This is a genomic window from Flavobacterium sp. (genome assembly GCF_041392085.1).
In the GTDB taxonomy this organism is placed as follows: Bacteria; Bacteroidota; Bacteroidia; order Flavobacteriales; family Flavobacteriaceae; genus Flavobacterium.
Genome location: NZ_JAWKMW010000007.1, coordinates 173,014 through 230,684 on the forward strand (window position 1 = coordinate 173,014; position 57,671 = coordinate 230,684).

Genomic DNA, 57,671 nt, shown 5'->3' on the forward strand with positions numbered 1-57,671 from the left:
TTTTGGTTTTGGATTACGCACATTGTCATCCATATCGCCTCCTTCACCGGTCTCGTTATCAAATTCTTCACCGAAATAATGGAGAAGAAATTTTCTTCTGGACATCGAAGTTTCGGCATAAGCAACCACTTCTTGAAGCAAAGCAAATCCGATTTCTTGTTCTGCAACGGGTTTGCCTGACATGAATTTTTCAAGTTTTTCTACATCTTTATAAGAATAATAGGCTAAACAATGACCTTCGCCACCATCTCGACCGGCACGCCCGGTTTCTTGGTAATAACTTTCAAGCGATTTAGGAATGTCATGATGTATAACAAAACGAACATCCGGTTTGTCTATACCCATTCCAAAGGCAATCGTAGCTACTACTACTTCAACATCTTCCATCAAAAACATGTCTTGATGTTTAGCACGTGTTTTGGCATCTAATCCGGCATGGTAAGGAACAGCACTTATGCCGTTAACTTGTAATACCTGAGCAATTTCCTCTACCTTTTTACGGCTCAAACAATAAATAATTCCTGACTTACCTTTGTTTTGTTTGATGAATTTTATAATGTCTGATTCTACATTTTTGGTTTTTGGACGAACTTCATAAAATAAATTAGGGCGGTTGAAAGATGCTTTAAATGTTTTTGCATCAGACATGTCTAAATTCTTAAGTATATCCTCTTGTACTTTTGGTGTAGCCGTTGCGGTAAGTCCTATAACGGGAACATTCCCTAAATGTTTGATAATATTCTTAAGATTACGGTATTCGGGGCGAAAATCATGTCCCCATTCTGAGATACAGTGTGCTTCATCAATGGCAATAAAAGAAATTGGAACTGACTTTAAAAATTCTACATATTCTTCTTTTGCCAAAGATTCCGGAGCCACATACAATAACTTTGTTATACCGGCTACAATATCTTTTTTTACTTGATTAATTTCTGTTTTTGTTAATGAAGAATTCAACACATGAGCAATCCCATCTTCAGAAGAAACACTTCGGATAGCATCTACTTGATTTTTCATTAAGGCAATAAGCGGTGAAACAACAATCGCTGTTCCATTTTGAAATAATGCCGGTAGCTGATAACATAATGATTTACCTCCACCGGTAGGCATAATCACAAAAGTATTTTTTTTATCCAGGATACTTTTGATTACTTGTTCCTGAAGCCCTTTGAATTGGTCAAAACCAAAATACTTTTTTAATTCCTTGTGAATATCAATTTCGTTGGGATTCATTCTTATGTATGGGTATTTTATTTTAAATTTGCATCCATAAAGATACAACTTTCTTTTATTCATACAAATTTTATATATAATCCGTTTTGATTACAAAAGAAAAAATTTTAGCAACTGCCAAAGAAACTATTTCGAGCGAAAGTAAAGCTGTTTCTAATTTGGCTGTTCTACTTACTGATGACTTTGCAGCAAGTGTAGAGTTAATTTACCAATCAAAAGGTCGATTAATTGTTACCGGAATTGGAAAAAGTGCCATTATAGCCCAAAAAATTGTAGCAACATTAAATTCTACCGGAACTCCTTCTCTCTTTTTGCATGCTTCTGAAGCTGTACATGGAGATTTAGGTATGGTTCAACCATCGGATATTGTTATATGTATCTCAAATAGTGGCAACAGTCCTGAAATAAAAATTTTAGTTCCTATTTTAAATAGATTTGGCAATACTTTGATTGCCATGACTGGAAACTTAAATTCTTTTCTGGCTAAACATTCACAGTTTGTTTTGGACACAACTGTTGATAAAGAAGCTTGTCCAAATAATTTGGCACCAACCAACAGTACAACCGTTCAATTAGTTATGGGAGATTGTATTGCTGTTTGTTTAATGGAATTACGGAATTTTAAAGCAGAAGACTTCGCTAAATATCATCCGGGAGGAGCTTTAGGCAAGAAGCTCTTACTCCGTGTGAAAGACATATTAGATGAATCTAAAAAACCAGCCGTTTTCCCTGAGTCAACTATTCAAACCGTTATTTTTGAAATTTCCGAAAAACGTCTTGGTGTTACTGCTGTGGTAGAAAATGATAAAATAATCGGAATTATAACTGATGGCGACATCAGAAGAATGTTGAGCAAAACGGAGACCATTACCGGCATAACCGCAAGAGATATTATGACAAAAAATCCTAAAGTGATTCAACCTGACGATATGGTGGTGAAAGCGTTAAACACAATGGAGGATTTTTCAATCACCCAATTAATTGTTGCCGAAAACAACAACTATAAGGGAGTAATTCATTTACATGATATTTTAAAGGAAGGTATTGTATAATGGCAAGCAACAATCTCAAAGAAATGTCATTTTTAGACCATCTCGAAGAGTTGAGATGGCTTTTAATCAGAAGTACAGTAGCTATATTAATTCTAGCTTGTGCTGCTTTTTTTATTAGTGATTTCATTTTCGAACAAATTTTATTTGCTCCAAAAAACCCTAATTTTGTCACTTATCGATTTTTCTGTGAAGTTACACAGTATTTTGGTATCGAAAGTGTTGAAATTTGCGATGTAAAAATGCCTTTCATCATTCAAAATACTAATATGGGAGGTCAGGTTTCATTCTTAATTTGGACGTGCATCACTGTTGGATTTGTGGCTGGTTTTCCTTTTATTTTATGGGAATTTTGGAAGTTTATCAGTCCGGCCCTATATGAAAAAGAAAAAAAATATGCTAAAGCATTTATTCTATTTTCTTCATTATTATTTTTTCTAGGTGTTTTGTTTGGTTATTACATCATTACCCCTTTGTCTGTCTTCTTTTTTGGTTCATTCAGTGCCAGTACAGAAATCGTCAATGAATTTAATCTGGAATCATATACGAGCATGATAAAAACATCCTCTATTGCATGCGGTTTGTTATTTGAATTACCTATTTTTATTTACTTTTTAACCAAATTAGGTCTTGTTACACCCTCTTTTTTGAGAAAGTATAGAAAATATGCATTAATCTTAGTTTTGATTTTGTCGGCTATTATTACACCTCCTGACATCATTAGTCAGGTAATTGTGGCCATACCGATAATGATTCTTTATGAAATAAGTATTCTGATAAGTGCTTTAGTAATGAGAAAAAAAACTGAACCAAATTGATTATTTTATGGTAAAAGACTTAGTACAAGAATTCAATGAATATCGTTCTAAAATGAATGAAAAGTTGTTAGCTGATAATAATTTAGTTATCAAAAGAATATTTAATTTAGACACCAATGCCTATGCTGAAGGTGCATTAGATATTAAAACCAAGGAACTATTGGGTTTAGTTGCATCAGCTGTTTTACGCTGTGATGATTGTATTAAATACCATTTAGAAACCAGTTACAAACATGGTATTACAAAAGAAGAAATGATGGAAGCCTTGGGAATCGCTACCCTTGTAGGAGGCACTATAGTAATTCCTCATTTGCGAAGAGCTTATGAGTTTTGGGAAGCCCTTGAAAACCAAAAATAAGATAATCTATTGTTAATATTAAAGTTTAAATGAGCTAAATTTGTTTATTTGTATTCAATAATAAACTCAAAACCTCAGCAACTTAGCTACTCAGCATCTAAAAAATGAAATTAAGAGCCGAAAATATCGTTAAAACCTACAAAGGCAGAAGTGTTGTAAAAGGTGTTTCTGTGGAAGTGAACCAAGGTGAAATTGTTGGATTGTTGGGGCCAAATGGTGCCGGTAAAACCACTTCTTTTTATATGATTGTAGGATTGGTTAAACCCAATAGTGGAAAAATATTTTTGGATAATATGGAAATTACCGATTATCCAATGTACAAGCGTGCTCAAAACGGTATTGGTTATTTGGCTCAAGAAGCTTCTGTGTTTAGAAAATTGAGTATAGAAGATAATATATTGAGTGTCTTACAGCTTACTAAACTTTCCAAAGCCGAACAAGAAGCCAAAATGGAAAGTTTAATTGAAGAGTTTAGTTTACAACACATTCGAACCAATCGAGGTGATTTATTATCAGGAGGTGAACGTCGGCGAACAGAAATTGCCCGTGCTTTGGCAACCGACCCAAAATTTATCCTTTTAGACGAACCCTTTGCAGGTGTTGATCCCGTGGCAGTTGAAGACATTCAACGCATTGTAGCTCAATTAAAAAATAAAAATATCGGAATTTTAATTACCGACCACAATGTACAAGAAACTTTAGCTATAACAGACAAAACGTATTTAATGTTTGAAGGCGGCATTTTGAAGGCAGGTATCCCGGAAGATTTAGCGGCAGATGAAATGGTGAGAAAAGTGTATTTAGGTCAAAATTTTGAATTGCGAAAAAAGAAATTGACGTTTTAATTTTCTATTACAAAAGCATATAATTGAGCATTTTTGGTGTTCCATTATAAATATTAATATCTACAGGTCCTTCGATACCCGGAACTGTTCCCTTTTCTGTAAACTGCCAAATAGTCCAATGGTCTTTTAAATCTTCTACAAAAAAATTATAATTGGCAATCCAAAAGGTATAACCTTTGAACTCTTCAGCTAAAAAATCCTTATAGTAACTTTCACCCGAATAAATGATGGGTTTTACGTTATAATGCTTTTCTATTTTTGTTAACCATCGCTTTAAACCAACTTTTAAGCTATCAATTGATTGGGTTTTAGGCAGGTTTTCAATATCTAAAACCGGTGGAAAATCCCCTTTTTGAAGTTTAACTGTATTAATAAAATTTGCCGCTTGTTGAATAGAATTTTCATTGGGTCGATAATAATGATATGCACCACGAATCAAACCATTTTCTTTGGAGCCTTTCCAATTTTTCCTAAAATGAGTATCTGTTTTATCTTTACCAGCAGTTGCTCTGATAAAAACAAATTTCAATTGAAAAGTGTCTTCAACTATTTTTGTTTCTTCCCAATTAATTTCTCCTTGGTATTCTGAAACATCAAAACCAATTACTTTCTTTTCATGTTTTTTTAACACCTGAAAAATTCTGACTTCTTCCGCTTTGGTCGCATTAGTATTTTCAATGGTATGTTTGGAACGAAAACTAAAATAATAAGCTAACGCATCACGGTAATGATACATTGTTATTACAATAATTAATAAGAAAAAAAAAGTAGTAATAACGCCAATCATCTTCCCGGAAAGAAACACTTTTTTCTTTGTAGGACGCCTTTTTGTAGCCGATTTTCGTTTGATTTGCTTTGCCATAAGTTAAGAAAGACAAAACATTTAAGGTATCATTTTATTTTGAATAACCGATAACAAAACATATAACAAAATAATTAATGGTAAGGCTACTATTTGAAGAACCACCAACAGAGCAAGAGCTAAAATCAAGAATACAATTTGAAATTTACTATTTTGCCAAGAGAAATTTTTCATCTTTAACGAAAATAATTTAATTTCTGCATTCATCATATAAACACTTAATATAGAAATTGCTATGAGTACATAGGGATTGGTAAGAACTTCTCTTAAAAAAGCAATTTCAGTAGAAGTTATAATGAGTGGTATACTTAATATAAAAAGTGCATTTGCCGGTGTAGGCAACCCAATAAAAGAATCGGTTTGTCTTGTGTCTGTGTTAAATTTTGCCAATCGATAACATGAACCTAAGGTAATAAAGAATCCAAAGAGCGGTAAAATAAATTTTGTTGGAAAATAATCATCTAACGAAGAATAATCTATATTTTGAAAATTTAAAATCAATTTAAACATGACAAAACCGGGAACAACACCGCTGGTAACCATGTCTGCCAAGGAATCTAATTGAACGCCTAATGGACTTTGAACTTTGAAAAGACGAGCAAAAAAACCATCAAAAAAATCAAAAAAAATGCCCAAACAGACAAATAAAAAAGCTACATCAAAATGATCCCGTGCGGTAAAAACAATAGCTATACAACCGGACAATAAGTTGAGTAAAGTAATTAAATTAGGAATCTTCGCTTTTATATTCATCTTTTAAGGTTTAAAAACAAATTTAATACAATAAGTGGGAAACAAGTGCGTTTTTTAAATGATATTTTTAGCTTACCCATTTAAGGTTTCTTATTTCGTTAAATGTTTAGAATAAGACAAGCTAAAAATTCCTATTTTTGGAAAAATATTGCTGGTTGCTGTCTGAAAATAAAATTTTGCTTTGAAAAAAAATCTTTTTTTTATCCTGCTTCTTTTCCCGTTTTTGGGAAATAGTCAGGCTGTCCGAAAATACTCAAATGAATTTATGAGTATTGGCGTGGATGCTGCTGCTTTGGGAATGTCAAATGCTGTAACAGCAAGTACTTCCGATGTAAATTCCGGCTATTGGAATCCGGCAGGCTTGGTCTTTTTAGAAGACAGTCAAGGTGCCTTAATGCATGCCAGTTATTTTGCTAACATTGCACAATATGATTACGCTGCTTTTGCCATGCCTATTGATGATCGAAGTGCTTGGGGCATTTCATTGATTCGCTTTGGAGTTGATGATATTTTAAACACAACACAATTAATTGACAGCGAAGGAAATATTGATTACAATAGAGTCAGCAAGTTTTCTACTGCAGACTATGGAGCAACTTTTTCGTACGCACGAAGTTTACAAGTTCCAGGTTGGCAATATGGTGTAAATGCAAAAGTAATTCGAAGAATTATTGGGGATTTTGCCAATTCGTGGGGATTTGGAATCGATGTTGGAATTCAATTTGAGCGTGATAATTGGCGTGTGGGATTAATGGTCCGTGACATCACTACCACCTACAATATTTGGAATATTGATGAAGAAGAATTTGAAAAAATTGCGAATGCCATTCCCGGACAAAATCAAGATTTACCCGAAAGTACAGAAATCACTTTACCAAAAGCTCAGTTAGGAATTTCCAGAAAATTTGAATACCGCTATGATTATTCTATTTTAGCGGCATTTAACTTGAACATGCAGTTTTTTAAAACTAACGATATCATAGCTACGGACTTTGTAAGCATTGATCCCGCATTAGGTTTTGAATTTGGATATACTGATTTAGTTTTTTTACGTGCCGGTGTTGGTAATTTTCAGAATGTAACTCAAATTGACAACAGTGAAAAAATTGGTTTTCAACCCAATATTGGTTTAGGATTTAAATATAAAGGGATTCAAGTGGACTATGCTTTAACGGATATCGGTGACCAAAGTGCAGCTTTATATTCAAATATTTTTTCTGTAAAAGTAGACTTAGGAATCTTTAGGTAAATTGAATGAAAACAAAAGTACTATTTCTCTTTTCTTTATTTTGCAGTTTAGTAAGTTTTGGACAAAATTACCCATTGTCATCCGAGGCAAAAATTAGTGTTTTAACTTGTGGAAGTGGTGAAGAATTACATTCAATTTTTGGTCATACTGCCATCAGAATTCAAGACAACAAACAAGGTCTTGATATGGTTTATAATTTTGGTATGTTTGACTTTGACACATCTAATTTTTATCTAAAATTCGTAAAAGGCGATTTACAATATTATGTAGCTAAAAGCTCATTTGAAGTTTTTTTGTATTCCTATCGAATGGAAAACAGAAGCGTTTATGAGCAGGAATTAAATCTTTCGTCTACACTAAAACAGAAATTATATGACAATTTAGAAAAAATCCTTTATTCTGAGGAGCGTTTTTATACTTATAAATTTATTGATAAAAATTGTACTACAATGGTAGTCGATCAAATTAATCATCTTTTAGAGGATGTAACAATTGTTAAAACAGGAAATACAATCGAAAGTTATCGACATGTGCTCAATCCGTTTATGGATAATCTTTTTTACCAAAAATTAGGAATAAATATCATGTTTGGCTATCGAACAGATCAACCTGCTAAGCAACTTTTTTTACCAATAGAATTACTTCAAAGTTTAGAAACCACAAAAATAAATAACACAAAAATCACATCAAAAACAGAAGTGCTGTATAAAAAAAATGATTTAATTCAAGCCAAGTCTTGGTGGAATTCGATGTATACTTTTATCTTAATTTTGGTGTTGATTTTGATTTCTAATCAAAACAAAGTTTATTTAGCTTTTTTATCAATTTTAGGTCTTTTAGGAATTTTTTTATCAACAGTAGGTTTTTTTTCATTGCACAGAGAAATTCTTCAGAACTATAATATACTATTATTCAACCCATTCTTGATTGGAGTTGTTTTTTCATTTATTAAGCTGAAGACAAGTTGGTTTAATCGCTTTTTTTATTTTATTCTTTTGTGCTTTGTTACGTATCTCGTTTTCATGGTGAATAAGGCTCATTTGTTTTTAATGCTTCCAATGTTGATTTTGGTTGTATTGATTCTTTTGCGATTAAAAAATCGACTTCTAAAAAAAGTAGAAATTATTGACCCCGATAAAAAAGTATAGTACTGATTGTTTTAATCATAATGTTAATATCCAAAAAAATACTTCGGTGTTTGATATAATACAAATCATATTGAAGCTTAATCAAACTATCATCAATTGAGTCTCCATAACTGTAATTCACTTGAGCCCAACCTGTTAAACCAGGCTTAACTACATGCCTGGTTTGGTAAAAAGGCATAACTTCTGCTATTTCATTTACAAATATGGGACGCTCAGGTCTTGGCCCGATTACCGCCATTTGCCCCAAAAGAATATTGATAAATTGTGGAAACTCATCAATTCTGCTTTTTCTGAGAAATTTTCCGAATGGAGTGATTCTAACATCATTTGTAGTAGCAAAGACTGCACCGGAAGCCTCCGCATTTTTAACCATGGTTCTGAATTTGAGGATTCTAAATTCTTCTCCATTTTTTCCTACTCGCATTTGTGTATAAAAAAGATTTCCTTTATTTCCTAGTGCATTTCCAAGCAAAATGAATGGCAACAAAAAAATTCCAAAACTGATTCCGAATATGGCAATTATTATTTCAAAAAAACGAACAAAAAGTAGGTACAGTTGATTTTGATTGCTTCGGCTAAATGGAAAGTATTTGTAAAAATCTCTTGCCACAAATTGTACCGGAATACGTTGGGTTAAATTTTCATAGACTTGCGTATATTCTCTAATGATATAACCATTTTCTAACAATAACAACAACTTATTGTATAAATCAACTGTTATTTCTTCCGTTCTTTGGGTAGCGATAACTATTTCGGATATTGAGTTTTTGGAAACAAATTTTTGCAGATTTTCAACCGATAAAATTGACACGGACTTATTGAAGATTTTAACATCAGTATGCTCATCAGTGTTTACAAAAGCAATAATATTATAATGAGGATCAATACTTTTCAATCCGGAGATCAATTCATCAGCCAATTCTTTTTCGGAAATAAGAATTACTTTTTTCTCAAAACGGTGTGAGGCTAAATATTTTTGATAAAACATTCGCCATAAAAACAGAGCTGAAAAAATAGCCAAGAAAAAGTAAACAATTTGAATCCTATTGTTTGGAAGAATCGGAGTAAAAAAGGGTGTTAACAGATAAAATAAAACCGTTGTTGAGGAAGTTAAAACAATACTTCTAATCACCTGAAATTGATTACTAGCCACTTGGAGATTATACATTTCAAAAACAGAACCTACAATCAAAACATAAACCCCCAATACCAAAGTCCAATAAAAATTGGAAGGTGTAATAGAAAAATAATCAAATTTAAAAATTATTCCTACAATGTAGAGCATTAATAGGACAAACAAGACGTCAAAAACCCTGAGAAGAATTTTTCTCTCTGAAACTTCAAAATGAATTTTCTTCTTGCTTTTCATTCTATCTAACTGTTGAATTGAGGACGCAATTTAACAATTTTAGGAAGAATTCTTTAAGCTATTTTAAAATTTCTTTCCATAGGCTTTTAATAATTTGCCAATCAAATTGTTCTACCAATTTTCGCCCGTTAGTAGCAAGCTTGTGAGCTAATTCAGGATTAGTAATCAATTCAATTATTGCATCAGCCATTGCTTGAACGTCTGAATCATCAACTAAAATTGCTGTTTCTCTGTCTTTAACTAAGTACGGAATACCTCCAACATTTGTAGAAACTACCGGTAATCCTAAGGCTAAAGCTTCGATCAGACTTACCGGAGTATTATCAAAATGAGTAGTATTAATGAAAATATCATAATTTTCCGAGAGTTTAATCCACTCTGATTTTGATAATTTTCCGGTGAAAGTAACATTTAGATTTTTATCGTGTGCATATTGACTCAAACTTTTGATTGTTAAACCATTTTCCGGCCCTACCATACATAATTGAATTTCAGGATAAATAAAGTTTACTTTTTCAGCAACATCGATAGCCATGGTAGGATTATAAATATCAGATAATGATCGTACCCATAAAATCTTTGGTTGAAATTTGATTCTTTTTTTAAAACTATACTCTTTAATTTCAATTTGATTTGGAATATTTACAATATTGTTCCATCTATTACCAATTACTTTTTGATAAAGAAATTGTGACGGCACAGAATTTATGTAAGCGTTTTTAAAAATCATTTCAGACAGTAACGGATTCTTTTCTATTCTTTGTGGAAGCATACCTCCATGCAAAATAGGTATATACTTAATTTTGAATACTCTACAAATCTGACTAATAATAAAAGCATACCAAAAATTTAACGTACTATAAGTATCTATCATAACATAATCAACACTTCCCGTATTACGAATTGTTGAAACTACCATACTCAGAAGTCTTAAAGCACTATTTTTCTGGGAAGAAGAGGTTATAACCTTATAACCTTCTTCAGACAAAAGAGGCCCTAAGGTTTCAATAGTAGACTTATTATATCCGTGTTTTGACAACACATTGCCTATATAAAGAATTTTAGTCATTAAATAAAGTCTTTATATTTTATATAAATAAACACTTCCTATTACTTTTAAAGGAATTAATTTTGTCCAAGGGATTGTTGTTACAACATAATTAACATTTTTAGATTTTAAAAAATCTATTTTCTCAGTCGGGTTTAATTTTCTCATTAATTCTAAATCATTTTGCCATTGAATTAATTTAATTGGATTACCCTCAATTAACATTGAAGCACCTTTATGGTCAAGAACTACTGACCTATCCGCCCCAGCCCTAATTAAATAGTCTCCGTAAAAAACAGCATTTCTTTCCGTATTTTGTTTTATATAATCAATCATTTCTGATAAATCATAGTTTTTTTTCTCTTTGTGATGTATTTTTAAATTATTTGGCAATATAGAAGTTGATAAATCATCACTGATAAAGGGTATGTTTGAGAATACTGGCATTGTTGAACAAATTAACATTACGCAATAACAGGTAAAAATTAAAGATTTTCCCCTGTTTGACAAATTAATTTTCTGAAGAATTTCTATAACAAACAAGTAAATTCCCACTTGAAAAATAAGTATTATAAATTTTTGAAAGCGTATGAGCTGAAAAGACATACGGATATTTTTATTCAACATATAATTAAGCAATTGTTCAATATAAACGGAAGCATTTGCTGAAATAAAAAGTATAATAAACGTAAAGAATAATATCTTAAAATTTATTTTTTTTGATGAGGAGTCAAAAAAGAAGTAACTAAAAAATAAGAATATAAAGAAATATAGAACTGGTAAGTTCCAATATGGCACAAAACGAAGCGGATCTACAAAATAACTAGGAATTCGTTCAAAAAAAGCTATGTCAAAATCACTTTGATTAAATAGAACCGTATTTTCCACATTTAGAAGATATGTTAATAAATATGGCATCATTCCTAATATACAAAAAAACAATGCTGAAAAAAATTGCCTACAAAATTTTTTTAACACTAATCGCCCAGTATAATATTCAAATAAAGTAAAAACAGAAAAATAAATAATAATACCTCCAATTCCGGAAATAGGATGAAAATTAAAAATAAATCCCAAAAATAATGATGCAATTAGTAAGCTATATTTTTTTTGTGAATTATAAATTAAAAAAGGAATTGGTAAGAAAGCTGTATAAATTGTTCTCGGCATAATTGTCCATAGATCTGAAATTCCTAATAATTCTCCTCCTGGTGGCCAAATTACACCTCTAATAAAAAAAGAAAAAAGTAAAGCTATCCAAAACTCCTTTTTTAATTTATAAAACAGAAAAAACCAAAGAAGACCATAAAGAAAATGAGCAAAAAAGCTAAACAAATTTAATGCTTGAATATAATCTGCATTAGTAAACTTTGAAAAAAACCTAAGTGTTTGAACAAAGAAAGGTGTATAATATTCGACATCACTCAATTGGTCTAAAAATAAATCATTTTGGAATAAAGTAGGATCATCTATTTTTTTACAAACCGGAATAATATTCCCCAAATCGGACGAAATATCTTGAACTTTGGCATCTAAATTTGAAAAATAAAACCCAAAAGCAATAACAAGGTTAAGTAGAACAACAATAATAATTTTACTTTGGGTCATGATCTTTAACTTTTGGCGAAATAATTATATCATATTGAATAGCTTGTAATAACAATTGAAAACCTAGAATAATAGATAACGTGACCAACATAATAGTTCCAGTTGGAGCCAAAATTTGATTAGAATAATAATAAATCCATTTACAAAACCCATAAATTACACCAAAAACAAATAATGGTAATCCAAACAATATATAGATAGAACCAATATTAAAATCATATAGAAAATATCTTTTTACAATTCTTTTCACAAATAATTTTAATAAATTCCATGAAAATATAACTGGCATTTTCCAAACTTGCATACTAGATTTTTCATCACTATAAATGGCCGGCATTGTTACATCTTTTATTCGTGCGTTGAAATAATAAATTTCAGCAATTAGAGATGTTTCAAAAAAATACCTATTGGATAATCTGTTCAAATCAAGTTGACGTAATAAATTTATATTTATAGCAAAATAACCATTTGTAGGGTCAAAAACATTCCAATAACCGGTTGAAATTTTAATTAGAAAGGATAAAAACAAATTACCAATTCTTCTAACAAAGGGCATCCTTTTTAAGGACTTTAAATCTCTAAAGCGATTTCCTTTAACATAATCACACTCATTAGACTTTAACGATTCGATTAGTATTGGCAAATAACCTAAATCCATTTGGTTATCCGCATCAACTTTAATTACTATACCTAAATCTAATTCTATTGCTTTGGAAAAACCTGTTTTTGTTGCCCCTCCAACGCCAAGATTTTTTGGGTTTTCCAGAAAAATAACTCTAGTATTATGGTTAATACTATTCAAAATTTCTTGTTTTGGCAAAGGTTCTTTACCACAATCATCAACAATAATGACAAACTCTATATAATTTGGTATAGCTTTAATTACCTCAATAATTTTTTTTGAAGCATTATAAAATGGAATTACTATACCTATTTTTGTATCTAACATTTTCTGGTTCATTGTCATGAAGCGTTGAAATTAATATATTAACTACCACTAAAAACAGACCTAAAATAGCAAATAAGGGCCTGTAAACATATAAATGTTCTCCAAAAAAAAGAGTAACCAACATAGAAACAACTAATCCTTTGAGTGCTAGTGCCTCCCCTTTGTATCTATTGAATGAAATTAGCAGATAATTTATTAACCATCCAAAATATAAAATAAAACCTACTATACCGAGTTCTTTAATAACATTTAAATACATGTTATGGGCAGAAAACCCCTTAGTTAATCTATTATTAAAACCTAGTCCGAGTGGAATTACTTCAGGATTATTTAACAGATACTCTAAATAATTCAAAGATAGTTGATTCCTCCCTGCTCCTAAATCATCATAAAGTTCGCCAACCCGTGCATTTTGTAAATCTTCTTCGTTCTCAATTTTATCAAACACTCTATTATTGACCACTTCATCAACTTTATCATACAAATCCTTATTTGTTGTAACAAAAAAACCAAAAATAACCCCTACAATTGTTCCAAAAAATACAAACCCCGAAGTTCTATAAAAAGCAAAAAAGGCAATGAATACAAGCAAACCTAAATAACTTGTTCTTGAACCGGACAACAATAAAACATACAAATTAATTAATATTACAAAAATGATAATCGATTTCGGAATCGATACTTTCTTATTAAAAAATAATCCTACTGAAAATACAAACAGAATTAATGAAAACATCCCTGTAACAATTTTGTTTGGCCCTAGAGTTCCCGACAAAAATCCTCCATATCCTCTATAGTAATTGTCGCTCCATAAAAAAGGAATTAATCCAAAATTTTGTAAAACTATAATTAGACAACTAAATACAGAACAAAATAAAATAAAGTAAATAAATAATTTCAGTTTTGTTTTATTGAAACATATAACATATAACATTATTGAAGTTATATAAAATATCCAAAAATGATATAAATATAAAACAGACTGCATAAAAACAGAAAATTTGTCTTTAAAAATACTAAAAAACAATGTCCCTACTAATGTCAAAGAACACCAAATTAAAAACTTATTAAGCCATTTAAACACATCAACTTTGTTAATTATTGCATAGTAAAATTTAAAGTTAACTGAATATATAAAAACAACAAAAACTCCTAACAAGTCATAAAGTCTCAATTCATTATCACCTTTTAAACTATAACCAACAACGGGAAGATTGTAGAAATAAGAAAATATCATCAAAATAACCAACATAAAATGATTGTTATTTCTCACTAAACCAGTAAAACTTAATCCTGATTTTAGAACAATTTTATTATTTTCATTTTTTGTTAGCTTATCCATTTTTGTTATTCCGTTCGGAAACTAAAACATATAATTTTAGTTTTTTTAAATAATTTTCAAATGTAAACTGTTCAGCTAAGTTTAAAACTTCATTTGATATGGCTTTAAGTTCATTCTGTTCTTTTACTAAGGCATTATTAAAAATAGTTGTATATGAAATTTTATCGCTTTTTATATTCCAAATAAATCCATTTTTTTGATTCAAATAATGTTTAATACTTCCAACATTAGATACTATTGGAATCACTCCATAACAAGCCGCTTCTGCAACTACTTTGGGAAAACCTTCGGCTTTACTGGGTAATAGAAAAAAATGAGATTGCGAAATAAAATGATGTAAATTCTCTTTTTTTAAGGGTCCATGAAAAATAACCTTATCTCCTAATTCTTGAGCTTCTATTTTATAATCATTTAGTTTGGGTCCATCACCAATTAAGTGTATTTTATTAATTTGATCTAAAGGAATGCTTTTTAACGCATTTAAAAGTAATGAAACCCCTTTGATATCATCAAATCTACCTACAAAAGAAAATGTAAATGGAGGAGAAAACACTTTATCTCTAGCAATAATCTTTCCTTTATTAATATCTTCCTTAGTTAAACATGGGTTCTCAAAGGAAAAACAATGTTTTTGTTGGTTTGGCCAAAATCCATTAATAGTTACTTTAGAAAAACTGGCTATTTTTAAAATCTTTCTCTGAAATCTGTAGGATAACGGAGTGTCTATTTGCCCCCAATCACCTGCATATTTATTCCACCAAATTTTATTTTTCTTTATAAAAAATGAAATTAATATAGCTATTAAAGCTGGGTGAGAAGGTGCTCTTGTGTGAATAATATTAGCCCTTCTAATTTGTTTATAAACAACCCAAAACATAATTGGATATTGTAAAATAATTTTAAAAAAAGAAAATAGTCCGCTTCCACCTACATTTTTTAACGAAATTAATTTGATTTTTTGTGATTCTAATTTTTGCATCGACAAATCACCTTCTTTATCACTTCTATCAAAACCAATCCAAATTATTTCATCAAAAAGATGTTCAATGTATTCCAATTCACGTACTACGGGTCCAAACGCAAATGCACCATTTCTGTTTTGAAACATTGATGTGTCTGAAATTATTGCTAATTTTTTGGGTTGATGCATATATAAATTTCTACTAATTTTTGGTAATAATTTAACATACCAAACTCTTTTTGAAAAACGTTTTCAAATTTAGAGTAATCTATTTGATTTTCATTGATTTTTTTTATTCTTTCTTCCCATTGATTAATATCAAAATTATCGATGAAGAATAAGGGAAAATAGTTCTTGAGGACTTTGGAAACCTCGCCGGTTTCGTAAGCCAAAAAAGGTAACCCATGAGCAATATATTCTATTAATACTAGTGGTCCTGTCTCTGATAAAGAAGTATGTAAACCAAATTTTGCACAATGTAAAACCTGCTGAGCGTTTGAAATTGAAGAATCAATTTCGATTGAATCAGTAATAGATTTTTCTATATTTTGAAAATAATTATTATCCTGATTCTTGCCTACTAACAACAAACTCCTATTCATTTTTTTAGCAAGATCAATTGCAAATTGATTGTTTTTAATTTTCTTTATGTTAGAAACTAAAATAAAATCGTAGTTTTTCTTTATTTCTTTTTTACTTTGATTTTTAATAATAATATTTTCAAGTAAAAAAACAGTTTTATCCTTCAACTGTAAATTACTTTTTGCCCATTGAACAAGAGTATTACTAACACCAATGTAGTATTTAGGTTTAAAAAATGAAGAAAACAAAAAAGGTACTTTTAAATCAACATCAATTGATCCGTAATGATCATGTAAAATAATCTTTGCATTAATTGGAAACAATTTATTGACCAATGTTATGTAACGATAAACATGTCTAAAATGACAATGAACAATATCGAAATCATTTAAAAGAACACTACACTCTTTCATTTTTTTTATACTCCATTTATTCTCTCGATGAAGTTGAAATTTTTGAATTTTTGAATTAATCTCAGAACTCAAGACCCCAGATTCTAACAAAAAAAAGGCCGCAACATCTTGATTGTTTTCAAACAAAATGTTACACATATCAACAAAAACTTTTTCAGCCCCACCAACATTAAGCGTATCGATAACTTGAATGATTCTCATTTTAGTCTAAATTAATAATTTGCAATAAACTCATAATATTGATTAACCCAATGTGTTGAGTCAAAATTATTTTTATGAATAGTAACATTCCCATTCAGTTTTAAATATTGCTCAAACGACATTTTATCTATGAAGTCAAGTGCTTCACTTACATCATCAAATAAAAAACCGGATTGGAAATTATGTATGAGTTCAGATGCTCCAATATTTTTGGCTATAAGTGGTACAGCTCCTACCGTCATGGCTTCAATAATTACTTGCCCAAAGGCTTCCTTTCTTGAGGGTAATATAATAAAATGATTTTGAGCCATCTCATCTATCACCTTTTGGTGAGATAACCTTCCTAAATAAATAATATTTTCATTATTTAATGGAATAATGCTTTTTAGTTGTCCATCTCCTATAATCTTTAACTGTATTTTTTTACTGTTATACTTTATAAAACTTGTCATTAACAAATCAAAACCTTTATGATATTCTAAATTTCCAACAAAAACCAAACGTTTTGTAGTTGAAAAATCTAATTTAAAATTTTCAACAGTTGGTTTAGAAAAACTGGATTCAAACTTTTTGACTTCAATAGAATTATGAAAAACAGAAATTTTGTTTTTAGGTATAAAATAAAATTTACTAACCAACTTTTCTTTCATGTAGTTTGAAATGGTAACTACTTCATGTGCAAACAAAAATTTCAAAGATGATTTAATTTTAGAAAAAAAGTTGTTTGGAAAAAAATCTGATTGCGAAATAACAATAACTTTTCTGGAAAAAAAATAGAATAAAAAGGAGAAATTTGTTGCTCTAAAATTTAAAATTACGCTATCAAATTTTTTTTCTTTCAGAATAATTGATACAAAAAAAAGAAAGCTCTTAAAAAAATTTTTACTTTTCCAATATTCAATTCTTCCTTTGTAATCGGCAATCACTTTCGAATTATCAGTAATATAAATAACTTCAAACCCCTTTTCTAAAAGTTTTTGTGATAATAAAAAATACTGTCTATTCGAAGGGACATCATTGATGGTGTTTACTATGACAATTTTTCTTAAATCGTTTTTAGTCATTATGAAAGCATTCTTGATGAAATTTTCCAAGATTTAAAAACTTGAAAAACTACTAAAGGTAAAACCAAAGGTAAGAAAAGAAAAGAAAGAAATATTAAAAATCGATTTCCTTTGAACTTATAAGGTATCAAAGATGGTAAAATAGAATTCATGATGTAATAGACTGTGGATGAATTACCAAAATATTTCCTTGAGAGGTATAAAACACTTGGAACGGGTCTTGGTCCAAATAGTTTTTTTGGTCTCCAACCATCCCAACTCCCCATCTGTCTTAAACCACCTTCACTTACTTTTAAATGAACACGTTTGGCTTTGCAATTGGAGATATTCTTATAACCATTCAAATAACATCGTAATCCAAACTCACCATCACCCATTCGTTGCTTTTCAAATTTTAAGTCAAAAAATCCAATTTTATAAAATATTTCTTTTTTTAATAATACATTTCCTGTATCAAGCTGTGAACTCCAACTAAAATAGTTGTAATGTTCAGGAACTTTTGCACCAACAACACTAAGCGAAACTCCGGATGAAATATCGGCTTTGAAAAAATCAAGGCATTTTAGATGTTCATAAATCCAATCTGCCTCTATAAGTGAATCATCATCATATAATAAAATATAATCGCCGGAAGCTTTTTCAATGGCCTCATTTCGAGCTTTCCATAATGCTTTTTCTTTTTGATGCCAATATATTAAATCTAAATTCCAATTTTTATAGAATTCTTCTTGAAATGGTTCGGTTTGATCAACTACTATCACTTCAAAATTTTTATACGTCTGTTTTTCTAAATCTAACATCACGTCTCTAAGGTATTTATACCTATTTAAGGTTGGAATTATAACTGATATTTTTGGATTATCACTTACCAGTTTACTCTCAAATTCATCATATTGATTCTGCTTGACAATTGTATTAGAAAAACTTACTCTCTTTACTTTTCTGTTTTTTAAAAAACAATAGGTCTCCTTAAAAGGATTATGAAATGTTAAAACTCTAATGATATATGTATAAAAAACCCAAGCCGGATGTAAATACTTTTTCATAAAACGGTACTCGTCTATGACAGGTAAATTAGCTTTATTCCAAATAGTGAGTCCACTTTCAAATCTTTGGTTGATGAAGCCCGAATTATGTGCTACCCAAGCTAAATCTCTATTTTGTGCATCTTTACTAAGGTAATTTAAATCTTTGGAGAAAGTAAATCCATTTTCCGTAAGTTGTTCTTCTGTTGGAAAATAGCCAAAGTCTTGAGATGGTTTTAGATTAAAATACCAAATGGGACGAGTATATTTTAAAAATTTGAAAATCATTGAATGGAAACAGCTTTGTACTGAAAATTATAATATAACATGTTTAATTAGTGGATTAAATGCATTTATAGCAATAGCATTTGATAATTTCGTTTGCTGAGCTAAATATTCATTAGGTATACACAACCAATTTTTATTATATCGCAATTCAAAATTCTGGATATCAACTTTCTTTAAACCAAATCTGTCAATGTAATAGGGTGTATAGTTGTTTGATTCAAAAAAACCAAAAAATTGTTCTATTGTTAACCCACCTCTTTGTTGAAGAAATTTTTTATTCACCTCACAAATCACATAAGGTTTAAATTTGTTAATTAGATTCAATCCTCCTTTAAGCACCTGATATTCAAAACCTTCTACATCAATTAAAATCGTTGAAAATGAGTTCAAATGTGCCAATTTTTCATCGAGTGTTATTACTTCAAACTCTTGTGTATTTTTGTCACTACTTGAAGCAATATGACCTGAACCAGACTGATTTTCATTTGGAATTTTAAAGTGTGTTTTTCCAGGAAAATCTGAAACTAGCTGATTATAAATAAACAAGTTATTAAAGGAATTAAGATTTATTATTTTTCTTAAATATTCAAAATTTTGGGGCAAAGGTTCAAAAGCATAAACTGAATTTGGTGAGGCTAAATCTGTCAGGGCTATAGTTTCTGTTCCCACATTTGCTCCCACTTCAATAATATCACCTTTTTTATGTTTTAAAATTTCATGTACTAAAATTATATTTCTCCAATCATAAAAACCATTTACACCAAAAATCATAGCATGAAAGTCACTTGTATTTCCAGGAAAAATACTACCTGTAATTGATCTTTTTTTAAAATCAACCTTTAATTTTTCTCCATCTTGTATAGTAACAATTTTATTTCTAATGTTTTGAGAAATTATCGGAGGCAGATAACTACAAACAATTTGTGCAATTTGAAATTTATTCATTGTTAAATCTTAATTTAAAAAAAATGAATTCTTAGCAAATTCTTCCGAGCAAATTTTTCTCCCCCTTTTATTTACATGAATTTCATCATAAAAAAAGTGTATATCATTAAAAACAGAACCTTGATTTATACAATTTAACCCATCAGGAAAAACTATTTCTGTTTTGTATATTGGCGACTGATATAAAATTAAATTTACTCTATTAACTTTACAAAAGTCGATTATTTTATTTAAATAAGGGTTTTTAAAATCTATCTTTTTTATTCTACCAATCACTCGCTTAAGTTTTTTTGAGGAGTTAACATTAGGATAGCTATAATTACCCTTTTCATCAAATAAATTGCGTTTTTGAGGTTGAAAAATTGATAAAACAGCCGGAAAAAATAATTCAGTATTAAAATAACTTACTGCAAGTAAAGGCATATATTTTGAGGTTTGATAAATAATTTTGTTTTCTCCGTCAATTTCATTAAAATAAGTCTTTACATCATCTTCATTGATATGTGGTAAAAAACGGTAATCATTTCCATTTAGTTTTGGATTTTCGTTTTCCAAATCATCAGGCATAACTGCTAGAATTAATTTTTTTGTTCTTTTTCCTGAAAAATAAAACTGTTGTAGCATTAAATAATGTGAACTTAAACCCGAATCATCAATGCTGATATTTAGCCCTTTTTTTCCAGTTAAAGAATCGATTAACTTGGTATCTAAAGTTGTTAATCCTGTACTCGACCCTAAAACTACATAATCAAAATTAGTTTCTTTTACACCGTTATGAATGAATTGCTGTTTGTAAAAACAGGATTTGCCTAAAAAATAAAGACTTATAAAAGCTATTAGGTTTAAGACAATAAAACTTGCCAAACCATAAAATGCTATTTTTTTCAAGAATTTATTCATTATCAAAATTGAAAGTAAATAAAACTCATCTGATTTTTAAAAGACCCCATAAAGAAAATCATCAAAAGCAAGATAACCAAATTATATTTTGAAAGTTGAATTTCGTAATTGTTTCTTTTAACATTTATCCATTCTGTAATTAACAACCAAGTTACCGAGAGTAAACAGATTAAAGAAATTAAACTGTATTTTGAATTTTTATAAAAAAACTGAAAACTTGCTCCATTAAAATCAACCATTCCACTAATGTAATTCCACGATTCTGTCAGATTATCAGCTCTAAAAAACACCCATGCTAAACATACAAAAGCAAAAGTAATTAGAATTTTAGGTAAATCGTTGAGACTATAATTAAAGTTTTTCAACGAATTACGATTCGAATTAGATAATAGTAAAGGTAAAAAAAGTAATGCGTGTATAAGTCCCCAAATGATGAATGTCCAATTTGCACCATGCCAAAATCCGCTCACTAAAAAAATAATAAATGTATTTTTAACACTTTGCCATTTTGTACCTCTGCTTCCACCCAAAGGAATGTATAAATAATCTCGAAACCAGGTTGAAAGTGAAATATGCCATCTTCTCCAAAAATCAGCTATGTCTTTTGAAAAATAGGGAAAATTAAAGTTTCTGAGTAAATCGATACCAAATAGTTTTGAAGTCCCCAAAGCAATGTCTGAATAACCGCTAAAATCACCATAAATTTGAAACGCGAACAAGATACTACCCAACCATAATTCAGGTGCTGAATAACTTGCTGAATTATCAAAAATTTGATTCACAAAAAAAGCACAATTATCAGCTATTACTACTTTTTTGAAAAGTCCCCAAATAATTTGTTTTACGCCTTGAATGGCTTTCGAATAATCGAAACTTCTTTTTTTCTTGATTTGCGGTAATAAATGTGTCGCTCGCTCGATAGGTCCGGCTACTAAAAGAGGAAAATAGCTAACGAACAAAGCATATTCAACAAAATTATGTTCCGGTACAATCCTTCTTTTGTAGATGTCGATAACATAGGAAAGTCCGTGAAACGTGTAAAAAGAAATACCAACCGGAAGAATAATATTTAAAGTAGAATAATGAACTTGAAAACCGAAATTATCAACTAAATCGGCAAAGGAATCGATAAAAAAATTATAGTATTTAAAAAAACCTAAAAAACCAATATTAATCGTAATAGTCAACCAAAACCAAAACTTTCTATCCGTCTCTTTTTTAGCTTTTTGCATCATCAAACCTGCCAAATAATCTAAACCGGTTGAAAACATCAATAAGAATAAAAAACGCCAATCCCAACATGCATAAAAATAATAACTGGCAACCAGTAACAATCCGTTTTGCCATTTCAATTTTTGCTTTTGTAATATCCAATATAACACAAAAACAAAAGGCAAAAACATAAAAAATTCGATTGAATTAAATAGCATGAAAGTTATAGGTTAATCGTTGTAAAATAATTTAAACTCTTGATTTTGTTTGGTTAAATTGAACTCTTTTTTTACTCGCTCACTAGCTTTTTCGCAAATTTTTGCTTTTTCAGAATCATCTAAATCTATCATTTCCATCATTTTTTGAGCCAATAAAGTCGGGGTTCTTTTCGGAACCACCCAACCTGTTTTTTCATGTAAGACATTTTCACTTAAACCGTCGGCATCACTCACTACACAAAGCAAACCCATTGCTTGTGCTTCCAAAACAGCATTACAAAAACCCTCTTGTACACTATATTGAACGTAAAAACTACTCTTCTCTAATAGATTTTTCACTTCATTATGTGAAATTTTACCCAAAAAAGTAACATTTGATTCAAGATTTAATTGATGTGCTGCAAACTTAAGTTTTTCTTTTTCAATTCCTTCTCCAATTATAGTGTAATGAAAAGAAACATTATTCTTTTTTAAAATTGAAAATGCTTCTAAGGTATATTCCAATCCTTTTATCCAATGAAGTCGACCAACGGTAATAAATTGAAAAACTGAATTTTTCTGTCCATTTTTTGGTTTGGGTTGAAAAAAATCAACATTAATGGCAGGTGTGATTTTGTGTATTGATTCATTTGAAATTCCATATTCAATCAATGTTCTTTTCATTTCATCAGACAAAACATGGTATTTTATTTTTTTTGAAAATAGTAAATCATAACAATTTGGAAATTTTGCAGGATAAATATACAAATCAAAACCTCTAAAACTGACCGCCATTTTTGCATCTATCGCTTCTGCAACATTTTCGCTTTGTAAAGCAATAGTTCCAAAACCAAAATGCAACCAAGTTAATTTGTGTGGTAAAAAATGACTGTTAATTATAATATTTTTAATTGAATTTTTTACGCTTAAACCATCCCTTTTATTTAAGTTAAAAAGTTTAATTGTTGATTTTATATTTTTTATACAATTGATTACAATAGAAAATAGCTCTAATAAAAGTGAGAATCTTAACTCAAAATTGGGAGCAAAAACTGTTTGACAGCTTGGATGACTCATTTTATTTTTACCGTTTGAAAACAAAATAACATCAAAACCATTCTCTTGTAAACCTTTAATTTTTGAATTAAAAAAAGTTTCAGAGTAGGCTGGAACATTAGCCAAAACCAATCCTATTTTAGGCTTACTCACCATAACTCTTTTGGTATAATAGAATCATATCGTGGATCATTTTGCTTTCGGCATGACATTTTTCAATAGAATTTCTAGCATTATTTATTATTTTCGTGTAACTACTTTCGTCTAAATTAATTACTTTTTGAATAGTTATTGCCATTGCTTCTGGATTCCTAACCGGAACAATAAAACCATTTTCATTGTCATTGACCACTTCCTGAATTCCACCACAATCAGTTGAAATTATTGGAGTTCCCAATGCCATTGATTCTAAAATAACATTGGCAATTCCTTCTTTATAACTTGGTAACAAGACTACATTTGCTTGTTGAATTTTTTCAACCACTCTAGCAAATGGTAGTTTATCTACAAATTCAACTTCGTTAATTAAATCTAATTGTTTGCGTTGAAATTGTAATTCTTCATTTACACCAACACCCACAATTGTATATTTAAATTTAATGTTTTTGGTTTTTAAAATTCGCATTGCGTCTAAGGCGACTGAATAACCTTTAATCCAATGAGAACGCCCTATAGAAAGAATTTGAAAAACAGCATTAGAGGGCAGCTGTTGATTGAATTTTAGACTGTTCAAATCTAAGCCACTATAAACTACTTGAGATTTTGTAATCACTGCATTGTATTTTGTGGATTCCTGTATAATCGCTCCGGAAACACCATGGAAGCCATCTACTAAAGGAAAATATTTTCTATAAATTTCGGCATATTTTGGTTCGCAAATTGGAGTATAATTAACATGAGCTCCTCGGAGACTTATAATTAGTTTTATATCAAAATCTTTTACCCAAACCCAGTCTTCTATTCCTTTAATCCATTGTAAATGAAATATATCCGGCTGAGCATAAAGAATTGGATAGTATCGTATTTTAGAAATAGCATTATCTCTATTATTTGATTTCATCCACTTTTTTAATTTTTTCTTTTCTTTATTTTTATATAGTGAAAGTAAAATGGAATAATAAATTAAAATTAAAAATTTGCTAATTCTACCGGAGTACCCAACTATTTTAATATTTTTTGATTGATAAGAAACTTTTTTGGTGAGATTACCAACAAGAAGAAGTTTATTGCCTCGTTCGGCTAAACCGTTTATCAATCGATCGATAAAGGTTGGAGGTGGAATTTCCCCGCAAAAAATGGCAATTTTAAACTTTCTCATAATTATGAATACGCATAAAAAGTGAAAGTGTTAGTAAAGTACTTACCGGATGAGAATATTTCAATGACTCTTTTCCTTTAAAATTGTCGAATATTTCTTGGGTAAGTTTTGGATCAACAAAATTTTGAAAATCTTTATTTTGAAATAACCAATAGCTTAAATTTCGTTCATTTTCATTTCCTAAAAACTGATTTTCATAGTTATTGACCACTTTATTTTTGGTAATAAATTCTCTATCTAATTTTTTAAAGATACGATATGGAAAATTATATGGTGGTTTATTTAAATGATAGTTATATAGGTTGAATGGCCGATGATCTTGCCAAGCAATTTTTGCTAAAGCCGGATTTCGCATTTTTAAATAGGCAATTTGAATTTGTCTGCCGGCTAAGAATTTTTCGGGAACAGAACAGATAAACTCACACATTCTATTATCATAATAGGGCAGCGTTATGGGTTTGATTGATTCAAAAAAGGATAGGTTAATACTTGTCCAACGGGGTGCCCAATATAAACTTTTGAATGCCCTGATTTGTGCGTTCGCATTTTGCGGAATGTTAATTTCTTGAAGTAAATTCCTGATTCTCTCTTTTAAATAATTTTCAAAATCTCCTTCAATTCCCCAAGATTCCCATAGTTTTTTTCCTAAAATTAGTCCGCCCTTCTTCAACACCTTTTTAGCCATCAAATCTACTTGTTTATCAAACGAAAGGTAATCATCCACTTTCATATCATCAAAAAGCACATCACCCCAATGACCTAAGCAAAACACATCGCCCATTGCAGCTAATTTATTTAAAACAGCTGCCTGTCTGGGATGTGTAAACTCTGTATAACATTGATTTATAGCTGCTATTTTTTCTATATCCTTCCATAAATAACCTTGAGGAATTATCCATTTTTCGAATGGAAATTGACAAACATTTGCAACTTTTTGAGCAAAGTAGGTTTCGTTTAATCCGTTTTCAAATTCGTAACTATAACTTCTTACGTTTTTTTTTAAATGATAAAGAGCTGCCGCTTGTGTTCTACTATCTAATCCACCAGAAAGAGGTAGAATTACTTTTTTATCACCAACTTGTTCATTGATTATTGCCTCAAAAAGTGTTGCAAATTCTTTTACAACTTGTTCAAAAGGTCTTTCTATTGGAGAATAATGCCATTTAAAATAGTTATTTTCTGAAAAAATCGTTTCTTTTTCTACAACATAATTAAATCCGGGTCTTAGAACTTTTTGTTCTTTAAAATAAGTGTCTTGGTCTAAAAAAAAACCAGTTGCAGCAAAAACACAAATAGCTTTTTTATCGATTTCTTTTTTAGAACCTATAAATGTTGGTTTAATTGGAATAATACCTGTTTTAATATTCATTATTGACACTTTTTTTGCTCAAACTTGCATACAAATATTCATGTTCTAAGATACACTTTTCTATGGTATAATTTTTAATCGTATATTCTCTGAGTTTTTTACCAATATTATCTCTTTCATTGCTATTCTTACTAAGAAACAATTCAATTTTTTTGCTTAAAACTTCATGGTTTCCAGATTCAAAAAGAAGTTCAGGAAAATCTCTTAACACATAATTTATCCCTGAAATATCCGAACCTAAAACGGGTTTAGCCATGCTCATTGCTTCTACTAATGCCATTGGCATACCTTCTTTTCTTGCATCGTTTAAAGTTGGAATAATGTATAAATCAGCATCAGCAAAAAAAGTTCTTACATCAGATTTCTTACCCAAAAAGTGTATTTGATTTTCCAATTTCAAATCATTAACCATATTTTGTAATTCCAAAGCATATGGGTCTCTATCGTCTCCCACAACAGTAAAAATAATTGATTCATTCTTTAAAACAGCCAAAGCTTTGATTATAATTTCGATTCCTTTAACCGGGACTAAATTTGCAACGGTTATAATTTTAAATAAATGATTTTCTTTAGTTTTTGGAAACAAATCAGGATTATAATATGAAACGTCTAGTCCTAATGGAATTAATTTTTGATTTTTTTTGCTTGGAAAAAAATCAATCATTTCATGATTAATTGTAATAATAAAATTAGAAAGATAACTTTTAATTTTCCAATGGATATTCCCCCAACTCATTGCTTTCTTTGTGTAAATATATTTAGCTCCTCCCAAACGAGTAGCAAGAACTTCACTCCAATCACTACTCCAATGCCAAGAATGAACGATATCAAACTGATGTTCTCTGATAAAATTTTTGAAAGGTTTAATTCTTGATAGGAATGTAAAATAGGGTTTTGTAGAAACTGTCATTTCTAAAAAATAAATCGGAAGTTGTAACGATTCAATTTCTTTAAAAAAATTTCCTTTAGCATTACGACAAGCAATTGAGACATCAAACTTATCCTTGTCTAAATTTTTAGCTAAATCATATAAAACTTTTCCACTTCCAGCAGTATCAAAATTTGGAATTGTGAATAATATTTTAATTCTACTTCTATTCATTTTTAAAAAAGTATCTATTACTTCTCAAGAATTGTTCTCTAGTAAGTATTTTCCAAGTTAAAAATTTGATTAATAGCCTGCCAATTAAAAATAAAACAAAACTAATAACCGATTCTCTATAAAAAGTGGTTAAACATTTCTGCAATCGGATAGTATCATCTGATTCACTTGATTTGACAAAATACCTTACTGCCAAGAAATAATAGGAAGTCATTTTCCTTTTTTGATTTCTTGATAAATTAAATTGTTTATTAGATTTATTTACCAGGTAATTCACAGAATCTGTCACTTTTTCAAGTGTTCGTTTTTTAATATCAATCGGATTAACTTGATAGAAAAAATCAACATCATTATCCGTAAGAATTTGATAATTATTCCCTAATAATAGTATCCTAATGGATAATTCAACATCTTGTAATAGCTTCATGTTTTCATCAAAACCACCTATTTTTAAAAAAAACTGTTTATTAAAAAGAATTGAAGAAGTCTGCCAAGCAAATTTAGCATTTAAAAAGTTGTTTAAAAAATCTGTTTTTATGTTTGTGTAGGGCTGTTTTGAATTTTTATTTATAACTATAATATTTTGAAAAACAACGAACTCTTCAACTGTTAATTGTCTGTTTTTAACAAAATCAGAAGTAATAGTATCATCCGAATCTAAAAAAATTATTGTTTCTGATGTAGCTAATGTTACACCTTGATTTCGGCAAAAGGATGCATTATTTTTTTCTGCATTCAATACCAATTGTATATTAAAATGCTGATTATTAATTTGAAGTTTTTTTAAGTCATCCTGAACTTCCTTATTTGATGCATCATCAATTATGATCCATTCCCAAGCATCGGAAACCTGTCTCTCAAAACAAGACAACAAGTTTTCTATTCCTGAATAATCATTCCAATGAGGGGTAATTATAGAAACCAAATTTATAGATTTAATTGTTTAATTATTTTTGCTGGATTTCCAGCCACGATGCTATTAGAAGGTATGCTTTTTACAACAACAGAACCGGCTCCTATTACCACATTATCCCCAATTTCAATATCTCCTATAATTACCACATTGGCTCCAACCTCAACATTATTACCTATAGTTGGCAGAAGTCTATTATCATTATTTTTATTACCCACAGTTAATCCGTTACGAAAAGTGAAATTTTTACCAATTCTTTTTGCATTAATAACCGTTGCAAAGGGGTGATACGGTACTAGACCGCCTTCAATTTTTGAACTCGAAAAAATCTTACAATAAAATTCTTTTTGAAATAGTATTTTCCATAACCAAAAATAGTTCTTCGTTCGCCAAAAAAAAACAAAAGCAAACTCAGGATAATAAAGCATCAAATGATAAAATTTTTTTTTTGTATTATATTTTAGCTTTGTTGAACGTACTGTAAAATTTTGTTCTACATCATCAATAATGAGTTGATTTTTATAAACATATTTTTTATATAAATAGTTTAAAAAAAATCGACGAATCATACTTTTAATAATATTCTTTATTTTATTAAAAAACATGTTGTTTTATGGTTATCAAAACTATTTTCAAAGATACGTTTTCAATAAAAAAACACCTCTTTAATAAACACTTTTATAGTTATTTTTTTTGAGCGACTAAAAACAAGTGAAGATTGTAAAAATTTTTTTTCGCTATTTTCTTGAACCAATTCCCTAATTTAAATATTTTTAAAAAGGCTTTAAAAGCTCTGTTATTAATTAATTTATAAATCCCAAAATCTCCTTTAGCACTTATTATTGAATAAAAAGAGATGATATTAAATTGTTTTGAAACTAATAATCCTAGCTGGTTGGCATCAATAATATTTTCAATAGGTTGTCTAGAATAATTACCTCCCTTTACCCTATCAAAATAAAATTTATTTGGTGTTGTTAATATAAGAAAACCATCTTTTTTCAACAACTTATAACATTCGTCAATGTATTTACTCTGATCATTTATATGCTCAACTACCTCTTGAGAAATAACGATATCATAAAAGCCTTTCGCATAATCTGAATTACAAGCATCTCCATATTTAAAATCAAATGTTGGAAAATTTTCAGCTGCAATCTTCATGGCCTCCTCAGAAAGATCAAAACCATGAGCCTCTCCTATTAGTCCCCAAACAGGAATTGAACGCCCATCTCCACATCCAAAATCTAAAATCTTTGGATTCTTAAGCTTTTTTGTAATGTTATTTAATTGTCTTAATATCTCAATTATCCTCTGCATTTTATAGTTTCCAAAAGGTTTGAGATCCTTCCAATAATTGTTGTAAAAATCTACTTGACTTGTCAAAGAAGGAATATTTTCATTCTCCATTGCTATCTATTTTTAAATTTCATTTATTGAATCATGTCATGATAGGCATTTGTAAGCCTATCTCCGATAATTTTACTTTCAAATTCTGTTAAAACAAATTCATGTCCTTTTTTCCCCATTTCCTCAATCAACTGAGGATTTTTGTACAAAAAAATCAATTTTTCTACAAACTCCTGTTCATTCTCACTTTCAATTAAAAATCCTGTTTCATTCGGAATCATTCCGTATTTAATACCTCCTACATTGGATGTTATAACCGGTAATTTAAAATACTGAGCTTCTTGTAGAACTAATCCTTGAGCTTCGGAACGTTGTGTTTGTTTATCGGCAATTCCGGGTAGTAGAAATACAGAAGAAGAAGCCATTATTTTAAAGACATTTTCTTGTGTAATAGCTCCATGAAAAACAACATAATTCTCTATTTTTAATTGCGAGGCTAATATTAAAAGTTCTTGCTTCATTTCACCATTTCCAATAATATGCAACTGTAGATTCATGAGTCCACTATCTACCATAACTTTTATAAATCGAAGAGCTCTATCCGGTCCCTTCCAATTGATTAATCTACCGCAATAAACAATTTTGAAGAATGATTCTTCTTTTTTAACTTGTAAGTAGGGTTGCAAATATTGCTTTTTGAAACCCTCTGGAATCAGGTAATAATTTTTTAATTGAGGATTTATTTTTAACAAAACTTCTTGAAGATAGATTGAGTTTATTGTAAATGCGTTAAAAAATTTAAAAACATCTTTATAGAGATTTTTATATAATTCAACTTTTGAAGGTGTTAAATCAGACCCATGAAAAGATAGGATTGCTTTTGGATATTTACAAATTCCAATTTGGTAAGCGTCAGCTATTTTTTTTCCGTTATATCCAAAATGACAATGAACAACATCAAAGCTTTCTTTAAATAATAAAACGGGTAAGTCATAATAAACCTTTATCTTTTTTTTGTTAATTCCAATACTAAATGGATTAAGCAAAAAAAACACCTTGCTAAAATCTATTTTTTTTCTGTATTTTCTGAAAAAAATAAATGCCTCTTTGCAAACCAACCATTTTGTTTTTTGATTCTTAAAATGAGTGATTGTTCTTTTCTCTAAATTATAATCCAAGAAAAGTTGATGAATTATGCTATCATTCGATTTATTGTACGCAAAAACGGTTACATCATTTCCTCTATCAATTAAATCAGTAATTTGATTTAAAATAAACGTTTCAGTGACCGAGGGAAAAATGGTTACTATTACAAGAATTTTTGACTTTTGGCACATAATTTTATACCCTTAATTAAAAGCTGAGTAAAAATAATTTTAATTATCGAAACCGTTTAGAAAAAGATGCTCTATTTATTAAAACTTTTCAAATCAAATGATTATTCAAAAAATGAATATCCTTTTCCGGTTATTTTAAATACTATGATTCCGATTGTAAACTTTGTAATAGCAGAATAATCTTTTAATTTTAAATAAAGACCAATTGCTTTTCTATAATATGGAATCCATTTTCTTTGCTTAGCATACAGTTTATTTCTAACCGTTTTTTTATAATAATCCGCTATGTGTTTTGTATACTTTATTTTATTTTTTGAATCCATTTTTTCCAGTATAGCCAAATGTTTAAATCGAGCTCGAAAAGCAGATTTAAGTTCAAGATCATTTCCTTTTAGAATTTCATTTTTGAATGATTCTTCATATTGATAATAAACAACTAAAGGTTGTTTAATTTTCTCAATTTTAGGTTGTACATATATCATTCTTAAGTTGAAATCCCACTCATCATGATTTCCTATTAATTCATCAAAAAGTTGATTTTGAGCATCTAAAAATGATTTTTTCCAAAGAATTCCACACACAAAATAACAAATTTTATAAGTAAAATAATCCTCAATTAAATTATTTGATTCAATAGTATTTGTATCCTGCAAAATTCCTGTTTGTCTATCAACCCGTTCAACTTGAGCAAGAACACCATCAGTATCTGATTTAAAAGCCTTGATATATGTTTCTAGTGCATGAGGCTTTAAAAAATCATCACTGTCAAAAAAATAAATAAAATTACCTTTCGCTTTTTCAAATCCGTAGTTTCTACACGAATTAGGTCCCTTAATTTTGCTTATAGGTCTTTTGTAAAATTGAAAACGATTGTCTGATTCTATAAATAGTTGAACAACTTCAGCAGTATTATCATTGGAATCGTCATCAATAATTAAACATTCAAATTCTTTGTGCGTTTGATGACGTATACTTTCTAGAGTGGAAACAATTAAATCTGCTCTATTATAGGCCGGAATAATAATAGAGACCAAATTATCCATTCCATTTAAATTTAAATTGTAACCATCTTTTTCTCATTTTTTGTGGAGATTTTTTGAAGATATACATTAATCGTCCTATTAAGATTAACTCAACTGTTTTTATTTTATCATACTTCATTAATCGCGGATAAAAATTATTGATAATCGACAACGTCACCTCTTTATGTTGGTTGGCATTACTGGAAATGAGTAATTTTATTAATCTATCATAAAAAAAATCTAATAATATCTCGGATTTTATTAGTTCTGCACGTTTAAAATTTTCAACTAAATAATAGAACAGTGATTCTTTATAACCTTTGTTATAAACTAAATTTTTTGATGATTTGGAGTCAACGTGTTGCCGATACAGAAAATCAGCATTATTAACGATTTTATATTGATTTGAGGTACAATCAAAAAAAAGTCTACTAAAGAATTCTGCTTCTTGCCCCCTTTTCATTTTTGAATTAAATAATTCTCTATTTTCCAAAAAAGATTTTCTAAATAAAACAGATGGTGTTAATATCTTAATTTTCCACATAGCATAATCAACATACAAATTGCTTGTCTGTTCCATATTTAGAATTGATTTCGAATCATTTTCAGGGTTCCAGTAGTAACCGGAAGCGATTACAAATTGTATATCTTTTGAAAAAGCAGCTATTTTATTCTCTAAAAAACTGTTCAACATGATATCATCACTATCAAACCAATTAATATATTCCCCGGAACTCAATTGAAACCCAAAATTTCTACACGAATTGGCTCCTTTAGGTAATGTTTCAGGTCTTCTAAAAAATTTTATTCGTTCATCTTTTTTACAAAATTCATCCATTAGAATTTCTGTATCATCATTTGATTCATCATCAACCACAATACATTCCCAATTGGTATATGTTTGATTCAAAACACTATTTAAGGTATCTTCTATTAAATGAACTCTATTATAAGTCGGTATAATAACTGAAACCAAACCTTTAATCATGAACTATTGCTTTTAGAGAATCAATGGTTATTTCCTTTTCAAAAAAAGGTTTGTTTTTTTGGATCTTCTCAACTGACCAATTCCACCAAGCTAATTCTTGAATTTCTTTGATAATATGTGGTTCAAATCGGTAGCCAATTATTTTTGCCGGACTTCCGGCTACAATGGCAAATGCAGGTACATTCTTATTTACAACACTATTTGCAGCAACTACAGAACCGTTTTCAATTGTAACTCCACCTAAAATGACAGAATGAGCACCAATCCAAACATCATTTTCTAAGACAATATCACTTTTGTACACCTTTTCATTTTCCCACTTTTCTTTAAAGAAATTTTGTCCAATAAAATAACTGGTTGGTTTTTTAAAATTATGATTAAACGATTGAAAGCTTACGTTACGAGCAACAGAGCAAAAACTTCCAATTTCAACTCCGGCTTCTTGATTGGAATGAATATCTAAATTTGGGCCCCATAAGGAAGTAAAATTCCCAATTTTAATTTTTCCAAGTAATATAGCTCCATTAATTTTATTATTTTCACCTATTTTAATTTCCCCCTTTAGGACACTGTTTAAAATTTTAGTTGAGTCACCAACATAAATTTGACCTTTTAAATTACTTGATGCTATCGATATATTATCCGAAAGTTTAATATCTCCTTTTAAAGTTGAACTAACAATTACTGCTTTATTTGGAATTTTAATTGTAGAACTTATTGCGTTTAATTTATCTAAACGAGATTTAATTTTTACTAAAATTTGATTAAAAAAGTTCATCACTATTCAAATAAATTCCCTTGAAAAGAAGTTACATTTTTATCTCTTGGTAAGTAGTTGTTTTGTTGGATAACAGCATCCAATTTTGGTTGAAAATTGACATCATTTGGATTCAAATATACAGCCTTTTGAGAAGATATTAAATCTTGAAATGAAAAAACCCCAATCTCATTTAACAAAACAGTATAAATATTGAAGAAAGATGCTTCGATAATAGTCCCTGAAAAATGTGTTACATGCAAAGTGGCTTTTGAAAATAAAAGTGGTAAAGGGTCTGTTGTTGCATCATCAATATTAACCAAACTTAAAACATCCTTATTCTTTAAAAAAGACTTAATTTTCCCTATTTCATTCAACTGCCTGGGATGCAAACGAATAAACCATTTATATGGATTATTTTTAATAAAATTCAGTATTGATTCCGGAAACAACTGGTTAATAGTCAGCGGACTAGGCTGTAAAGAATAAAGAATATAATTTTGATGTTTGTAATTTACTTCTTTAGCTTTCCAATAGGTTATCCACGGATTACCAATTACTTTTACAGAATAATTTTGATTACTTTTTACCCAATTTTGAATAACGTTGTAACTTCCGATATCCCAACACCAATAGTTTTTCGGAATCATGTCATACCCTGAATCGGGTATAGAAAACCAATTACTATACGCTAAATGTACATCAGATTGTGGGCCATGTTGCATTTCAATTGTTTCAATATTTAACTGATTGGCAGCTGTAGTAAGAGCAAAAATATCCTCTAAATAATAACATAAAATCAATACCTTCTTTGGCTTTATAGCTGTCAATGCTCTTTTAAAAAACATTACTTTTGGATAAAACTCTTTACTAGCCCAATTGATTAAACGTTCTCTGGAATATACTTTAACGAATTTTTCAAATAGTTTGTCTTTTCCTAAAAAAATTAAGAAGAAATCGTATTGATTTAATGTAACTTCAAGAGAATTAGGGCTAATTTTTTTAAAAAAAACATACCCTTTTAGAGCCTCAGAAAAGCTGTAAATCGATTGCTGATTATATTGTTTTTTGGAATCAATTCCATACTCAAAATATATCGATCTAGCTTCAATTTCATGGGTTTCAATCAACGTATCAAAAAACCTGTTAAATCTTGCTTTTTTGTAATCTACACGATGTGCATCAGCACCTACGAAAAGAAAATCTTTTTTGGGTAATGTTCGCATCCATTTCAAATAGCGAAACATAGCCCTTACATTTCTGAATATAATTTTAAATCGTTCAATTATATTATTCTTTTTAATGGTTTTGTTTGAAACCTCTTTTTGTTCAAGTGTATTTATTAAATAAAAAAAAAGTTTTATTCTAATATAAGGCCAAAGATTAATGGTACCTACTTTCCAATGGTTGACAGGAAATTTTTTTTCAATTTCTAGAATAAAATCTTTGATGTCAACTCTGTTTTTAATCATTTTGAATGGCTTTATAATCGGTTGGCAAACCAATGTCCATCCAGTCATCATTAGCTCTAAAAACTTTCACATTTAATTTACTTTCTTTTGCTTTAATAAACAAACTCGGCATATCGAAAAATTCGTTTTCAGGAAGTAATTGTCTGACTTTCTCATTAAGTAAATAAATCCCTAAATTAATATCAAATTTTTTAGTAGGCTTTTCCTTTAAATCCAAAAGATTAAAATGCTCATCGTATTCGACCTCGGCATACGGATTAGTATGACTCATTTCTTTGACACACATTACTGCATCCGCCTTTGAGAGAGTATAAAAATCAATTAAATCTAAATAATCAATATTAGAAATAACATCACCATTAACAACAAAAAAAGGAACTTCAAACTTGTTCTTTTTTATTAAACTCAAAGCCCCGGCGGTACCTAATCGAGTTTGTTCTTCTATATATTCAATGGAAACACCTAATTTATTACCATCTGAAAAATAATCTTGAATGTATTCTTTTTTATAATTAATGCAAAAAATAAATTTATTAAAGCCTTGGTTTTTAAACGATTCAATAATATACTCCACCATTGGTTTTCCTTTGATTTGTAACATTGGCTTAGGAACATTTCTTGTTAAATCTCCTAAACGAGAGCCTAAACCTCCAGCCATGATAACCACATAATTGGGATGATATTCTGAGGAAAAATTATTCAACAAATAAACCTCAACCAATTTACTATTCTCATCAATTAATGGAACGTGTAATCTCCGTTTTTCTTCTAAAAATGATTTGATTTGATGTCTAGGTGTAGTATGAGGAAGTGTTATTGGATTATAATTTATTATTTCACTAACTTCTTTTTTTCTATTTAATAATGCTTTTCGAATATCTCCATCAGTTACAATACCAACCAATGTGTTACTATCGTCCACTACTGCTAAAAAACCAACACCAAATGAATCCAGTTTAACAATAATATCCTGAAAGGATTTTAAATTTTTAATATTTGTCTGAAATTGAATCATTTCGTTTTTTGTTTAGCAAAAATTCTGCATATTCAAAATCTTCTAATGTATCTATATCCACTGAATTTTGTCTGGACATTAGATAGGCATATGAAGCTTGGTTATAGTACTTTTTCTCTCTGATTAGACTAGCTTTAAAAACAAAAATAGCACCGTTTGGATAATATGTCTTTCTTTTTTGTTGTCTATTCAACAATTCTTCTTCAAATATAGGTGAAAAAGTTAAATCGGTATTGACAAATTTATGCCACGAAACCGGATGATTTTCTTCTGTATAGGAAATGACCGAGGACGCATTTTTGGTTTGAAAAAGTTCGATTGCTTCATCAATATTTTTAGAAGTTCGTAACGGAGAAGTAGGTTGAAGAACTACAAACGAGTCAACATCTTGACCTGATTCTTTCCATTTATCCAACATAAAAATATATGTATCGACCGCTAAAGCTACATCTGTTGCTAAGTTTTTAGGTCTTAGAAAAGGTACTTTAGCACCATATTTTATTGCAACTTCAGCTATTTCTTTGCTGTCGGTTGAAACATAAACATCCGTAATAAATTTTGAACTTAAGGCTGATTCAATTGCATAAGCAATTAAGGGTTTTCCCAAAAGCAACTTGGTGTTTTTTCCCGGTAATCCTTTTGATCCGCCTCGAGCAGGTATTAGTGCAATCATCATTCAAAATAATTCCAATTTAAAACCGTATCAACTTCTAAATCTTGATTTAATTTTCTCCCAATCACAAATGAATATTCATTAGGTGGTATTCCGGTTCCCGGTCTTTTATAAGCTAAATCAGACTCCTTTATCACATCTCCTTTTTTCAGGGCACTTTCTAAAACAATACTTCTTCTAAATTTTGCTTTTTTAGCTTCTTCCTCGTCTGAAACAGATCTAAAAACATTTCCTAAAGCAGCGGCAATTTTCTTAGAATCATCGCAAATTATTTTCATTTCTTCCGGATTTGCAGAAATTTCATGATCCCATCCTGGTAAATCTTTATCTAAAGTATAATGTTTTTCAATAATACAAGAACCTAAAGCTACAGATGCTAATGGTATTGAAGCTCCAAAAGAATGATCGGAAAAACCGATAGGTAAGTTAAATGCTTGTTGCAACATGGTAATATTTCGCAAATGGATGTCTTTATCCTTAGGCGGATAAATTGAAATACAATGCAACAAAACAATATTGTTATTTCCTTCACCTTTTACTGTATTTACTGCTGTTTCAATTTCAGATAGTGTAGACATTCCTGTTGAAATAACTAAAGGTTTCATCGTTTTAGCTGCATATTTCAAAAAAGGTATATTATTTATATCCATTGATGCAATTTTTAGAAAAGGTACATCGAGCTTAACTAATAAATCAACTTCTTCATTTGAAAAAGGTGATGAACAAAAATCAACTCCTTTTGCAATACAATACTCTTTCAACTCAAAATGTTGGTCTTCTCTTAAATAATATTTTTCAACCATTTCTTTAAGCGACCCAAAATGTTTTTTGGGGGAATCGTCGTAGGATTGATTGCGATCATATTCTTCCTTGGCAATCAGAGATTTTGGCGTCCAGGATTGAAATTTAACAGCATCGCAACCACATGCAACAGCACTATCAATCATTTTTTTTGCCAAATCCATATCTCCATTATGATTGGCTCCTATTTCTGCAATTATGTAAGGTTCGCAAAAATTATAAACTTCTTTAGTCGGCGTTAATTGTACTTTCATAGTTGAATTTCTTCCCACCAAAAGGGATTTTGAATATTTATTCTTTCTGTTTTTTCTTTGTAACTATCTTCAGAAATTTTATCTTTAAATTCTTTGTATTGCAAAGCTAAATCAGCAAAATCATGAGATTCTTTTGCAAGGCTAATGTAATGATTTAATTTTATATTAAATCCCTTAACATACTCTTCAAAACTCAGTTTTTTTCTCCCTATAATATTTGTATTGTGTTGTCTATAATAGGTAAATGAATCGAATGAGAATCTGACTTTCCAATTATTTTTTAATACAATACTGTAAAAATACCAATCGATGGCGATAAGTTGAGGTTCAAAGTGAATATTTTCAGGTATAATTTCTTTTCTGATAGCTGTATTCCCTAATCCTAAAAAATTATATTTTTTAATACTATTCAAAGAAATTGTATTTTTTAATTCCGGTCTATTTACCCAATACGGTCCGCTAATTTCATTTTTCTCATTATTCACAAGAATTAAATCATTGGCAAGTATATCAACCTCATCTAGTTTTTTTTTACAATCTTCTACCCTATTCGCAGAAAAATAATCGTCTGTATCACCAAAAATAAAAAGCTTGTACTCAGATTGTTTTAAATAGGAAAAAAGAAATGTTCTCACCTCTCCAATAGTGCCGCCGATTGCATTAATTATTTTGAAAGATAATTTTCTATTTATCAAATAATTTTCTAATTCTTTTACACCGTCATTAAATAAAAGCAGATCAAAACTTGTATCCGTCTGGTTTTCTAATGAACAGAGAAAGTCATCAAGATAGATTAAATTTCCGGGAAAAATTACGCTACAAAATGCAGTATTATTCATTATTTTATTTTTTGAGCAGGATTACCAACATAAACTCCCTTTTCTAGAATAGATTTTACCACAACGGATCCCATTCCGATTGTCGTTTCCTGCACAATTTCAATATTTTGCTTTAAAGAAGCATTGGTACCGATTTCAATACATGAGTGTAAGTTGATATTTCCACTAAGAACAGAAGCAGGCGATAAATGGACAAAATTGCTGATATTACAATCATGACCAACTTGAACCGCCCGATCAACGATTGTAAAATCACCTATCGTAACATCACAACTAATTACAGCATTTTGTAAAATTAAAACACCTTTCCCTACTGTAGCAGTTTCATTCATTTGTACTGTGGGATGAACAATTGTGGGGAAAAAAGTATTTTTTGATAAACTGGAAACAATTTGCTTACGAATATTTGGATTTCCAATTGCTAAAACAACCTGATAATCTTTTACTTCAAAATCATCTTGTTTTATTATCGGACAATTTAAAAAATAATCACCTTCTTTTACTTCTTTATCTACAAAAACGATTTTCCCTTCAAAAGAAACTTGATTAAGGATAAAAATATCTTTTATACAATAATAAATTTCTTTTGACAGACCTCCACATCCAAAGATGGCAATTTTACTTTTTAAATCAAGCATAACTACATATTATAAATATTTGATTTATAATTGCTTAAATTATTTTTATCTTTAAACCATTCTATTGTTTCCTGAATAGCGTCTGCAAAACTTGTTTCTGTTTTCCAATCAGTAAATCGATTTAATTTAGTATTATCGCCAAACAATCTGAACACTTCGCTCTTTTCAGGTCGAATTCTAACCTCATCTTGAATTATAGTTGCTTTAGGATTAATTTTATCAATAATCATTCTTGCCACTTCCGCAATACTGATTTCAGAATTTGTCGCAATATTTACTTCATGACCGATTAACTCCTCACAATTTGCGATAGCTTCAAAAGCACGAACGGTGTCTTTTACAAACAACAAATCACGGGTTGGACTTAAATCACCTAATTTTATTTCTGAATAACCACTTAAAAGCTGTGTAACTATGGTTGGAATGAAAGCTCTTGCTGATTGACGTGGCCCAAAAGTATTAAAAGGCCGAACAATTGTAACCGGTAAATTAAAACTCCTGTAAAACGAGTCTGCAATAGCATCTGCACCTATTTTGGAGGCAGAGTAAGGGGATTGAGGCTGTTTAGGATGTTTTTCATCAATCGGTACATACTGGGCAGTTCCATATACTTCGGACGTTGAGGTAACCAAGACACGTTGAATGTTTAAATCTTTCGCCGCCTGAAGAATATTTAATGTTCCTTTGATATTAGTATCAATGTAAGAATCCGGAGAGTGATAACTAAATGGAATTGCAATTAGTGCTGCTAAATGAAAAATAACATCACAATCTTTCATGGCTTCCCTAACTCCGTTTGGGTCACGAATATCCCCCATGAAAATTTCAATTTTATCTACTATTTCTTTTTCAAAACTATCTAACCATCCCCAAGAGTTAAAAGAATTATAGTAACAAAATGCCTTTACCTGATATCCTTGATTGATAAGATATTCTACCAAATGAGAACCAATAAAACCATCTGCACCCGTAACCAATATTTTTTTATTTTGTAAAAAACTCATTTTATTTCGTAGGTATTAAAACAATATCATTAAAGCAATTGTATAGAAGCTTCTTGAATAAATCCTTTCGGCCTATTAAGTACACCTGAATGCCAATAATCTCCACGAATAACGTTTAATGTAAAAGCATCTTGTAAATAATCAATCGTTTGGTGAGGTGTATTAAATGCTAATTTTTCACTAATCATATAATTTAAGGTATATCTTCCTTCTCTGAACTGTAAGCGAGGCAACTCAATTACTATCGATCCATTTTCCTTTATTTCAGTAAATTTTATTCCTAATTCATCGGTAGCAATAGTCGTAACGAGTTCGTCACTTTCATTTTTAAATTGTAAGACAATTGTTAATTGTTTCGGATCAATTTCTTTAAATCTTTGATATTCAAAAATCAGTTTATAGTATTCACCACTATGTAACTCACCAACAATTACGTTGTCTTTGTTCTTTACAAAAATATTTTTAACTGTTAGTTTTTTATTTCCTTTTCTGTCGATTCTATCACTTAAATTAATTTCGCTTCTTTTATAAGAATTCTCTAAATAATAATTAATGGCATCATCACTCGAACCACTGAAGGTTATTCCTCCGTGTTCTAAAACAATTCCTTTTGTACACAAACTTTTTACAGCCGCCATATTATGACTCACAAACAAAACGGTTCTTCCTTCTGTATTGGATATATCTTGCATTTTTCCAATGGCTTTTTTCTGAAACTCAGCATCACCCACGGCTAAAACTTCATCTACTACTAAAATTTCAGGTTCAAGATGAGCCGCAACTGCAAAAGCTAATCTAACCGTCATTCCACTACTGTATCTCTTAACCGGAGTATCGATGTATCTCTCACAACCTGAAAAGGCTATTATTTCATCTAACTTTGATGCGATTTCCTTTTTACTCATTCCTAAAATAGCTCCATTAAGAAAAATGTTTTCTCTACCTGTCATTTCAGGGTGAAAACCTGTTCCAACTTCTAATAAACTGGCAATTCTTCCTTTGGTTTTAACGCTTCCTTTGGTTGGCGATGTTACTCTTGATAAAATCTTTAATAAAGTTGATTTTCCTGCACCATTCTTCCCTATTATTCCTAAAACCTCTCCATTTAAAACTTCAAAATTAATATCTTTTAATGCCCAAACATACTGTGTGGTACCTTTAGAACTTCTGTCGTTAACTTCACCAACTTTTAAATATGGATCTTCCTTACCTCTTACAGTGTGCCACCATCTATTCAAATCATGGCTTAATGTTCCTGTTCCAATTTTACCTAACCGATATTGTTTTGAAAGATTTTCAACCTTTAATATTATATCACTCATTTTATACCAACTTTCAAAATTAAATTATATCTATAAAACTCTTTTCTGTTCTATTAAATACCAAAACTCCCAAAAAAAGAACTATCAGACCGAAGAACAAAGAATATAACAGATAGTAAGTATTTATTGTTCCTGAACCTAAAAAAGCATATTTAAAAAAATCTAAAACGCCAGTTAAAGGGTTCAAATAAACGAATAAATGATACTTTGGATTTAACTTTTCCAATACCAATGTTGTGGGATAAACGATTGGCGTAACATACATAAACAAAGATATCCCAAAAGTTATTACAAAGTTCAAATCCCTATATTTAACTGTTAAAGAAGAAATTAACATTCCTGTTCCCATAGCCAAAATTGCCGTAATAAAAAGCAAAATTGGTGTCATTAAGATAAAGAATGACGGCTTAATATCATAACCGTGATAGATATAGTAAAGTAAAACTAGAATAAAAAAAGAAAACTGAATTCCAAACTTCACTAAATTTGAAACGATGACTTTTAAAGGCATAATTATTCTTGGAAAATAAACTTTCCCGAATATGTTTTGATTTGCTGTAAAAGTCTCCGAAACTGCTTTTAAACAATCAGAAAAATAGAACCATATAATATTACCGGCTAAAACAAACAAAAAGTAAGGAACACCATCTGAGGGTATATCAGCAATTTTACTAAAAATAATAAATTGGATTACTGAAGTAAGTAGAGGTTGAATTATAAACCATACAGGACCTAAGATTGTCTGTTTATAAAATGTTACAATATCTCTTTTCACAAATAACATTAAAAGGTCTTTGTAATGCCATATTTCTTTAAAATTTATATGAAGAGCTGATTTTTTGGGAGAAATTTCAAATAACCAATCTTCATTTTTTGTTTTATTCATCTTCAAAAAAAATTTTTTCAAATGTATTATTTTTTTATGAGTTTATTTATTGAAATTGCTTTGTTTGTTTACAAAATAGTCTAACACATGTCTTAAAATAGTAAAGCCTCCGAATATTCGGAGGCTTTACTTTAATTAGCTTAGTGTACTAGGACTTTACTTTATTGTTTTACTACACGTACAGTTCTTGTTTCATTACCTTGTGTTACAACCAAGTTGTAAACACCTGAAGGGTAACCCTCTCCGAATTGGTAGTTAGTTACATCTTGAGCTTTCACTTCTTTCACTTCTAAAAGTCTTCCTGCCATATCGTACACAGTCAAACTTACTGCTTCAGTGTTTGACGTTCTTACATCAATGGTAAAGCTTGTTTCAAATGGGTTTGGATAAGCAATTGCTTTAAATTCTGTTCCTCCCATTGAGTCCCCTGGTCGGATTACAATGATTTCTCCTCCGGGAGCAATAACACTACAAGATTTTCCATAAGGTCCCCATACGCCGTTTAAGCGGATAGCTACACGTACTGTATACATTTCACCCGGTAATAAACCTGTGAAATTACTCAATGAAAAAGTTCTTGTAGCTCTATCAACCGCTTGGCTGTAAGCTAAACTAACATTCTCCAATAAGAATCTGTATTGCTCAACACCCGGATAGGATTCTGCATACAACACCTCTGTATTAGAAGTAACCATATACTCATCACATTGTGCATCTTCTAAGCCTACTGTTGGGAACAATGGTGTAGTGATGTTACAAACAGGACCATACGATAAATACTCTCCGTCTGTATTTCTAACCGCTACCTCTACATTGTACGTTGTGTTGAATTGAATGTTTGACAACAAATTCATTCTAAAATCTCTAATCGGACGATCAATAGTTTGTACATCGATTGGATTCAACGTATTGGTTACTCTAAAGCGGTAACCCGTTGCAAACGGTACAATATCTGCAAAGATAGCGTTGTTCACGTTACTGATAACCGTGTTACATTGAGAAGCTTGGACTTGTGTAGTAGTATCCGGTGTAGAAACATTACATGGTGTCCCATAGAACGGTTGCCAAACATTGTTGATACGTACCGATACTTCTACCGTATAAGTTCTGTTAAAGGCATAGTTGGTTAATTGCGTTAAACGGAAAACACGTAACGCTCTGTCAATGCTTTGTACCTCATTAGTTGTCATGTCTGTTACTCGGAATCGGTATCCTTGTGCTCCTGCAACCAAATTAGCATAAACATAGCTGTCTATTGTTGCCAATGTTTGTCCACATTGTGCCGGTTGAACAACCGACACAATTGGCGTACAACCATTGTCGATGGTACCATCACAATCATTGTCTAATCCATCGTAGCAGATTTCTGTCGCTCCCGGATAAACCGTGTTGTTGGTGTCGTCGCAGTCGGTATTATTAGTTACTCCACTCGGAGCAAGCGTGCTGGAACCAAATCCATCATTATCTGCATCAACATAAGTGAGTAAATTATCATTCGTATCGAGGTTATTTGTTACTCCACCACAGGCAACCAAAACTAAAGATCCAAATCCATCATTATCTAAATCTTCATAAAGTACTAAATTATCATCGCAGTCTAAGCTATTAGCAACATATCCAACCGGTTGCCCTGTACAATTAGAAACAAAACTTGCTGCATCACCAAATCCGTCTGCATCAAGATCAGCGTAATACGTTACAGCATTTAAAAGCTCAATCGTTGCTCCATTGGCACTACCTGCTTCATTAGTTACTGTTAAAATACCAAAAACACCTTGAGGAACAGTAACTACCAATTCACTATTCGTTTGCGAGTCAATACTTACAGGTGTTCCTCCAACAGTTACATTAGTTACATGAATTAAATTATTTCCTGTTACAGTAACTAAGCCTGAACCATTATCACAAATTGATGTGGGAGTAGTATTTGATACTGTAGGAGGAATCATGGTTACTGTTCCTAAAAAAGCAAAACTATTGATACTATATTCTCTATCATTAGAACTACCTCCGGGAGCATCCCAACCATATAGTCTGAATGTAATAGTGCTTTGAACATTTTGATATTGTGAAGCTCCTAAATCAATTGACCGATTATTTGGACTTTCATTAGTTAAGGTATAAGTCAAAATAGACAAACCATAGTTTAAACTTGATCTAAAAGAAAAATCTTCCGGACCATCAGAATCAGTTCTTTCTTCCTGATAATCAAAACTTTCAAAATTTAATTGATAACCCACATTGGGTGTTATTGTAAAGTACATATAATCATCTGAATCTAATGAGCTGCTAGTTGTATAATTGTTAGCTGCGTAACCACCATTTTCTGATTCATAATTTAGACCATCTCCTCTACCTATACCTTCAGCTGAAGCATTTACATCTACTACTTGATTAGTTGTATATGGATTAGCAGAATTATTATTTGTTGTAATTTCATTGGAAAAGATAACACTAGGCACAGTAAAATTTACTGTTACATCATCTATTCCAAAGCCATTATCAGAACCGGAATGATTTATATCTCGCCAACGAAGCATGATATAGTCTCCATTTGCTAAAGACAATCCCGAAAGTGATACATTTGAAACAGAAACGCTATTTGATGCAGAATTACCATTTAAAGAAATATTATCAGAACCTGAAGAGACTGGTCCATCTAAATCTAAAGCAGAAACAGAAGTCCATCCAAAATCTGAATTCTCATTTAAGTCTGAAAAAGAAGAAGAACTTGTTCTGTACCTAAATGCAACCCCTTGAGTACCGTCACTACCTTTTCTCCATTGTTCTAAGGTATAACTTACGGTTATATTTGTTATGGTTACACCTGAAGTATTTCGCAACAAAAGTCCAATCGCAGCATCATCAGTGCTACCACTATTCAAAATTCCTAAAGCTCTTTCTGAACTCCCATTTGACCCATAACTATAGAATCGTCCTGAACTGCTACCCCCATTATCTGCAGCATAGCTATTGGGATTAGCATTACTATTTTCTCTCTGTATATACCAAGAAGAAATAGTAGTGTTATTCGAAAAACTATTTGAACTTCCGGATTGAGAGAGGGAATTAAAATTCTGAGTATAAGACCCAGTTGCCGTCATATTCACTTGTGCAAAAGCAAAATGAACAAAAAACATAAAGACTACTAAAAATAGCCCTAAATAACGTAATTGTTTAGTTTCCATATATATGTATTTTAGTTGATACAATTTCGGAAACGTTCCTACATCCATCTGGTTAACAATGGATTAGAGTTATTTTTTGGATATACAAATTTAAATTAGACAAACTGCAATACACAACAAATCCGATAAGTTGATAAAATTTCCGATTAAAGGCATATTATCAATACTTTTATCACTAATTTATCAAAAAAAAGGTCAAAATTTTACTAATGTTTATATTTAAAAAAAAAGCCTCCGATTACTCGGAGGCTTTACTTTATTTAGCTTAGTAAGTAGAACATTTGTTCCTATCGACTTTGCTTTATTGTTTTACTACACGTACAGTTCTCGTTTCATTACCTTGTGTTACAACCAAGTTGTAAACACCAGAAGGGTAACCCTCTCCGAATTGGTAGTTCGTTACATCTTGTGCTTTCACTTCTTTCACTTCCAATAGTCTTCCTGCCATGTCGTACACAGTCAAACTTACTGCTTCAGTGTTTGACGTTCTTACATCAATAGTAAAACTTGTCGCAAATGGGTTTGGATAAGCAATTGCTTTAAACTCATTCACTGTAGTTTGATCTACTCTTGTTACTTCGTCAGGTCTTCCGGCACCGGGAGTAATAACACTACAAGATTTTCCGTAAGGTCCCCATACGCCGTTTAAGCGGATAGCTACGCGTACAGTATACATCTCACCCGGTATTAAACCTGTGAAATTACTCAATGTAACAGTTCTTGTGGCTCTATCAACCGTTTGGTTATAAGGCTGACTAATATTCTCTAAGAAGCGGTATTGCTCAACACCCGGATATGATTCTGCATACAACATTTCTGTATTTGAAGTAACCATATACTCATCACATTGTGCATCTTCTAATCCTACTGTTGGGAACAATGGTGTAGTGATGTTACAAACAGGTCCATACGATAAATACGTTCCATCTGTATTTCTAACCGCTACCTCTACATTGTACGTTGTGTTGAATTGAATGTTTGACAACAAATTCATTCTAAAATCTCTAATCGGACGATCAATAGTTTGTACATCGATTGGATTCAACGTATTAGTTACTCTAAAACGGTAACCCGTTGCAAACGGTACAATATCAGCAAAGATAGCGTTGTTCACGTTACTGATAACCGTGTTACATTGAGAAGCTTGGATTTGTGTAGTGGTATCCGGTGTAGAAACATTACATGGTGTCCCGTAGAACGGTTGCCAAACATTATTGATTCGCACTGAAACTTCAACCGAATATTCTGTTGCAAAGGCATAGCTTGTTAACTGTGTAAAACGGAAAACACGTAAGGCTCTGTCAATGGTTTGTACTTCATTGGTTGATAAATTGGTTACTCTAAAACGGTATCCTTGTGCTCCCGCTACCAAGTTAGCATAAACATAACTGTCAATCGTTGGTAAGGTTATTCCACACTGTGCCGGTTGAACTACCGATACTATTGGTGTACAACCATTGTCGATAATACCATCACAATCATTGTCTAAACCATCGTAGCAGATTTCTGTCGCTCCCGGATAAACTGTGTTGTTGGTGTCGTCGCAGTCGCCACCTACCGATACGAATAATCCAGGTAAAGGATTTTCTACAGCTACAATTACATTGTTGTCATCACCATAAGAATCATTGTCTGCATCTAAATACCAAGGAATGCTTACATTTAAAGAGTAGTCTTCTACTTGTCCAAAACCGCTACCAACACAAGGATTATCAATATTAGTGGTAGCATATATTTTTTTCACTCTCATACGAGTAGTACCCGGCAATGCATTTGAAGGCACAGCAATAGTAGAAACAGCTTCAACAGCATCTAACCCATCTGAATCTTCAATAGTACCGGCATTGTAGGTTTCACCCGCATCATTAAAATCACCGTCTTGATTCCAATCAATAAATACTCTGAAATTATTAACATAATCACCATCAGTATTTCCTTTTAAAGTCATAGTATAAGATTCTCCTGAAGTAACATTACCCGATAAAGCGATAAAGTTCTGTAAAGCTGGAGTTCCATTTAATGTTGCACTACTTTGGTTATTAATACCAGCAAAATTGACAGAAGTTATTGGTTCTACATTTGAAGTAAACGTAATTGCAGAACAATAAGGTGCAAATGGATCCGCTTGAGTAGTAAAACTCCATTCAGCACATCCTAATGCATCACCATCTCCAATTACTGAAGTTGGTACAATTTGCCAATAATAAGTAGTTGAATAAGCCGGTGCAGAAACATTATAAGTTAAATTAGTCGTAGTTCCAGCCTGAGTTAAACTTCCGGAAGTAGTTCCGAAGAAAACTTTATATCCTGTAGGAGCAGGACCTGATAATGGAGCTGTCCAAGACAGAGTAACAGTTCCTATTGCTACGTCTGAAGACGCATTAGCAGGAGTATCAATTCCTGCACATTGTGTAGGATTTGGATTCACAGTTAATATTCCACTGTTGCTATCAGATCCATTCCATGCGTTAAATGGATAACCTCCATACACGTATGGCCCACCATTTAATCTAAAACGAGATGCATAACGGTATGTACCAGCCAATAAAGTAGAACCAATACTCGCTTGGTATTCATCATTATTATTTCCATCTGTTTCTACATTAAAGGTTGCCGGTATCCATGTTGTCCATGTATTTGGGTTTGAAGAAGCATCAGCACCTTCAGGGCTAATACCAATCCAAGCTTCAATACCAGATGCCTGACCTGAAGTTGTATCTGTTAAACCTCCTTCATACACACGTGCATAAACAGTAACTGAATCACCCGCTAAAATTGTAGCATTATCCGGGTATTGTAAATTAACATAGTCAGGTGTATCCGTTGGTGCAGAAGCAACACTCAAAGTATAATCAACTGTTGAACCATAAGACACATTTCCACAAGCAGGTGGAACGGCTGATGACCCATATTGAGAACGAACCCTCATTCTGTATTGCCCAACAGGAGTAATCAAAGAAACAGTTACTGAACCAGTTTTTGTAGCAGATGAATTCGCTAAATAAAATACTTCTTCTGCAACATCAAATAGTCCATTTTCATCATAATCTATCCAAATCTTTACACCATTACCACCTCCTACATACGAATGTGAAAAATCAAATGTTTCACCTTGATAAACCGTGAAGTTTTGTGCAGTTTGATCAGAATAAGACCCTGAAGGTTGAGAAGTTGCTGTATACGATAGGTTAGCAACAGCATTTGTTGTGCTAAATGCTGAAGTATAATCAGAGGTATTAGTTGTACTCACAGCACAATACGTAAAATTGGTAGCAGTTGTAAAAGACTGTTCTATACAACCCGTAGCATCGCCATTATCATTCTTTGGTACTATTTTCCAATAATAGGTTGTATTTGCCAGCATAGTAGATGGCGTATAACTCAATCCTGTTGTATTTGTTACCAAACTTGGATTTGAAGATGTACCAAAATACACATCATAACTCGTTGGACCACCCGTAGCGGCACTCCAAGTTAAACTTCCATTTCTATCGAAATCTGTAGTTAAATCAGCAGGTAGTAGTCCCGTTGCACAATTAGGCGGTAATACCGGTACAGGAGCAATTGAAAAATTATCAAAATCCAAAAAATAATCTCCTGAAGACCAAGTAGCTAAAATTCTGACTACAACATTCTGACCTGAATAAGATGCTAAATTATATACTTTTGTTGTCCAACTTTGGTCTGTCACCAGATGATTAGAATTATCTATTTGCTGAAGGTCTGAATAAGTACCTCCACAATCAGTACTAATCTGTACTTTAAAATTACCCCAATTTCCTGTAGGTGGCACCTGAGTCCCTGGATATGTTGAACTCCAATTTAGTATTCTAAAGTCAAATTTTAATTCATCATTACTTCCTAATGGTCCAACCGCAATTGTGTTAAACTGGCCTGAAGTTGATCCAGAATTATTCCACATGTTTTTATATACGCCATTTGTAGTAACGGAATGTCCTGACGCTCCAATCAACCATCCTGTAGTATTCCATCCTGTAGGACTTGAAGTCGTTGGAAAATCCATATTATAAGGTGAAGCAATAGATGCTGCAATTACTTTTGAACCAGTGGTTGTATTATTAGCTGCAACCGCATCACCAGCAACAGTTACTGTTGCAGATAAATTATGAGTACCGGCAACAGAAAAATTTGCATTTGGAGACAGCAATACCGATTGTGACCCACTTGTTGCTAAAGTTCCAGAATTTAATGTCGCAGTTAGCGTTTGAGTTGATGCTCCTGTCACATTTAAAGTAACAGTAGCATTATTTGTGGAAAAATCTATAGTGTTAGCTCCATTATTAGTTATAGTTACAGATACAGGGACAGAAATATTAGCACAATTTGATGATGGTATTCCAGTGATAGCCGTCGCAGCCATATCAATTGCAATTACAGGTGCCGCCCAAGAAAAAGTCAAACCAGCTGTTGGAAATGTTGCAGGTGCAGTACTAGTAAATCTAACATTATGTGCATTACTAGTTGCAGCTGTAGTATCATCCCATGAAGGAGTTGTATCAGGAACAGATGTTGTTAATCTTCTTGCGTTATAATCTGTATTACTTGAACCTCTCAATCCAACTTGTGGAATTCTAGTAGTACTAACATTAATAGATGCTGAACCATTGTAAACAACTGAAATGCCTTTTGTTGTTGTATTTAATCGAATTTGCATACTAAAACTTTCGTTTGTGAAAGCTGGTGAATTGTACCTCTTGAAGTCAGTCCATTGGAAAATTATTTCATTCCCGATTTGTTGCCAACGTAACTCAGAAGATGCGGAATTAGCAACCAAATCCATTCCCAAACCAGCAATAACACCATTTGAAGTAGCAGTACTAGAGATGGGTGTATAACCATGCGAGGTTGTGTTACCCATAATTAAGTAACCATTTGGGCTAAATCCAACCGTTGTAATATTATTACCATTGTAAGAAAAAGCGGTTGGTAATGTAACACTAATTATACTATCATCTAATCCTGACCCGGAAGCTGAGACAGTACCACCCGAAATTGGCGTGTAAGTTCCCGAACTTTGGGAAAACGTGTAATTGGCAACTTGTGCAAACATATTATTCTCACTTAGGAGAAATAAAAACAGTGTTAGTACACTAAGCCATGAATAAAACAGCGACGACCCCAATCGCCTTTGTTTTGAAGTGTAATTTGATTTCATAAAGTTTAACTAATTTAATTTACTATAAAGTTAAGATGAATCCCAAAACAATGTTATCAAATTATTATGAAATCGATAAAAAACTAAAAACATCGATGAAATACAGTAAAAAAATGCATATATTGCAAAATTTAGAGTGGTAAGAATAATTTATCAAACAAATAAAAAATATAAATTTGAATTGTTTTTATTCGATTAATTAACTAAACAACCCAAACAAAATTTACAATAAAAAACCCTCAATTTCTCGAGGGTTTTTTTTATCAGTAAACAAATTTATATTATGCCTGCCCGGTAGGTCCAAAACTCAAAGGCACCTGAGGTTGATCTGAGTCTTTAATTTCACCATGAGCTAATTCAAAACGATGAATATTCTCTCCTATAGCTTTCAATAAACGTTTAGCATGCTGTGGAGTTAATATAATTCTCGATTTTACCTTTGCTTTAGGCACCCCCGGCATTAATGTTACAAAATCTAAAACAAATTCAGATGCAGAATGATTGATTATTGCCAAATTAGAATAAATTCCTTCAGCAACTTTTTCATCTAACTCAATATTAATTTGACCGGGTTGTTGATTATTTTCACTCATCTTTTTAATAATTATATTCCTCTTTAGCCGCCATTAATTCATTATAGTCTTCTTTAGAACCAACTATATTGTTATCATATTCTCGCATACCTGTTCCGGCAGGGATTCTATGTCCAACAATAACGTTTTCTTTCAAGCCTTCTAACGTATCAACTTTTCCGGCAACAGCTGCTTCATTCAACACTTTAGTTGTTTCTTGGAAAGAAGCTGCAGATATGAACGATTTAGTCTGAAGTGATGCTCTGGTAATACCTTGAAGAATAGGAGTTGCCGTAGCAGTAATCACATCACGAGCTACAACAAGATTTTTATCTTCACGTTTTAACAAAGAGTTTTCATCACGCAATTGTCTTGGTGTAATCATTTGACCCGGTTTCAAGTTTTGTGAATCACCGGCATCTTCAACAATTTTCATACCGAATAATTTATCATTTTCATAGATAAAATCTTTCGTATGAACCAATTGCTCTTCCAAGAAAAGTGTATCACCTGGATCTTCAACTTTAACTTTACGCATCATTTGACGGATTACCACCTCAAAATGCTTGTCGTTAATTTTTACCCCTTGTAAACGATAAACTTCTTGTATTTCATTTACTAAATATTGTTGAACGGCTGATGGCCCTTGAATTCTCAAGATGTCTTCCGGAGTAATTGCTCCATCAGACAAAGACATACCCGCTTTTACAAAGTCATTCTCCTGAACCAAAATTTGGTTAGACAGTTTCACTAAGTATTTCTTTACTTCACCAAATTTTGATTCGATGATGATTTCGCGATTACCTCTCTTAATTTTACCAAACGTCACTACACCATCTATTTCAGACACAACAGCAGGATTTGAAGGATTACGTGCTTCTAAAAGCTCTGTAATTCTTGGAAGACCCCCTGTAATATCTCCTGCTTTAGAAGAACGTCTAGGAATCTTAACTAAAATTTTTCCAGCTTTAATTTTCTCACCATCATCTACCATTAAGTGTGCACCAACAGGTAAGTTATAAGAACGAATCAATTCACCATCTTTACCATATATCAATAAAGTTGGAATCAATTTTTTATTTCTTCCTTCCGAAATAACTTTTTCTTGGAAACCGGTTTGTTCATCAATTTCAACCTGGTAAGATTGTCCTTGTTCCAAATCTTCATAAGCGATTTTACCGGTAAACTCAGAAATAATCACCCCATTATACGGATCCCATTTACAAATAGCAGTACCTTTTTCTACAACTTGACCATCTTTTACAAAAATTGTAGAACCATATGGAATGTTGTGAGTATTTAAAACAATGCCTGTGTTTTCATCTACTAATTTCAATTCAGTAGAACGCGAAATAACAATATCTATTGAATTGCCTTCTGCATCCTCTCCTTTAACAGTCTTTAAATCATCTATTTCTAATCTACCTTTAAATCGAGTTATAATACTAGATTCTTCAGACATACCTCCGGCAACCCCTCCAACGTGGAAAGTTCTTAATGTTAACTGAGTTCCAGGTTCTCCAATGGATTGTGCAGCAATTACTCCAACTGCTTCTCCTTTTTGGGTCATTCTTCCGGTTGCTAGGTTTCTACCGTAACATTTGGCACAAATTCCTTTAGAGGCTTCACAAGTTAATGGTGATCTAACTTCTACTTTTTCTAATGGTGAGGCCTCAATAGCTTTTACAATTGATTCTGTAATCTCTTGACCGGCATGAACTAAAACTTCTAAATTCAATGGGTTGATTACATCTTGAAGTGCTACACGTCCTAAAATTCTTTCTCCTAAGGTTTCTACAATTTCTTCATTCTTTTTTAAGGCGGAAACTTCAATTCCTCTTAGGGTACCACAATCTTCCATATTCACAATCACATCTTGCGAAACATCATGTAATCTTCTGGTTAAATATCCTGCATCGGCTGTTTTTAATGCCGTATCGGCAAGACCTTTACGAGCACCGTGTGTAGAAATAAAATACTCAAGAATCGAAAGACCTTCTTTGAAGTTAGAAAGAATAGGGTTTTCGATGATTTCCCCACCTCCGGCAGTAGATTTTTTTGGCTTAGCCATCAAACCACGCATACCGGTTAACTGACGAATCTGTTCTTTAGAACCCCTTGCTCCAGAATCAAGCATCATATATACTGAGTTAAATCCCTGTTGGTCTTCACGTATATTTTTCATTGCCAATTCTGTTAACAATGCATTTTTAGAAGTCCAAACGTCAATAACTTGGTTATATCTTTCATTATTGGTAATTAATCCCATGTTATAATTCATGGTGATTGCATCTACTTCTTCTCTGGCATCAGCAATTAATTCTTCTTTTTGATGCGGGATAATAATATCTCCTAAACTGAATGATAATCCGCCACGGAATGCAAACTTGTATCCCATATCTTTCATATTATCCAAGAAGGCAGCCGTTGTTGGAACATTGGTTACAGATAAAATCTTACCGATAATATCTCGCAATGATTTTTTGGTTAAAACCTCATTGATGTAGCCCGCAGCTTCCGGTACTACTTCATTAAACAATACTCTACCTGCCGTAGTTTGAATTAATTTATATACTAATTCACCATTTTCATTATAATCTTTGGCTCTGATTTTAATTCTTGCATTTAACTCAAGTTTACCTTCGTTCAAAGCAATATTAACCTCTTCGGGAGAGTAGAACGTTAATCCTTCACCTAAAATCTTATGATCAGGCGTAGATAATCGTTCTTTTGTCATATAATATAGTCCCAAAACCATGTCCTGAGAAGGTACCGTAATTGGAGCACCATTTGCAGGATTTAAAATATTATGAGAAGCCAACATCAATAGTTGAGCTTCCAAAATAGCTTCAGGACCTAGTGGCAAATGTACCGCCATCTGGTCACCATCAAAATCAGCATTAAATGCCGTACAGGTTAATGGGTGCAACTGAATCGCTTTACCTTCAATCAATTTAGGTTGAAAAGCTTGGATACCTAAACGGTGAAGGGTAGGAGCACGATTCAATAATACCGGATGTCCTTTGATTACATTTTCTAGAATGTCCCAAACAACCGGTTCTTTCTTATCGATAATTTTCTTAGCTGATTTTACCGTTTTTACGATACCACGCTCAATTAATTTACGGATAACAAACGGTTTATACAACTCAGCCGCCATATCTTTTGGTAAACCACACTCGTACATTTTCAATTCCGGTCCAACAACAATTACCGAACGAGCAGAATAATCCACGCGTTTCCCTAATAAGTTTTGACGGAAGCGACCTTGTTTACCTTTTAACGAATCCGATAATGATTTTAACGGACGATTAGATTCTGTCTTAACAGCTGAAGCTTTACGTGTGTTATCGAACAATGAGTCAACTGCTTCTTGCAACATACGCTTTTCATTTCGTAAGATTACTTCAGGAGCTTTAATCTCCATTAATCTTTTCAAACGGTTATTACGGATAATTACACGACGATATAAATCATTTAAATCTGATGTAGCAAAACGGCCTCCATCAAGTGGTACTAAAGGACGTAATTCTGGTGGAATTACAGGAATTACTTTTAAAATCATCCACTCCGGACGATTTTCTCTATTCTCGTTTGCTTCACGGAATGATTCAACAACTTGAAGACGCTTTAATGCTTCCGTTTTTCTTTGTTTAGATGTTTCATTATTAGCTGCATGACGTAATTCAAATGAAAGTTCATCCAAATTAATTCTGGCTAATAAATCCATAATACATTCAGCACCCATTTTGGCGATAAATTTATTAGGATCAGAATCATCCAAATATTGATTTTCCATAGGAAGCGTATCCAGAATATTTAAATACTCCTCTTCTGTTAAAAAGTCTAATTTTTCTAACGATTCTCCTTCGGCATTCTTTGCTATACCGGCTTGAATTACTACGTATCTTTCGTAGTAGATAATCATGTCTAATTTTTTAGACGGTAATCCTAATATGTAACCTATCTTATTAGGTAAAGAACGGAAGTACCAAATATGAGCAATTGGCACTACTAAATTGATGTGACCAACTCTATCACGACGTACTTTCTTTTCAGTTACTTCAACCCCGCAACGGTCACAAACAATACCCTTATAGCGGATTCGTTTATACTTTCCACAAGCACATTCATAATCTTTAACTGGTCCAAAAATTCTTTCACAAAAAAGACCATCACGCTCCGGTTTGTGAGTTCTATAATTAATGGTTTCAGGTTTAAGTACCTCTCCTCTTGATTCAGCCAAAATAGATTCTGGTGAAGCTAAACCGATGGTAATTTTATCAAACCTTTTAACGGTGTTTTTATCTTTATTTCTATTATTCATCATAGTCAATAAAATTTGTTGTTTTTGTTTCAAATTTTAAGTTTCAGGTAACAAAATACTTGAAACCTGAAACTTGAAACAATACTGTTATTCTTCTAATCTGATGTCTAAACCAAGACCTTTCAATTCGTGCATTAATACATTGAATGATTCTGGTAGTCCCGGCTCCGGCATTGGCTCACCCTTCACGATTGCTTCGTAAGTTTTAGCTCTACCGATTACGTCATCTGATTTTACCGTCAATATTTCTCTTAAAGTACTGGAAGCTCCATATGCTTCAAGAGCCCAAACCTCCATCTCTCCAAAACGCTGACCTCCAAATTGAGCTTTACCACCCAATGGTTGTTGTGTAATAAGAGAATATGGACCAATAGAACGTGCGTGCATCTTATCATCAATCATGTGACCTAATTTTAACATATAAATCACACCTACCGTTGCTGCTTGGTGGAAACGTTCTCCTGTTCCTCCATCGTATAAATAGGTATGTCCGAATCTTGGAATACCGGCTTCATCTGTTAGAGCATTAATTTGATCGATAGTAGCACCATCAAAAATTGGTGTAGCATACTTTCTTCCTAAATTCTTTCCTGCCCAACCTAAAACTGTTTCATAAATCTGACCAATGTTCATACGGGAAGGTACACCAAGAGGGTTCAATACGATGTCAACGGGTGTTCCGTCTTCAAGGAAAGGCATGTCTTCGTCTCTTACGATACGAGCAACGATACCTTTGTTTCCGTGACGACCAGCCATTTTATCACCCACTTTCAATTTACGCTTTTTAGCAATGTAAACTTTAGCTAATTTTAAAATTCCCGCAGGTAATTCATCCCCAACTGTAATAGTGAATTTCTCTCTTCTCAACGCTCCTTGTAAGTCATTTAATTTGATTTTATAATTGTGAATCAAATCATTAACTAATGCATTCGTTTCGTCATCGGCAACCCATTGGCCTTTTGTTAAATGAGCAAAATCTTCTACTGCATTCAACATTTTTTGGGTATATTTCTTACCTTTTGGTAAAACTTCTTCACCAAGATCGTTCATTACACCTTGAGAAGTTTTTCCGTTTACGATATTGAACAATTTATCAACTAACTTATCTTTTAATTCGTTGAATTTTACTTCAAACTCCATTTCTAATGAAGCCAAATCGTCTTTATCCTTGGTACGCTTACGCTTATCTTTAACAGCTCTAGCAAATAATTTTTTGTCAAGTACAACACCGTGTAAAGATGGAGAAGCTTTTAACGAAGCATCTTTTACATCACCTGCTTTATCACCAAAGATGGCACGTAATAATTTTTCTTCTGGGGTTGGATCAGACTCCCCTTTTGGGGTAATCTTTCCGATAAGAATATCACCTGGTTTTACTTCGGCACCAATTCTAATCATTCCGTTTTCATCCAAATCTTTTGTTGCTTCTTCAGAAACGTTTGGAATATCATTGGTTAATTCTTCATTACCTAATTTGGTATCACGTACTTCTAATGAGTAATCATCAATATGAATGGATGTAAAAATATCATCACGAACTACTTTTTCGGATATTACAATTGCATCCTCAAAGTTATACCCTTTCCAAGGCATAAAAGCTACTTTAAGGTTTCTACCGATTGCCAATTCTCCGTTTTGTGTTGCGTATCCTTCACACAATACCTGACCTTTAATAACCCTATCTCCTTTTCTAACAATTGGTTTAAGGTTAATACAAGTACTTTGATTGGTTTTTTGAAATTTAATTAATTGATATGTTTTTTCATCTGGATCAAAACTCACCATTCTTTCTGCATCGGTTCGGTCATATTTAATGGTGATTTTTTCAGCATCAACATATTCAACAACACCATTTCCTTCAGCATTAATCAAA

46 protein-coding genes (2 of these 46 only partly in view) are annotated in these 57,671 nt (G+C 31.4%); 6 read left to right on the top strand and 40 right to left on the bottom strand.

The annotated features are described in order from the left end of the window. Nucleotides 1-1,233: the 5' portion of a DNA helicase RecQ gene (recQ, locus tag R2782_RS07140; protein WP_371267432.1), read on the bottom strand. It extends 963 nt beyond the left edge of the window; only the first 1,233 of its 2,196 coding nucleotides appear in the window; its start codon is at nt 1,231-1,233; the stop codon falls past the left edge of the window. An 86-nt stretch (nt 1,234-1,319) separates the two neighbouring features. On the opposite strand from recQ, the gene R2782_RS07145 reads away from it, so the two are divergent. The 4 genes from R2782_RS07145 (at nt 1,320) to lptB (ending at nt 4,303) form a co-directional block, all read left to right on the top strand. Continuing rightward, nucleotides 1,320-2,285 carry an SIS domain-containing protein gene (locus R2782_RS07145; protein ID WP_371267434.1) on the top strand — a complete coding sequence of 322 codons (966 nt, stop codon included), beginning with the start codon at nt 1,320-1,322 and terminating at the stop codon, nt 2,283-2,285. Further along, on the top strand, nt 2,285-3,100 hold the full coding sequence (tatC, locus tag R2782_RS07150; protein ID WP_371267436.1) for a twin-arginine translocase subunit TatC: 816 nt from the start codon (nt 2,285-2,287) through the stop codon (nt 3,098-3,100). Before R2782_RS07145 ends, tatC begins: the two co-directional genes overlap by 1 nt. Before the next feature lie 7 nt (nt 3,101-3,107). Further along, complete coding sequence (locus R2782_RS07155) at nt 3,108-3,458, top strand: carboxymuconolactone decarboxylase family protein (RefSeq protein WP_371267438.1); 351 nt, start codon at nt 3,108-3,110, stop codon at nt 3,456-3,458. Between the two features lie 104 nt (nt 3,459-3,562). After that, complete coding sequence (gene lptB / locus R2782_RS07160; RefSeq protein ID WP_371267440.1) at nt 3,563-4,303, top strand: LPS export ABC transporter ATP-binding protein; 741 nt, start codon at nt 3,563-3,565, stop codon at nt 4,301-4,303. A 7-nt stretch (nt 4,304-4,310) separates the two neighbouring features. On the opposite strand, the gene R2782_RS07165 is transcribed toward lptB, so the two are convergent. Beyond that, nucleotides 4,311-5,165, bottom strand: a complete 855-nt coding sequence (locus R2782_RS07165; protein ID WP_371267442.1) for a glycoside hydrolase family 25 protein — start codon at nt 5,163-5,165, stop codon at nt 4,311-4,313. Nucleotides 5,166-5,186: 21 nt separating this feature from the next. Then, nucleotides 5,187-5,918: a phosphatidylcholine/phosphatidylserine synthase gene (locus R2782_RS07170; protein ID WP_371267444.1), complete on the bottom strand. Its 732-nt coding sequence runs from the start codon at nt 5,916-5,918 to the stop codon at nt 5,187-5,189. Nucleotides 5,919-6,183: 265 nt separating this feature from the next. Here R2782_RS07170 and R2782_RS07175 point away from each other — a divergent pair, with 265 nt between their 5' ends. Together R2782_RS07175 and R2782_RS07180 are read left to right on the top strand one after the other, a co-directional pair. Then, nucleotides 6,184-7,167 carry a PorV/PorQ family protein gene (locus tag R2782_RS07175; RefSeq protein ID WP_371267446.1) on the top strand — a complete coding sequence of 328 codons (984 nt, stop codon included), beginning with the start codon at nt 6,184-6,186 and terminating at the stop codon, nt 7,165-7,167. Between the two features lie 5 nt (nt 7,168-7,172). Continuing rightward, nucleotides 7,173-8,315: a DUF4105 domain-containing protein gene (locus tag R2782_RS07180; RefSeq protein ID WP_371267448.1), complete on the top strand. Its 1,143-nt coding sequence runs from the start codon at nt 7,173-7,175 to the stop codon at nt 8,313-8,315. Here R2782_RS07180 and R2782_RS07185 read toward each other — a convergent pair. From R2782_RS07185 to rpoB, 37 genes are all read right to left on the bottom strand, one after another. Continuing rightward, nucleotides 8,290-9,684: an exopolysaccharide biosynthesis polyprenyl glycosylphosphotransferase gene (locus tag R2782_RS07185; protein WP_371267450.1), complete on the bottom strand. Its 1,395-nt coding sequence runs from the start codon at nt 9,682-9,684 to the stop codon at nt 8,290-8,292. The genes R2782_RS07180 and R2782_RS07185 overlap by 26 nt on opposite strands. 58 nt (nt 9,685-9,742) lie before the next feature. Continuing rightward, a complete protein-coding gene (locus R2782_RS07190) occupies nt 9,743-10,753 on the bottom strand; it encodes a glycosyltransferase family 4 protein (RefSeq protein WP_371267452.1) in 1,011 nt (336 codons plus the stop codon). A 12-nt stretch (nt 10,754-10,765) separates the two neighbouring features. Then, nucleotides 10,766-12,235 (bottom strand): hypothetical protein, encoded by a 1,470-nt coding sequence (locus tag R2782_RS07195; protein ID WP_371267454.1) that lies wholly within the window; start codon nt 12,233-12,235, stop codon nt 10,766-10,768. 91 nt (nt 12,236-12,326) lie between these two features. Then, entirely contained in the window at nt 12,327-13,289 is a 963-nt protein-coding gene (locus R2782_RS07200; RefSeq protein WP_371267456.1) for a glycosyltransferase family 2 protein, read from the bottom strand. Beyond that, entirely contained in the window at nt 13,249-14,631 is a 1,383-nt protein-coding gene (locus R2782_RS07205; RefSeq protein ID WP_371267458.1) for an O-antigen ligase family protein, read from the bottom strand. Before R2782_RS07205 ends, R2782_RS07200 begins: the two co-directional genes overlap by 41 nt. Continuing rightward, the gene (locus R2782_RS07210; protein ID WP_371267460.1) at nt 14,624-15,610 is read right to left on the bottom strand and encodes a glycosyltransferase; all 987 of its coding nucleotides are present in this window, start codon (nt 15,608-15,610) and stop codon (nt 14,624-14,626) included. The genes R2782_RS07205 and R2782_RS07210 overlap by 8 nt, the downstream gene beginning before the upstream one ends. A gap of 149 nt (nt 15,611-15,759) precedes the next feature. Further along, the gene (locus R2782_RS07215; RefSeq protein WP_371267462.1) at nt 15,760-16,788 is read right to left on the bottom strand and encodes a glycosyltransferase; all 1,029 of its coding nucleotides are present in this window, start codon (nt 16,786-16,788) and stop codon (nt 15,760-15,762) included. An 11-nt stretch (nt 16,789-16,799) separates the two neighbouring features. Beyond that, nucleotides 16,800-17,852: a glycosyltransferase family 4 protein gene (locus tag R2782_RS07220; RefSeq protein ID WP_371267464.1), complete on the bottom strand. Its 1,053-nt coding sequence runs from the start codon at nt 17,850-17,852 to the stop codon at nt 16,800-16,802. Further along, the gene (locus R2782_RS07225) at nt 17,852-19,165 is read right to left on the bottom strand and encodes a glycosyltransferase family A protein (protein WP_371267466.1); all 1,314 of its coding nucleotides are present in this window, start codon (nt 19,163-19,165) and stop codon (nt 17,852-17,854) included. Before R2782_RS07225 ends, R2782_RS07220 begins: the two co-directional genes overlap by 1 nt. Before the next feature lie 27 nt (nt 19,166-19,192). Next, nucleotides 19,193-20,110, bottom strand: coding sequence for an FkbM family methyltransferase (locus R2782_RS07230; RefSeq protein ID WP_371267468.1), 918 nt, complete (start codon nt 20,108-20,110; stop codon nt 19,193-19,195). 9 nt (nt 20,111-20,119) lie between these two features. Further along, a complete protein-coding gene (locus R2782_RS07235) occupies nt 20,120-20,998 on the bottom strand; it encodes a hypothetical protein (RefSeq protein ID WP_371267470.1) in 879 nt (292 codons plus the stop codon). Nucleotides 20,999-21,012: 14 nt separating this feature from the next. Next, a complete protein-coding gene (locus R2782_RS07240) occupies nt 21,013-22,440 on the bottom strand; it encodes an MBOAT family protein (RefSeq protein ID WP_371267472.1) in 1,428 nt (475 codons plus the stop codon). A gap of 12 nt (nt 22,441-22,452) precedes the next feature. After that, on the bottom strand, nt 22,453-23,628 hold the full coding sequence (locus R2782_RS07245) for a glycosyltransferase (RefSeq protein WP_371267474.1): 1,176 nt from the start codon (nt 23,626-23,628) through the stop codon (nt 22,453-22,455). After that, the gene (locus R2782_RS07250) at nt 23,621-24,793 is read right to left on the bottom strand and encodes a glycosyltransferase family 4 protein (protein ID WP_371267476.1); all 1,173 of its coding nucleotides are present in this window, start codon (nt 24,791-24,793) and stop codon (nt 23,621-23,623) included. The genes R2782_RS07245 and R2782_RS07250 overlap by 8 nt, the downstream gene beginning before the upstream one ends. After that, nucleotides 24,780-26,162, bottom strand: coding sequence for an asparagine synthase-related protein (locus R2782_RS07255; protein ID WP_371267478.1), 1,383 nt, complete (start codon nt 26,160-26,162; stop codon nt 24,780-24,782). The genes R2782_RS07250 and R2782_RS07255 overlap by 14 nt, the downstream gene beginning before the upstream one ends. After that, a complete protein-coding gene (locus R2782_RS07260; RefSeq protein WP_371267480.1) occupies nt 26,152-27,264 on the bottom strand; it encodes a glycosyltransferase family 4 protein in 1,113 nt (370 codons plus the stop codon). Before R2782_RS07260 ends, R2782_RS07255 begins: the two co-directional genes overlap by 11 nt. Beyond that, nucleotides 27,257-28,189, bottom strand: a complete 933-nt coding sequence (locus R2782_RS07265) for a glycosyltransferase family 2 protein (protein WP_371267482.1) — start codon at nt 28,187-28,189, stop codon at nt 27,257-27,259. The genes R2782_RS07260 and R2782_RS07265 overlap by 8 nt, the downstream gene beginning before the upstream one ends. A 2-nt stretch (nt 28,190-28,191) precedes the next feature. Then, on the bottom strand, nt 28,192-28,782 hold the full coding sequence (locus tag R2782_RS07270) for a serine acetyltransferase (RefSeq protein WP_371267484.1): 591 nt from the start codon (nt 28,780-28,782) through the stop codon (nt 28,192-28,194). A 79-nt stretch (nt 28,783-28,861) separates the two neighbouring features. Next, nucleotides 28,862-29,587: a class I SAM-dependent methyltransferase gene (locus R2782_RS07275; protein ID WP_371267486.1), complete on the bottom strand. Its 726-nt coding sequence runs from the start codon at nt 29,585-29,587 to the stop codon at nt 28,862-28,864. Nucleotides 29,588-29,610: 23 nt separating this feature from the next. Continuing rightward, nucleotides 29,611-30,864, bottom strand: coding sequence for a glycosyltransferase (locus R2782_RS07280; protein WP_371267488.1), 1,254 nt, complete (start codon nt 30,862-30,864; stop codon nt 29,611-29,613). A 101-nt stretch (nt 30,865-30,965) separates the two neighbouring features. Then, nucleotides 30,966-31,907: a glycosyltransferase family 2 protein gene (locus R2782_RS07285; protein ID WP_371267490.1), complete on the bottom strand. Its 942-nt coding sequence runs from the start codon at nt 31,905-31,907 to the stop codon at nt 30,966-30,968. Then, nucleotides 31,900-32,874: a glycosyltransferase family 2 protein gene (locus R2782_RS07290; protein ID WP_371267492.1), complete on the bottom strand. Its 975-nt coding sequence runs from the start codon at nt 32,872-32,874 to the stop codon at nt 31,900-31,902. Before R2782_RS07290 ends, R2782_RS07285 begins: the two co-directional genes overlap by 8 nt. Further along, nucleotides 32,867-33,652: a CatB-related O-acetyltransferase gene (locus R2782_RS07295; protein ID WP_371267494.1), complete on the bottom strand. Its 786-nt coding sequence runs from the start codon at nt 33,650-33,652 to the stop codon at nt 32,867-32,869. Before R2782_RS07295 ends, R2782_RS07290 begins: the two co-directional genes overlap by 8 nt. Before the next feature lie 2 nt (nt 33,653-33,654). Beyond that, nucleotides 33,655-35,103, bottom strand: coding sequence for a hypothetical protein (locus R2782_RS07300; RefSeq protein WP_371267496.1), 1,449 nt, complete (start codon nt 35,101-35,103; stop codon nt 33,655-33,657). Then, nucleotides 35,096-36,118: a nucleotidyltransferase family protein gene (locus tag R2782_RS07305; protein WP_371267498.1), complete on the bottom strand. Its 1,023-nt coding sequence runs from the start codon at nt 36,116-36,118 to the stop codon at nt 35,096-35,098. Before R2782_RS07305 ends, R2782_RS07300 begins: the two co-directional genes overlap by 8 nt. Further along, nucleotides 36,093-36,794, bottom strand: a complete 702-nt coding sequence (locus R2782_RS07310; protein WP_371267500.1) for a cytidylyltransferase domain-containing protein — start codon at nt 36,792-36,794, stop codon at nt 36,093-36,095. The genes R2782_RS07305 and R2782_RS07310 overlap by 26 nt, the downstream gene beginning before the upstream one ends. After that, complete coding sequence (locus R2782_RS07315; RefSeq protein ID WP_371267502.1) at nt 36,791-37,846, bottom strand: N-acetylneuraminate synthase family protein; 1,056 nt, start codon at nt 37,844-37,846, stop codon at nt 36,791-36,793. Before R2782_RS07315 ends, R2782_RS07310 begins: the two co-directional genes overlap by 4 nt. After that, nucleotides 37,843-38,685, bottom strand: a complete 843-nt coding sequence (locus R2782_RS07320) for a hypothetical protein (RefSeq protein ID WP_371267504.1) — start codon at nt 38,683-38,685, stop codon at nt 37,843-37,845. Before R2782_RS07320 ends, R2782_RS07315 begins: the two co-directional genes overlap by 4 nt. Then, entirely contained in the window at nt 38,685-39,323 is a 639-nt protein-coding gene (locus R2782_RS07325; protein WP_371267506.1) for a NeuD/PglB/VioB family sugar acetyltransferase, read from the bottom strand. Before R2782_RS07325 ends, R2782_RS07320 begins: the two co-directional genes overlap by 1 nt. Before the next feature lie 2 nt (nt 39,324-39,325). Continuing rightward, nucleotides 39,326-40,327, bottom strand: a complete 1,002-nt coding sequence (locus R2782_RS07330; RefSeq protein ID WP_371267508.1) for an NAD-dependent 4,6-dehydratase LegB — start codon at nt 40,325-40,327, stop codon at nt 39,326-39,328. 29 nt (nt 40,328-40,356) lie between these two features. Next, nucleotides 40,357-41,649 (bottom strand): ABC transporter ATP-binding protein, encoded by a 1,293-nt coding sequence (locus R2782_RS07335; RefSeq protein ID WP_371267510.1) that lies wholly within the window; start codon nt 41,647-41,649, stop codon nt 40,357-40,359. A 19-nt stretch (nt 41,650-41,668) separates the two neighbouring features. Next, entirely contained in the window at nt 41,669-42,535 is an 867-nt protein-coding gene (locus R2782_RS07340; protein WP_371267512.1) for an ABC transporter permease, read from the bottom strand. 161 nt (nt 42,536-42,696) lie between these two features. Beyond that, complete coding sequence (locus R2782_RS07345) at nt 42,697-45,723, bottom strand: T9SS type A sorting domain-containing protein (RefSeq protein WP_371267514.1); 3,027 nt, start codon at nt 45,721-45,723, stop codon at nt 42,697-42,699. Nucleotides 45,724-46,024: 301 nt separating this feature from the next. Then, nucleotides 46,025-50,794, bottom strand: coding sequence for a GEVED domain-containing protein (locus R2782_RS07350; protein WP_371267516.1), 4,770 nt, complete (start codon nt 50,792-50,794; stop codon nt 46,025-46,027). 386 nt (nt 50,795-51,180) lie between these two features. Further along, entirely contained in the window at nt 51,181-51,492 is a 312-nt protein-coding gene (locus tag R2782_RS07355; protein ID WP_371267518.1) for a DUF3467 domain-containing protein, read from the bottom strand. Between the two features lie 4 nt (nt 51,493-51,496). Then, on the bottom strand, nt 51,497-55,801 hold the full coding sequence (gene rpoC, locus R2782_RS07360; RefSeq protein WP_371267520.1) for a DNA-directed RNA polymerase subunit beta': 4,305 nt from the start codon (nt 55,799-55,801) through the stop codon (nt 51,497-51,499). Between the two features lie 84 nt (nt 55,802-55,885). Continuing rightward, nucleotides 55,886-57,671 carry the 3' portion of a DNA-directed RNA polymerase subunit beta gene (rpoB, locus tag R2782_RS07365; protein WP_371267522.1) on the bottom strand. 2,027 nt of this gene lie beyond the right edge of the window, so the window shows 1,786 of its 3,813 coding nt (coding positions 2,028-3,813); its start codon lies off the right edge, out of view; the stop codon is at nt 55,886-55,888.

Coding starts and splice junctions, on each gene's coding strand:
- R2782_RS07355 (WP_371267518.1), bottom strand. CDS start 51,492: ATGAGTGAAAATAATCAACAACCCGGTCAAATTAATATTGAGTTAGAT.
- R2782_RS07290 (WP_371267492.1), bottom strand. CDS start 32,874: ATGATTAAAGGTTTGGTTTCAGTTATTATACCGACTTATAATAGAGTT.
- R2782_RS07230 (WP_371267468.1), bottom strand. CDS start 20,110: ATGAATAAATTTCAAATTGCACAAATTGTTTGTAGTTATCTGCCTCCG.
- R2782_RS07280 (WP_371267488.1), bottom strand. CDS start 30,864: ATGTGCCAAAAGTCAAAAATTCTTGTAATAGTAACCATTTTTCCCTCG.
- R2782_RS07240 (WP_371267472.1), bottom strand. CDS start 22,440: ATGCTATTTAATTCAATCGAATTTTTTATGTTTTTGCCTTTTGTTTTT.
- R2782_RS07210 (WP_371267460.1), bottom strand. CDS start 15,610: ATGCAAAAATTAGAATCACAAAAAATCAAATTAATTTCGTTAAAAAAT.
- R2782_RS07315 (WP_371267502.1), bottom strand. CDS start 37,846: ATGAAAGTACAATTAACGCCGACTAAAGAAGTTTATAATTTTTGCGAA.
- R2782_RS07170 (WP_371267444.1), bottom strand. CDS start 5,918: ATGAATATAAAAGCGAAGATTCCTAATTTAATTACTTTACTCAACTTA.
- rpoC (WP_371267520.1), bottom strand. CDS start 55,801: ATGATGAATAATAGAAATAAAGATAAAAACACCGTTAAAAGGTTTGAT.
- tatC (WP_371267436.1), top strand. CDS start 2,285: ATGGCAAGCAACAATCTCAAAGAAATGTCATTTTTAGACCATCTCGAA.
- R2782_RS07185 (WP_371267450.1), bottom strand. CDS start 9,684: ATGAAAAGCAAGAAGAAAATTCATTTTGAAGTTTCAGAGAGAAAAATT.
- R2782_RS07215 (WP_371267462.1), bottom strand. CDS start 16,788: ATGAGAATCATTCAAGTTATCGATACGCTTAATGTTGGTGGGGCTGAA.
- R2782_RS07285 (WP_371267490.1), bottom strand. CDS start 31,907: ATGGATAATTTGGTCTCTATTATTATTCCGGCCTATAATAGAGCAGAT.
- R2782_RS07225 (WP_371267466.1), bottom strand. CDS start 19,165: ATGATTTTCAAATTTTTAAAATATACTCGTCCCATTTGGTATTTTAAT.
- R2782_RS07325 (WP_371267506.1), bottom strand. CDS start 39,323: ATGCTTGATTTAAAAAGTAAAATTGCCATCTTTGGATGTGGAGGTCTG.
- R2782_RS07200 (WP_371267456.1), bottom strand. CDS start 13,289: ATGTTAGATACAAAAATAGGTATAGTAATTCCATTTTATAATGCTTCA.
- R2782_RS07255 (WP_371267478.1), bottom strand. CDS start 26,162: ATGAATATTAAAACAGGTATTATTCCAATTAAACCAACATTTATAGGT.
- R2782_RS07350 (WP_371267516.1), bottom strand. CDS start 50,794: ATGTTTGCACAAGTTGCCAATTACACGTTTTCCCAAAGTTCGGGAACT.
- R2782_RS07305 (WP_371267498.1), bottom strand. CDS start 36,118: ATGATTCAATTTCAGACAAATATTAAAAATTTAAAATCCTTTCAGGAT.
- R2782_RS07205 (WP_371267458.1), bottom strand. CDS start 14,631: ATGGATAAGCTAACAAAAAATGAAAATAATAAAATTGTTCTAAAATCA.
- lptB (WP_371267440.1), top strand. CDS start 3,563: ATGAAATTAAGAGCCGAAAATATCGTTAAAACCTACAAAGGCAGAAGT.
- R2782_RS07320 (WP_371267504.1), bottom strand. CDS start 38,685: ATGAATAATACTGCATTTTGTAGCGTAATTTTTCCCGGAAATTTAATC.
- R2782_RS07295 (WP_371267494.1), bottom strand. CDS start 33,652: ATGAACTTTTTTAATCAAATTTTAGTAAAAATTAAATCTCGTTTAGAT.
- R2782_RS07180 (WP_371267448.1), top strand. CDS start 7,173: ATGAAAACAAAAGTACTATTTCTCTTTTCTTTATTTTGCAGTTTAGTA.
- R2782_RS07175 (WP_371267446.1), top strand. CDS start 6,184: ATGAGTATTGGCGTGGATGCTGCTGCTTTGGGAATGTCAAATGCTGTA.
- R2782_RS07155 (WP_371267438.1), top strand. CDS start 3,108: ATGGTAAAAGACTTAGTACAAGAATTCAATGAATATCGTTCTAAAATG.
- R2782_RS07340 (WP_371267512.1), bottom strand. CDS start 42,535: ATGAATAAAACAAAAAATGAAGATTGGTTATTTGAAATTTCTCCCAAA.
- R2782_RS07335 (WP_371267510.1), bottom strand. CDS start 41,649: ATGAGTGATATAATATTAAAGGTTGAAAATCTTTCAAAACAATATCGG.
- R2782_RS07270 (WP_371267484.1), bottom strand. CDS start 28,782: ATGTTTTTTAATAAAATAAAGAATATTATTAAAAGTATGATTCGTCGA.
- R2782_RS07275 (WP_371267486.1), bottom strand. CDS start 29,587: ATGGAGAATGAAAATATTCCTTCTTTGACAAGTCAAGTAGATTTTTAC.
- R2782_RS07300 (WP_371267496.1), bottom strand. CDS start 35,103: ATGATTAAAAACAGAGTTGACATCAAAGATTTTATTCTAGAAATTGAA.
- R2782_RS07330 (WP_371267508.1), bottom strand. CDS start 40,327: ATGAGTTTTTTACAAAATAAAAAAATATTGGTTACGGGTGCAGATGGT.
- R2782_RS07345 (WP_371267514.1), bottom strand. CDS start 45,723: ATGGAAACTAAACAATTACGTTATTTAGGGCTATTTTTAGTAGTCTTT.
- R2782_RS07190 (WP_371267452.1), bottom strand. CDS start 10,753: ATGACTAAAATTCTTTATATAGGCAATGTGTTGTCAAAACACGGATAT.
- R2782_RS07250 (WP_371267476.1), bottom strand. CDS start 24,793: ATGAGAAAGTTTAAAATTGCCATTTTTTGCGGGGAAATTCCACCTCCA.
- R2782_RS07310 (WP_371267500.1), bottom strand. CDS start 36,794: ATGATGATTGCACTAATACCTGCTCGAGGCGGATCAAAAGGATTACCG.
- R2782_RS07165 (WP_371267442.1), bottom strand. CDS start 5,165: ATGGCAAAGCAAATCAAACGAAAATCGGCTACAAAAAGGCGTCCTACA.
- R2782_RS07220 (WP_371267464.1), bottom strand. CDS start 17,852: ATGACTAAAAACGATTTAAGAAAAATTGTCATAGTAAACACCATCAAT.
- R2782_RS07260 (WP_371267480.1), bottom strand. CDS start 27,264: ATGAATAGAAGTAGAATTAAAATATTATTCACAATTCCAAATTTTGAT.